Raw genomic sequence first — 57,671 nt, forward strand, 5'->3', positions numbered from 1 at the left:
GTTATACTAATTTGTTTGGATAATTCAATTTTATCTAATAAAAGCTGTCGCTGTTCATTGGCAGGATCTACAGTAGGAGCTTGATACGCTTTTCCTTTAATTGCATCGATTGTCGCTTTTTTTATACTACTTACCTTTTCATGAACAATTTGCTCTAACTTAGGTTTGGATTGGACGTATTCACGCTCAAGGCTTTGATTAACAAGTATTACAAGAATGCTAAAAGCTCCAATGATGATGGCAATTAAACTGAATCGATTATAAACCATAGACATAGTCACTAATATTCCCTATTAAATTATCCCCAATATATCGATTGGTAATTGAACATCAAACAATTGCTATTATTTTTTTATTCGTCTCGATATACTTTAATGGCTCTACTATTTTTTATAAATTTCGTTAAGTGAAAGCTCAGTATAATTATCCTTCTCAGATGCCAAATAACTTTCGTTCTTATACATTAAATTCCATACATAGATATAAAAATCCCGAGCGGTTATACCGTCAGGTAAGTCTAATTGAGGTGCTCCAGTATAGTAGCAATCCTTTAGCTCTTTTTCTGAATAGTATGCTATCGCATACTTAAAACTATCCTTGAAACGAATTTGATACTTTAAAGGCAACATATCAATATACGGCTTAAGTATTTTATCAACAATTAAATCAATACTTGAATGATTATTCAAATTCAGTTTCAATAACGCTTCATCTTCATTCGGGCCACCATCAAGTGGAGCCCAAAATCCAGATATATACCATCTACTAATCTTTATCTTTTTCATTTCATTTTATTCCAAATATGCTATACATTTTTCCTGTTTTTTTATCAAAACCAGCTCTTACTGTTGATGTTTGAAAGTATTCGCCTTCTTTTGTATAGCCTTCCGCAACGATTCTTCCCATGTCAACATCGACACGCCCATTTGTATGAATGTTAGGATCATATAATTCACCTGCTTTTTCTATTGCTTCTAACTGATCTTGTGGATTGATAAAACGTGTTGAATTAGTTGGACTACCTTGTACTCCATCGGGAGTATATCCAGTTTTTGATCTGTATTTTTGTTGTTCTAATGTTGTACCGGAACCATGCCTACGTAAGCCATGTATATTGTCGCTACCATATTCTGCTTCAAAGTCTTGTATTTTCTTCTTATACTCCTTTTCTAGACTTACATAAGCAGATTTTACATCCTTTCTTTCAACCGTCAGAATATAATCCCTAAAATCCACCGGCTCTACATCGTGTCCCGTATGGCGCCAAATAATCCCATCATCCGCAATCGGCAGTGTTTCAGGCCGAGTATCAGACTCATGAATAGCAAAACCTTCCGGTTTCTCGACTCTTTGAGGCTGAGGCGAGGGGCCCGCATGAATGATGGGTTCATTTGGGATATCATCAATCCGCGCAGAGATATTAATTATCTCCCCCGATGCCGCTACGCCCATGTAAAGAGTTGTCCCGCCTGCATCAAAACGGTAAATTTCGGCTTGGTTATTAGTGCTCGGCAATCCATTTGGGGATTGATATATCGGTAAGCTCAACACCTCTCTCGCTTCAGCTTCGGAAGCCAATTCACCTTTAATCACCGGCACTTGGTCAAAGCCACTGTCTCGCTCAGTATGGAACGCAATCAGTTGAGATGCACTTGCCATCGCTGCCTCTGTGGTTCCCGTTGAGGCAAATCCCACTCGCATACGTGTTGGTGCAGTTCCACCTATTTCCGCGATTTCCAGCAAGTCTGGGTGTGTTAAACTATCCCCATCATAGATATTCGGTATCATACCAACCAATACGCGAGCACTGTCAAACCAAGTCGACGAACCCAATCCTTTCGATACCCCTTTGGCTATTGCATAGTCATTTTCAGACTGGAAAGCAAATCGCCTTGAGTCTTGATTGATATCCGGTGGATTAATTGCTTGTTGACCCATAGCGCCACCTGCCGCTGCTCCACCGAATCCGCCTATAGGACTCGGAGGCATAGGAGCTACGAAGGCATTGGCAGTACCAATCCCTAACAAGCTCAAAAATGAGGAAGAACGTTGGCTCGGTTGTTTCGCTGCGGCATCAATACCACAGGTATACGCGTTGTAATCACATAGCCCAAAGTTAGCCAAGTCTTCGACGGTGTCGCCCGCATCGGTATTGCCCAGACCTCTCAACGTGGATTTGGCAAATACGGGCTCTGCAATGCGTTTAATCGCAATCACGCGACGATGGTCATAGGGGAACAACAGGGGATAGCCGTTATCCCGTTGTTGATAATGCACTGAACGGCTGATTTGCCCCGCCGTCATGCGGTGGATGATCGTTGGGATATTGGGGTTAATGCTCCAGCGCGGTTGTTTTCACTCAGGAGATACCCCTGTTCACGGCAATAATCACTCAGTGATTTATCGCTGCCTTGAATCGCTGCCGGAGGCGACAGCGTTGTCAGGGCATCGGCTAAGGGTTGCGGTTCAAGGCTCAGTGTATACGGGCGAGCCGTTAAGCCTTCCGCTTTAATCAGGCCTTGTGGGTCACTGCTGCCTTGCAACGTACGGCCTGTGCCTCGCTCGGCGAGCGTATACGGCACGTTGGCTAAGGGTTGTCCTTTATCATCGACCAATTGCAGTTCTAACCAAAATCGGTAGTTTTCACAGATAATGCACGATTCAACCTTCTGACTCATGACGGCTCCGTTGTCGTGGTTAACCAGCCTTGTTGCTGGGCATAGTCCGTAAATTGTGTGGCGGTACGAGTATGAATATCCCCCACGAGTGAGGGATGCAGGTGTAACCAATCCACTAAACGTCGGTGAAGTTGACCTTCCGGTGTGTCGAGTGACAGCGCTATTTCCGCATGGTTTTCCCACAGTTCACACGCCAGGTTTTCCGCTAACAGCGGTATCGCAAACGGGTCAACGCCATCCGGCAATTGAATGTCTACCGCTTGCCCTGAGCCCCCCGCACTGTCGCCAATCGCCACATTGCCTGACGTAAACACATTGCCCGGTGTCACCCGCACAAAACTGCCGCCCACTTTTAAGGTAATTTCCGTCGCCGCATCAATCACCACTTTGCCTTGGCTGGTGATGTGGGTCTCTTGACCACTTTCACTCACCAGTGCACCGTTAATTTGCTGATGATAACTGCCAAGCACCTGTTCAGAGATATCACCTTCTATTTGGGCCTTGTGCGTCCCTTTAATGTGAAGGTGCTCATCCCCTTGAATGTCAGTAAAACGGTGTTGGTCAATACGCTGTTTGACATCGTGTTGGACATGGGTGTGGCTGTCATGTTGAATATGCACATTCATGTCACGCTGGGCATGAATGTACACTTCTTCTTGCCCTGCTTGGTCTTCGAAACGTAATTCGTTAAAGCCTTCCCCTTTATGAGTACATGTTTTAAAGGTGGTGCGTGTTTTTTGGGCGGGTAAATCTAACGGAGGGGCATTGCGACCGTTGTACATGCACCCCGTAATGACGGGACGGTCAATGTCGCCATTCAGGTAACTGATTAAAACCTGCTGCCCAATATGGGGGATACTCATAAACCCATAGCCATTTCCGCTCCAGCCATGCGTCACGGGCACCCAGCAAGACGCACTGTGGTCAGGGATACCACGCCTATCCCAATGGAAATAGACGGTCACTTCCCCTTTGCTGTTCGTATAAATTTCTTCCCCTTTTGGGCCTACGACTGTCGCAACTTCATCCCCATCGGCAAGCGGCTTATATCGGTAAGGCGGTCGCCACTCTTGAGTGCTAGGCACAAAGGAAAGCTGGTTGCTCAATTGAGTGCCTTCACCACCACTGTTATCCGCTAATGGCTGCACACCGTGATGGGATACGCTAATCACTTGCCATGTGGTATTCATGCGAGGGCTAGGATGGTTAGATAAGGTAAAAATACGCCCCGGAGCTAACTCAATGCAGTTAGTCGTGGCTGACCCCACTTGACGCTGGTTTTGCGATTGCTCGTAACGAATTTGGTTTAAGGGTTTACCTTCTGCATCTTCTTGAAAGCGACCGTAACTTTCAAACATTTCATGTTGCTGATGAACTTCACCAGTCACTTGGTGACTCAGTGGATAAGACGGTCGGAGTTGATTGTAATCTTTATCCACACGAATATCGCTGCACAGCTGCTCAGCATAACGCCATGTGGTGGCGGTACTGTCGGTAATATCGGTCTCAGATTGCGGATTATAAGTGAGAGATAGCCCAGCTTTCATACCTAAATGGCGGTCACTGTAAAACAGTTGTGGGCCTTCTTCGAACCAGTAATTAATTCCCTCTTCGGCAGCAAGGCGACACCAGAACTTATACATCGTTTCGCGCTTTTGGGTGATGTAGGGACGTTCAAGATGCTCTTCGGGATGGTAGAATTGCATATTGTGTTTCACACGCGCTTCATCCAGTAACACCTTAAGAACTTGGGGCACCGTCATATTTTGGAAAATTCGACTATCTTGCTTAAGCGTCATCACCCACATTTCAGGGCGTATCACAAAGTGATACCACGTTTTTACACCATCCGTATTGCCTTGCTCTGCACCCGCTAAAATCCCTTGTACCGTGCGAAGAATTTTTCCATCTCGCTTTACAGTCAACGAAGAGGCCGCACCCAATACCGTTTGAAAATCAATCTCGGCTAACGGGCTGACCGCCTGAATCGCCAGTGAAAAGAGTTGGGAAAGCCCTTCTTGCAAATCAAATTGGGTCACTTGAAAGGTGTTTTCAGGTAGCCCACCAATTGTGCAAGTGAATACCAATCCCGTCCCCATTTCACCACTCATAATACGGTCTAGCAGTTGACCATGGGCTTCTTGCAGGGCTTGGTCCTGTGCATAGGTTCTGCCGCCTGTGTATCCGCCACCGTGAATAAGCGGGTTATTTTCGGGGCTGCCAAGTCGTTTGTTTTTATTGGGGTCTTTCCAAGACATGGGAGTTTCCTCTACAGGAGAAAAAGCTAAAAACGCAAACGAGCCTCGAAAGGCTCGCTAAATTCGAACTTACGCTTCGAGCGGCGCACGCCAGTCATCGGCACCGGATGTGCCTGCAACGGTGTGTTCCCAATCGATTTTGCGGTAAGACAGAGAGACTTCGATTAACTGCGTGAAATCCGCTTTTGCGGGGTCTTGGCAGTGCGGCATTTGGCAATCGATATTGACGATAGTCGCATCGGTTAACGTGGTAGTGAAGAAATGCTCTTGTTTACCTTCAACCGATGTGCGGTACCATTTGAGTTCCACTTTCGGCAGCATTTCACCCGAGGCTAATGCGTTATACAGCAGCGGAACGGCTTTATTTAACGCCACGGTGAAACGGAACGGCTTGTGCGCACGTTGGCCTGAAGGCTGGCCGGATTGTGGGTCTGTCGGTACAGTCACAACGTGAGAAAACTCTTGCACTAACATTTGGTCTTCATGACCTTGCACATAGATGTTACCCACTGAATCGGCAGTAAATGCACCGGCAGTGATGTTGCCTTGGGTTTTTCCTTCAATGGAAATATAACATGGAGTTGGCATAGCGATATCCTTTATCCAGAATGACAAATTGGGTTAAGTCGAAATAATTATCGATTAATTTCCGTCATCTCAGCCAGTGCGCACGGTAAGATTTGAGTTAAGGATAATAAAAGCTGATGAATGGACTGTAAACCTGAGGGCCTTTTTGTATCTCCCTAGGATAAGTGACTTAGCGTAAACGGGTTGAAATATCGCTATATAATTCCAGAAAAACACCAAAAACGAATCATAACAAAACAATCATCGAGCAAAAAATAGACCAAACTGCGATAAGCCCAGTAAGTTCTAATGTACATAGAAATAAACTATGTAACCAAATATTTCAGCTTAAGAGGTTATCGCAACCACATGATTTAAAATAAATAAAATAGAGAATTTAAGCTACCCTCTACTAGCAGTGAAATTATCGGTCTAATTCATCAGTCTAATTCATCAGTGCATTTAACTATTTATCATGTAATTACTGGTTATTAATATTGATAAATATGCTAACCAACTGTAAGTTTTACGTTTTTCCTGTGTGGTACAGGAGCAATATAATGATTTCGTAAAAAAGCAAATACAACAGAAATCACCATATCGTTCAAAAAACACAAAGATCAACAGCCCTAGCGCATTCAAATTTATGTCTTAGGCTCAATTCTTAACTATTTTTAATATTGAGGTTGCGTATGAGCGCCTATTTAGCGTTAACTAGTGGGCTAGAATCGATTCAACTTTTTATGTTATGTGAATTGCAAAATTAAAGGGGTAGATGTGAAATTAAAGGCAAAAGGGTTTCTATTTGATTTAGACGGTACGTTAGCGGATTCACTCGCAGTCGTTGAACGTTGCTGGTGCAAATTTGGTGAGCGTATTGGTAAAAGTGCGGACGAAGTTATTAGCTATATTCATGGTAAACCCGCAATGACCAGTTTGCGCCATTTTTTACCCGAGGCGAGTGATGAAGAAATTATGGAATACTTCCATTGGCTAGAAAAAATGGAAAGCGAAGATGTGGAGGGCGTTGTTGCTCTACCCGGCGCTATTGCTTTGCTGACGCGTTTAAATGAAATTGGTGCACCGTGGGCAATTGTCACCTCTGGTACTGTACCAATTGCTCATGGGCGTCAACAAGCGGCAGGGTTACCAGAGCCTAAACATTGGGTAACATTTGAAAAAGTGTCCAAAGGTAAGCCTGACCCAGAGCCGTTTTTACTTGGTGCCCAAGCACTTTCTTTTCCTGCAAAATCCTGTATTGCCTTTGAAGATGCACAAGCAGGCATCCATTCAGCATTAACAGCTGGTTGCCAAGTGGTGGCAGTCCATGCACCAGAAGGGATGCCTCGTCGTGATGAAATTCAAGTAATTGTGAGTTCATTGGAACAAATTTCCGTTATGGGACCTGACAATAATGGTGATTATGAACTTTTCGTGTCTAATTTGACTTAATGGTGATTTAATCAAAGAAATTCTCCGTAAAACATGCTTAACTAAATAAAATTCTTAGCAATGTTTTTTTTCGTCGAAAGGGGATATTTTGAACGGAGAATTGCTGTGGGTCTTAACCCTTCTATTGATTGCGATAGTTCTATTTACCACAAATAAAATTCGCATGGATGTGGTCGCGTTACTTGTCATTGTCGCGTTTGTGCTGAGCGATACCTTAACGCTAGAACAAGCTACCGCAGGTTTTGCTGACCCCAACGTCCTGCTAATTGCAGCATTGTTTGTTATTGGTGATGGACTTGTTCGCACAGGGATAGCCTATCAAATGGGAGACTGGCTTGTTCGCGTTGCAGGAAGCAGCGAAAGCAAAATGCTGGTTTTCTTAATGCTCACCGTCGCTGGGTTAGGGGCTTTTATGAGTTCCACAGGAGTGGTGGCTATCTTTATCCCCGTCGTATTAAGCGTTGCATCACGCATGAAAACGTCCCCTAGCCGGTTGATGATGCCATTAGGCTTCGCAGGGCTTATCAGTGGAATGATGACACTGGTGGCCACGCCACCGAATATGGTAGTGAATAGTGAGTTAGTACGAGAGGGGATCAAAGGCTTTCAATTTTTCTCTATTACCCCTATAGGCATTCTCATTTTATTAGCCGGTATTGCCTACATGTGGCTAACAAGGCGTTGGCTAGGCAGTAATGAACCCGACAAACTCCCTGAGCGTTATCGACGTACTTTCCGTGATTTAATTCGTGATTACAAATTGACGGGTAGAGCTCGCCGCCTTGCTATCCGAAAAGGTTCGCCACTCATAGGCCATACGCTTGATGAACTGCATCTTCGCTCCCGTTATGAAGCTAACGTGGTTGGGATAGAGCGTTGGCGTAAATTCCGTCGCGTGATGGTGAGTGCAACGGGGGGAACCGAGCTACGCGAGCGGGATGTTTTATTAGTCGATATATCCGTGAGTGATGACGATTTGCGCCAATTTTGTAGCGAGCAACTTCTTGAACCGATGATTTTACGGGGAGATTATTTTTCAGACCAATCACGTGATGTGGGAATGGCTGAAGTGTCGATGAACCCTGATTCCGAACTATTGGGGAAATCGTTGAGGGACATTAAATTTCGTACTCGTTATGGTTTGAACGTTGTTGGTATTCGTCGAGATGGCAAGGCACTGGATGGAAAGCTAGTTGATGAACCGCTTAGGTTAGGTGATATTTTATTAGTTATTGGTGATTGGAAATTGATCCGAATTTTATCGACTAAGCCGCGTAACTTTATTGTATTGAACCTAGCTGCTGAAGTCGAGGCCGTTGCACCCGCTGCATCTCAGGCTCCTCATGCCTTGTTTTGTTTGGCGCTAATGGTCGCGATGATGGTGACCAATGAAATTCCTAATTTTATTGCAGCACTTATTGCCTGTTTGTTAATGGGGAAATTTCGCTGTATCGATATGGAAAGCGCTTATAAGTCAATTCACTGGCCTAGTATTATCTTAATTGTTGGGATGATGCCTTTTGCGCTAGCATTACAAGAAACAGGGGGGATTGCGCTTGCTGTCGATGCGTTAATGAAAGTGGCTGGTGGGTTAGGGCCGCACGTGATGTTATTGTGCCTGTTTATTTTGTGCGCCACTATTGGCTTATTTATTTCCAATACCGCAACAGCGGTGTTAATGGCGCCGATTGCCATTGCGGCGGCGCGTCAAATGGAGGTTTCACCACTTCCTTTTGCCATGATTGTTGGGATAGCCGCATCCGCTGCCTTTATGACCCCAGTTTCATCACCAGTGAATACCTTAGTTTTAGGGCCTGGTGGGTATAAATTTGCTGATTTTCTAAAAATTGGTGTACCGTTTACTATTATCGTAATGTTAATTAGTATTTTGGTCGTACCGGTATTATTTCCCTTTAATTAATTTTTGTTATTTATAATTTCAAAATTACCATCAATAACGAATGAAAAGCAAATCGTTATTGATGGTTTTCTATTAAAAAAACGTAAGCGTTAATATTTATTCGTTTTTTCATTTGATAAATGAAATGCTAGCTTATTTCTGACAAATCAATGTGAGGAATATATAATATGAATAAAGAAACTGCTACACCGGAAAGGTATTATTTGGGCTTGGCAACATTTGAAAACTTTTAAGGGGAAGACTTAAGTTCTGTTGTCATTGAGCACTATGTTAATAACCTTAGTAATAGCAGAACGAAAAAATATCCCAGTTCACAAACTTTGGCTAATATTGCAAATAAAGCAGTTATGAAAGATATTTTTGCATTTAAATATGAGCTCGGTATTAATGATTCATATGATTACTGGGTAGTTGAAATAACAACTAAAAGTAGCAAAAAATATCGTACAAAATCGAGTTTTTATTGTTCTATTACCTTTGAAGATAAAGGAAAAGTGGTTTTGGGGGTTAATGGGGACTTTAAGCGGCTGTATGTGCATTTTCCGTCATCGTCTGACTGTTCTACGGCATTTAACGAAGTATAATTAATAACTGCTTATGCAGAGTAGGAATATTTATTATTCCTACTAAAAAAATTAATTACTGATTTCATCAAGGGAAAGTTTAAAACCTGGGACAAATTTTTCCATAAAATAGTCCATTTCAGGGCTTTTTCTTTCTTCTAATATTTTCTCTAGGCGTTTTTTTGCAAGTTTAAATTCACTATTACCCGCGGAAAGCTCTTCTAAACATTTTAAATAAGCGCACAATGAGTCAGCTTGTTTAACCAATGAATGTTCTTCATCAGTTTGTAAATCTTCAATAATTAGCTCACGGAAGTCATCTTGCAGTTCTTCTGGTAGCATTTCGAGTAATTTTTGTTGGGCGAACTTCTCTATTTTTTTGTATTCATGAGCAATTTGCTGATTATGATATTTAATCGGAGTTGGTAAATCTCCAGTGATAACTTCGCTCGCATCATGGTACATGGCTAACATGGCTATTCGTTCTGCATTAACCTGACCGCCGAATCGACGATTTTTGATGATAGCAAGAGCATGGGCAACCATAGCCACTTGTAAGCTATGTTCCGAAACGTTTTCAGTTCGTACATTGCGCATTAAAGGCCAGCGGTGAATGAGTTTCATTCTAGCAAGGTGGGCGAAAAAGTAGCTCATAAGTCCTCTTCTGTGGTGTCTGCAAACAACTAAAATTATAACGGAAATAATGTGGTAGTGATATATTTTTATTGTTTTTTAATAAGTTACTAGTTCGTAATTATTTATTAATATTTATTTTCATATTAAGATAATCATAATAATATAATCAATTTTAGATTGTAACTTAATTGCTATTTTAATTGTGTTGAATTATGTAATTAAAAAAATATAATGGATGTTCAATCCGGAAATAACGAGGCAATATGAAATATTTTCCATTTATATTATTGGGGTTTTTCCTTGTGGCAATTTATTTTATTTCTATTCTTTGATTATCAAAATAATACAGTCTATTAATGATGGCTAAATTTAGAATAAAAAAAGCCTCCGGAATTAGGAGGCTTTTTATTATTTTGAATAAATTTTTATTGGCGATAACCTTCAAGGAAACGGCCAAATTTATTAATCGCCATTTCAAGGTCATCTGCATAAGGTAATGTGACAATTCTAAAGTGATCGGGTTCAGGCCAGTTAAATGCGGTACCTTGAACTAATAACACTTTCTCTTGTAACAATAGGTCTAAAATCATTTTCTGGTCGTCATAGATATTAAATCGTTTAATATCGATTTTTGGGAACATATACAGAGCACCTTGTGGTTTGACACATGAAACGCCCGGTATTTGGTTGATCAACTCCCATGCACGATTACGTTGCTCATATAAACGACCACCTGGTTGAATAAATTCACTGATACTTTGGTAGCCCCCGAGTGCAGTTTGAATAGCATGCTGCATTGGAACGTTAGCACACAGGCGCATCGAGGCCAGCATTTCTAAACCTTCAATATAGCTTTTTGCATGTTTTTTCGGGCCGTTTAATACCATCCAACCTTGGCGAAAACCAGCGACGCGATAAGTTTTAGATAAACCATTAAATGTGATGGTTAATAAATCTGGGGCGAGGGCGGCAATAGAGTGATGTACAGCATCATCATAAAGAATTTTATCGTAGATCTCATCAGCATAAATAATAAGATTGTGCTGGCGAGCCAATTCGACAATTTCCATTAATAGGTCTTTGCTGTAGACCGCACCCGTTGGGTTATTGGGGTTAATGACCACAATACCACGTGTTCTTGGTGTGATTTTTTTGCGAATATCTTCAATATCAGGCATCCAACCTTGCTGTTCATCACACATATAATGAACTGCTTTTCCTCCCGAAAGGGAAACTGCAGCAGTCCATAATGGATAATCAGGCGCTGGTACTAACATTTCATCACCATTATTAAGCAGTGCTTGCATGGCTTGTACGATTAATTCGGAAACACCATTACCAATGTAGACATCTTCTACTGTCATTTCATGAATGCCACGAGCTTGGTAATGCTGCACAATCGCTTTACGGGCAGAATACAAGCCTTTTGAGTCGCAATAACCTTGAGAACTTGGCAGATTACGCAAGACATCCACAAGGATTTCATCTGGAGCTTCAAAACCAAACGGGGCCGGATTACCAATATTGAGTTTGAGGACTTTGTTGCCTTCTTCTTCTAGGCGCTTCGCTTCTTTTAATACGGGCCCACGAATGTCATAGCAAACATTATCGAGCTTACTGGATTTAGTTAGATTATTCATAGTTCTCTCATTACCCTAAGGGTTGCATTGGTCGGGCCGACGTTATTCCTTTACTGTACTCCTCCCTCAGAAGCTTTTGAAGATGCAAGGTTATTTTTGGTGTAAAAGGTTGGTTTACGCTTAAATGTAATGTTTGGTATCTTATTATTTATTTTAGGCTGGTTGTATATTCTCATAATATTGAGCTGGTTGAATTATAATATCGACATTCTTTGATGTTTTGGAGTATAAAAAGTAAAAAAGCATAAAAATAGCGGAAAAAAAGAAAATTGTATCAAAATGTAATATTAAGCATTGAATCATTAAATCAGACATGATTTTTTTGCTGTAATAGCCTTTTTTTATAATAATCAGGGCGATTTTGTTAGTAATATTGATTGTTTCAAGCTGCTTTCTTTAACCAAAAGTGCTGCTTAAAATTATAACCATTTGATATTTTTGACTATATAAAAATAGTGAAACGAATTTTATAATGTGCTTACATTAAAATAATTGTGATTACATTAAATATGTTACTATTTAAGCGTAACCTATCAAGCGCGTTTTAGCGTGTTTTTTAGGAAATCATCCCACTTTTATTAAAATTATTTGATTTTTGGAAGTATGCTATTTGTACCCTGCTCTATCGTTAGCGATTAATGAGCTGGATGCAAAAAAGTAAAATAATGAGAAGTCATTGCAGATCTATGGATTAGAAATGCACTCGCTTAGTAGTCGCTATAAACTCGCTGATTCTCATGGAGGAGAGCAGAAACACCAGGTAACATAAAATTATATAAGAGAATGAACGATGATAAATTCCAATCGTCCCATCATGAACCTAGATCTTGATTTGCTACGTACTTTCGTCGCTGTCGCAGATCTTAACACATTTGCAGCCGCAGCTGCAGCCGTTTGTCGAACACAATCTGCTGTGAGCCAGCAAATGCAACGTTTAGAGCAATTAGTCGGCCGTGAGCTTTTCGCTCGCCATGGGCGAAATAAACTGCTCACCGCGCACGGATTGCAATTACTTGGCTACGCAAGGCAAATATTGCGCGCCAATGACGATGCAACGGCATCATTAACTTATAATGACGCCGATGGTGAATTGCGTATCGGTGCATCTGATGACACTGTCGATATCCTATTACCTTTCTTGCTTAATCGTATCGCGTCTGTCTATCCAAGAATTGCAATTGAAGTACGCATTAAACGAGCTCAGTTTATTGAGTCAATGCTTGATAACCATGAGATAGATCTTGCATTAACAACGGCAAGAATTAGCCACCATCCTAAAACGGCTTTAAGAACCGTGCCTGTTTTGTGGCATAGCGCACCCGATTTTCAATTGCGTCCGAATGAGCCGATCCCATTAGTTGTTATGGATGAAACTAACCCATATCGTAAACTTTGTACTAGTGCCCTTGATGATGCAGGTTTGTCATGGCATGTTGCTTATGAAGCAGCTTCTCTGCCTGCTGTTCGTGCAGCAGTTAATGCGGAAGTAGGGGTAACTGCAAGGCCAATGGAAATGCAAAATGCAGATTTACGTATTTTGAATGAAGCTGATGGGTTGCCACGTTTACCCGATATTCAGTATTGGTTGTATAAGAATGCAGACGAGCAAAAAGATTTTGTTCTGACAGTATTCAGTGCGATTGAAAACAAAAAAATCCCTTATGTTGCAGCCTCAGCAAGTGAGTTGATGGATAGCAGCGAGGAAGGTAATTAAGTTAATCGATTCATCTAGTTGCTTTAATCGCAATATCTAATCGATTTATTGTACTGGCGGTAATTCCAATTATTTTGGGATTGCCGTTTTTTTATATCATTTTTGTTGGTTTATTACTGAATCACTTGTTTGTGATCAATGTGTTATTGGCTGTGTACAAATAAAATCAATGTGTTAATCGCAATCTAAAGAAGGCTCGTGTGGCGACTGAGATAGCTATTTTTGGTTAAATGGTTAACACACGGGTAGGTTAAGCTGTTAGATAACAGTTTAACGGATTCGTTGGTAATAACTGAAACGATTATTTCATGCAGTGGAACTCAATTTTCAATATTGGGAAATGGTATCGAGAAATTTGTTTTTATGCATGTTTAAATAATGTCCAGTGATATCCTTAGTAGGATATCGAGTTCAAATTTATCGATTTTTTATTAATTTCCGCTCATAAAAAAAGCAAATAACCACTTAATAAGTATGGTTAAATAAGAAAGACCATGAAATAATTGTGATGTAGCTGGCATAACCTGAATTTCATTGTTTGGTTAACAATTTGTTATGTTATTAACAATGTTTTTTTATTGAATAGATAAAATAGCGCTGTAATGTCAGTTAGTTACTTGAAGTAATGCGTTAAAAAGAGTTACAAAGACTTAAAGTTAAATTGAATGCTATGTAAACAAATTGAGTACTTTTTCAATAAAAGTGTGCGTTAGATCAAATAAAAAGAGCAATTTTTCATCTGTTAAGACAGGTTTTTCCTGAGATAATGGTGTAGTAAAAACGAATAATCAGTTAAACTAGTTTGCGTGTTTACTTGAGTATCATTACACTGACACGTTTTAGCAGATTATGAGTGCTTTTTGTTGTTCTGTTGTTTTCAAAGTGTGAGGTTTTTGTAACAAATACGGGTTATTTTACTTAGTTTAAGTGAAATAAATTGTAATGAGAGAGGACAAACCAAACGCAGTCAACAGGCTGATTTAAGTTTGGTGATATTTTAGTTTGTGATCAATTTTGGTCTTTCTTCTCGATTAACTGGGCAATTGTGGTGCAATACTGCCGTGATGTAAAAAAGAGCAGCTAACACACCATAAGTAATGAGTAAGCAACGAGTATGTCTACATCAATCCTAGCGTTAGCCCATAACTGGGCGTTTGCGATATTCCTTATCGGCACTATCGGTCTTTGTGCTTTCATGTTGGTCGCAGGTCACTTTTTAGGTAGCCGCGCCAAAGCCAGAACAAAACATGTTCCTTATGAGTCAGGTATCGACTCGGTCGGTAGTGCACGTCTCCGCATGTCTGCTAAGTTTTACTTAGTTGCCATGTTTTTCGTTATCTTCGATGTTGAAGCCATGTTCTTATTTGCATGGTCAGTCGCCATCCGCGAAGCCGGTTGGGTAGGTTTCATCGAAGCCGCGATCTTTATTTTGGTATTGTTGGCGGGACTGTTTTACCTCGTCCGCGTTGGGGCATTGGATTGGACTCCAGTCCGTTCCCGCGGAAAAGTAAAGCATCCTAGTGAAGTTATTAAAATCAGCAATCGTCATCCGCAGTAAAAAGCGAGGCATTATACAATGGATTATACGCTCACCCGCATAGATCCGAACGGTGAGAACGACCGTTACCCACTGCAAACTCAGGAAATCGTTACCGATCCACTGGAGCAGCAAGTTGAAAACAGTGTTTACATGGGAAAACTTTCTCATGCACTTCACGATGTGGTTAATTGGGGGCGCAAAAACTCTCTATGGCCATATAACTTTGGTCTTTCATGTTGCTATGTAGAAATGGTGACTTCGTTCACGGCTGTTCATGACGTTGCCCGCTTTGGTGCAGAAGTACTGCGTGCTTCACCTCGTCAAGCCGATTTCATGGTAGTAGCAGGTACTTGTTTCACAAAAATGGCACCTGTTATTCAACGTCTGTATGACCAAATGCTTGAACCAAAATGGGTAATTTCCATGGGTTCATGTTCCAACTCTGGTGGTATGTATGACATTTACTCTGTTGTACAAGGCGTCGATAAATTTATTCCTGTGGATGTGTATATCCCAGGTTGCCCACCGCGTCCAGAAGCCTATATGCAGGCTCTGCTTCTGTTGCAAGAATCTATCGGTAAAGAGCGTCGACCGCTGTCTTGGGTTGTTGGAGACCAAGGGGTTTACCGTGCCAATATGCAATCAGAAAGAGAAAGAAAGCACGGTGAACGTATTGCAGTGACAAACCTGCGTACACCAGACGAAATTTAAGGCTTAAAGCCATACAGCGTAACAGAGCAATGTTGTTGCGAAATAATAAACCTGATCAAGCGTTATGGTGAAGAATGATGACAGATCAGATAGCGCAAGCGAGTAGTAACCAGCCAGGATGGCAGACACAGGATCACTTAAACGACCCTGTGCTTCTGGAACTGCGCAATCAATTTGGGCCGGATGCCTTTTCTGTTCAAGCAACTCGCACTGGTATGCCAGTGCTTTGGGTGCGTCGTGAACAGTTACTGGAAGTGGTCGATTTCCTAAAGAAATTACCAAAACCGTATGTCATGTTATTTGACTTACATGGGGTAGATGAACGTCAACGAATTCACCGTCAAGGTCTGCCAGAAGCAGACTTTAGTGTTTTCTACCACCTCATCTCTATCGATCGTAACCGCGATATCATGTTAAAAGTCGCTCTTAATGAGAAAGACTTAAACGTGCCTTCTATTGTTTCCCTGTTCCCGAATGCGAATTGGCATGAGCGTGAAGTGTGGGATATGTTCGGTATAACGTTCCAAGGTCACCCAAATTTACGCCGCCTTTTAATGTCACCAAGCTGGGAAGGTCACCCGCTGCGTAAGGATTATCCTGCGCGTGCGACTGAGTTTGACCCTTTTGTTCTGACTAAGCAGAAACAAGATCTGGAAATGGAAGCTTTGACTTTCAAACCAGAAGAGTGGGGCATGGCACGTGGAAATGAAAACGAAGATTTCATGTTCCTGAACTTGGGGCCAAACCACCCATCCTCACACGGTGCGTTTCGTATCGTATTACAACTGGATGGTGAAGAAATTATTGACTGTGTACCTGACATTGGCTACCACCACCGTGGTGCTGAAAAAATGGGTGAACGCCAGTCATGGCACAGCTACATTCCTTACACTGACCGTATCGAGTACCTCGGTGGTTGTGTGAATGAAATGCCATATGTGTTAGCTGTTGAAAAACTGGCTGGCATTGAAGTGCCGGATCGCGTGAAAACCATTCGTGTCATGCTGTCTGAGTTATTCCGCATTAACAGCCACTTACTGTACATCAGTACCTATATCCAAGACGTTGGTGCGATGACTCCTGTCTTCTTTGCGTTTACCGACCGTCAAAAAGTCTACAACGTGATTGAAGCGATTACCGGTTTCCGTATGCACCCTGCATGGTTCCGTATCGGTGGTGTTGCGCATGACTTACCGCGTGGTTGGGAAAAACTGCTTCGCGAATTATTAGACTGGTTGCCAAAACGTTTAGAGTCTTATGTGACTTCTGCACTGAAAAACTCCATCTTAAAAGGTCGCTCTATCGGTACTGCAATGTACTCAAAAGAAGAGGCGTTGGCATGGGGTGTGACAGGAGCTGGATTACGTGCAACAGGCGTTGATTTTGACGTGCGTAAATGGCGTCCATATTCAGGCTATGAAAACTTTGAGTTTGATATCCCTATCGCTCACAACGGTGACTGTTATGATCGCGTGATGATTAAAGTAGAAGAGATGCGCCAGAGTATTCGTATTCTTGAGCAATGCTATAAGAATATGCCAGAAGGTCCTTTCAAAGCTGACCATCCATTGACAACTCCGCCACCAAAAGAGCGCACGTTGCAGCATATCGAAACCCTGATCAACCACTTCTTACAAGTGTCTTGGGGGCCGGTGATGCCAGCAAATGAGTCATTCCAGATGGTTGAAGCGACGAAAGGTATCAACAGCTACTACTTAACCAGTGATGGCAGCACAATGAGCTACCGTACGCGTATTCGTACGCCAAGCTACGCTCACTTGCAGCAAATTCCTGCCGTGATCAGAGGTAGTTTAGTTTCAGACTTAATCGTCTATCTGGGTAGTATCGATTTTGTAATGTCGGATGTGGATCGCTAACCATGCATAATGAACATAACGAAAATGAGAAGCACAACGAGCTCAATGTCGTGAATGTGTTTGAACCGCAAGTCAATCATGGCTTTGTCTTAACAGAGAAAGAGCGTGAAGAGATTGAAGGTGAGAAACACCATTACGAAGACGCACGTGCTGCCTCAATTGAAGCACTGAAAATTGTGCAAAAAAACCGCGGTTGGGTTGAAGATGGTGCGATCCATGCTATCGCTGACGTCTTAGGCATCCCAGCCAGTGATGTTGAAGGTGTGGCGACATTCTATAGCCAAATCTTCCGCCAGCCAGTGGGTCGCCACATTATTCGCTATTGCGACAGTGTTGTTTGCCATATTACAGGTTATCAGGGCTTAGAAGCTGAAATCATTAAACAGCTTAATATTCGCCCTGGTCAAACAACAGCTGATGGCCGCTTTACATTGCTGCCGACCTGTTGCCTAGGTAACTGTGACAAGGGTCCAACGATGATGATCGATGATGACACTCACAGCTACGTGCAGCCTGAAAATATTCAAAAATTACTGGAGCAGTATCCATGACAAATTCTGTTAATCCAGTGATCCGTACTGCTGAAACTCATCCTCTAACATGGCGTTTGCGTGATGACAATCAGCCTGTTTGGTTAGATGAGTATCGCAGTAAAAACGGATACAAAGGTCTTGAGCGTGCGCTCAAAGGCATGGCACCGGATGAAGTTGTGAATCTCGTAAAAGACGCTGGCCTGAAAGGGCGCGGCGGTGCGGGTTTCTCAACGGGTCTGAAATGGAGCCTGATGCCAAAAGACGAAAACATGAAACTGCGTTACTTCTTATGTAATGCGGATGAAATGGAACCGGGCACCTATAAAGACCGTTTATTGATGGAGCAACTCCCTCACTTGTTAGTTGAAGGGATGATCACAGGCGCTTATGCACTTAAAGCCTATCGTGGTTATATCTTCTTACGGGGCGAGTATGTTGAAGCAGCGCAAAATCTGCGCCGTGCCATCGAAGAAGCCAAAGCGGCGGGTCTGTTAGGCAAAAATATCCTCGGTTCAGGTTTTGATTTCGAACTATTTGTTCACACCGGCGCTGGGCGTTATATCTGCGGTGAAGAAACTGCACTGATTAACTCCTTAGAAGGCCGTCGCGCTAACCCACGTTCTAAGCCACCATTCCCTGCAACATCAGGTGCTTGGGGTAAACCAACTTGTGTCAATAACGTCGAAACTATTTGTAACGTGCCAGCAATTTTAGAGCACGGCGACCAATGGTATATCGATTTAAGCGCAGGTAAGAGTAAAGACGCGGGTACTAAATTAATGGGCTTCTCTGGCCGCGTGAAAAATCCGGGTCTGTGGGAATTGCCATTTGGTACAACGGCACGTGAAGTGTTGGAAGATTACGCAGGTGGTATGCGTGATGGACTGAAATTAAAAGCATGGCAGCCGGGTGGGGCAGGGACAGACTTCCTAACCAACGACCACCTCGACTTACCAATGGATTTCGAAAATATTGCCAAAGCAGGAAGCCGTCTTGGTACTGCATTGGCGATGGCGGTTGATCATGAAATCAACATGGTTTCTTTAGTGCGTAACTTAGAAACCTTCTTTGCCCGTGAATCCTGTGGTTGGTGTACGCCGTGCCGCGATGGTCTGCCATGGAGTGTGAAAATTTTACAAGCGCTGGAAAAAGGCGAAGGGCAACCGGGGGATATTGAAACCCTAGAGCAGCTGTGCCGTTTCTTAGGGCCGGGTAAAACTTTCTGCGCTCACGCACCGGGTGCGGTCGAACCGCTACAAAGTGCCATCAAATATTTCCGTGATGAATTCGAAGCGGGTATCTCGCAAAAAGATCTGCGTAACATTGTGCAGATTGCGGGTATCCAACCCAACCTGCTGAAGCAGCGCTGGTAATTGTTTAGCGATTGAGCAACCGCTAAATAGATTTTTCACGAAGAACGTATTTTTGATTAACGCCTGCTTTATGCGGGCCTTTGGGAAGCATGCTGACTATGGCTACAATATATGTAGACGGCAAAGAATATGACGTAAACGGGTCTGAAAACCTGTTACAAGCCTGTCTTTCTCTAGGGCTAGATATTCCTTATTTTTGCTGGCATCCGGCGCTGGGAAGCGTTGGCGCTTGCCGCCAGTGTGCGGTTAAGCAGTATCAGAACGCAGATGACACACGCGGTCGCCTAGTAATGTCTTGTATGACACCCGCAACGGAAGGGACTTACATCTCTATTGATGATGAAGAAGCCAAACAATTCCGTGAAAGTGTTGTGGAATGGCTGATGACCAACCATCCTCATGACTGTCCAGTCTGTGAGGAAGGGGGAAACTGTCACCTACAAGATATGACGGTGATGACCGGTCATAACATGCGTAAATATCGTTTTACGAAACGTACTCACATTAACCAAGACCTCGGTCCATTTATTAGTCATGAAATGAACCGTTGTATCGCGTGTTATCGTTGTGTTCGTTACTACAAAGATTACGCAGATGGCACAGACTTGGGTGTGTATGGTGCACATAACTATGTGTATTTCGGTCGTACTGAAGACGGTACACTGGAAAGTGAGTTCTCCGGTAACTTAGTTGAAGTTTGTCCTACTGGGGTATTCACTGATAAAACACATTCAGAGCGCTATAACCGTAAATGGGATATGCAGTTTGCACCCGGTATCTGCCAACAGTGCAGTATCGGTTGTAACACTAGCCCTGGTGAGCGTTATGGTGAAATCCGTCGCATCGAAAACCGTTATAACGGCTCGGTAAATCACTATTTCCTGTGCGACCGTGGTCGCTTTGGTTATGGTTACGTCAACCGTAAAGACCGCCCTCGCCAAGCCGTACTCAATAAAAATGGCGTTAAGCAGGTCATTTCGGCTATCGAAGCGATGCAAAGTGGTGCGCAAATTATCAATCAAGCGAAAAAAGTGATTGGTATCGGTTCTCCACGCGCTAGCGTTGAAAGCAACTATGCATTACGCGCATTAGTTGGAGCAGAAAACTTCTATTCAGGTATTTCTGCGGGAGAGCAACGCCGCTTAGCGCTGATGCAAAACATCCTGCAAAACGGCGGTATCTATACGCCAACATTGCGTGAAGTAGAAGGCTATGATGCGGTACTGGTACTGGGTGAAGATTTAACTCAGACAGGTGCACGTATGGCGTTATCTGTACGCCAAGCGGTGAAAGGTAAAGCACGTGAGATGGCGGCAGCGCAAAAAGTGGCTGACTGGCAAATCGCGGCAATCATGAATATTGGTCAACACGCAAAATACCCACTGTTTATTACCAATGTTGATGATACGCGTTTAGACGATGTGGCTGCCTTCAATTACCGTGCTCCAGTGGCTGACCAAGCGCGCTTCGGTTTTGCTATCGCCAATATGATTAATGGCGAAGCCCCTGCGGTGAATGATTTACCCGCAGACTTAAAAGCCAAAGTTGAAACCATTGCTCAAGCATTAGCTAGTGCGAAAAAACCATTAATTATCAGTGGTAGCCATAGTGCAAGCGAGGCAATGATCCAAGCGGCCGCTAACGTGGCATTCGCATTGAAAGCGAAAGGTGCGAACGTTGGGTTATCTTACTTAGCGTCTCATGCAAATAGTTTCGGTCTGGCAATGATGAATGCACAGCCATTAGACAGCGCTTTAGCTCGCATAGAAGCGAACGAAGCGGATGTGGCTATTGTTATCGAAAACGACCTGTACCGTCACAGCAGCGTGGATGCAGTCAATAGCGCATTAGCGAAATTGAGCCACTTGATTGTAGCGGATCATCAGCAAACCGACATCATGGATAAAGCAACATTAGTTCTGCCAGCAGCAAGTTTTGCTGAAGCAGACGGTACGTTGATTAACCAAGAAGGTCGTGCACAGCGTTTCTTCCAAGTCTTCGACCCAACGTATTACGATAAAGCTATCGTGATGAACGAAAGCTGGCGCTGGATGCATTCACTGCAAACTGAAGCGCAAGAGCGTGATGCGGATTGGTCGCAACTTGATCACGTTATCGCAGATTGTGTTGCCGCAATGCCACAATTCTTGGGTATGGTAGATGCTGCACCAAAAGCGTCTTTCCGTATTCGTGGTCAAAAACTGGCGCGTGAACCACATCGTTACAGTGGTCGTACAGCGATGCTAGCAAATCAATCTGTTCATGAACCTCGTCAACCGCAAGATATTGACTCTCCATTTGCTTTCTCAATGGAAGGGAACAACAGCCCAACCGCGCCACGCCAGCAAATTCCATTTGCATGGGCGCCGGGTTGGAACTCACCACAAGCCTGGAACAAATTCCAAGCCGAAGTGGGGGGGCACCTGTTATTTGGTGACCCGGGTATCCGTTTGTTCAATTCAACAGAAGGTAAATTGGCTTACTTCACTGAAATTCCAGCGGCTTATCAAGCCAATGAAGCTCAGTGGGTTGTCGCACCTTATTACCACCTATTCGGCAGTGATGAAATGTCACAGCGGTCAGAAGTAATTCAAGAGCGTATGCCTGAGCCTTATATCATGCTGAACACGCAAGATGCTGCGTCACTCGGCCTGTCAGCAGGAACTAAAGCGGAGTTTAGCCATGCAGGTCAAGTGTTTAACTTGACTGTCCGCCTAAGTAATCACCTGTCTACAGGTCAAATTGGCTTACCGTTAGGAATGCCAGGTATCGCACCTTCAATGGCTGGCGTGTCAGTCAATAATCTGCGGAGGGGAGCATGATGGATTGGATTTCTCCTGAAGTGATGGAAGTATTAATTTCCATCCTTAAATCTGTCGTCATTTTATTGGTTGTTGTGACTTGTGGGGCATACATGAGTCTGGGAGAGCGCCGTATTCTCGGTCTGTTCCAGAACCGTTATGGCCCTAACCGCGTGGGTCCGTTTGGGATGGGCCAGTTAATCGCGGATATGTTCAAAATGCTGTTTAAAGAAGACTGGATCCCGCAGTTTGCTGACAAGAAAATCTTTACGCTTGCACCAGTGATTGCGTTTTGTTCACTGTTCTTAGCATTTGCCATCGTCCCTGTTAGCCCGACTTGGCATGTTGCAGACCTCAATATCGGGATTTTATTCTTCCTGATGATGGCGGGTCTCGCTGTCTATGCGGTGTTATTCGCAGGTTGGTCAAGTAACAACAAATACTCATTATTAGGTGCGATGCGTGCGTCAGCACAAACCGTGAGTTACGAAGTGTTCTTAGGCCTTTCTTTAATGGGTGTGGTTGCACAAGCAGGTTCATTCAACCTGATTGATATTGTGAACTCCCAAGAAGGCATGTGGAATATTATTCCGCAGTTCTTTGGTTTTGTGACTTTTGCGATAGCGGGCGTTGCGGTATGTCACCGTCATCCGTTTGACCAACCGGAAGCAGAACAAGAGATTGCGGATGGTTACCACGTTGAATACTCAGGTATGAAGTTTGGTTTGTTCTTCGTCGGTGAGTATATCGGTATCGTAACGGTTTCTGCACTGATTGTGACGCTGTTCTTTGGTGGCTGGCATGGTCCATTCCTGCCGTCATTCTTGTGGTTTGCTATCAAAACTGGCTTCTTCATGATGATGTTTATCTTGATCCGTGCCTCTTTACCGCGTCCACGTTATGACCAAGTGATGTCTTTCGGTTGGAAAATTTGTCTGCCGCTGACACTGCTTAATCTGCTGGGTACTGCAGCAGTGATTTTATACAACGCTCAGTAAGGGGTGATTGAACCATGACATTGAAAGAGTTATTGGTCGGTTTCGCCACCCAAGTACGTAGTATTTGGATGGTCGGCCTACATGCGTTCGATAAACGCGAAACGCAAATGTATCCAGAAGAGCCGGTTTATCTGCCACCCCGTTACCGTGGTCGTATCGTGTTGACGCGCGATCCAGACGGTGAAGAGCGTTGTGTTGCATGTAACTTGTGTGCGGTAGCTTGCCCTGTGGGTTGTATCTCACTGCAAAAAGCTGAACACGAAGATGGCCGCTGGTACCCTGAATTTTTCCGCGTTAACTTTTCGCGCTGTATTTTCTGTGGTCTGTGTGAAGAGGCTTGCCCTACCACGGCAATCCAATTAACACCTGATTTTGAAATGGCCGATTGGAGACGTCAGGATCTGGTTTACGAGAAAAATGACCTGTTGATTTCAGGTCCGGGTAAATATCCTGATTATAACTTTTACCGTAAATCAGGTATGGCGATTGCAGGTAAAGACAAAGGTGAAGCGGATAACGAAGCGAAACCTATCAACGTCAAAGACCTGTTGCCATAAGGAGCGATATTCATGGAATTTACATTTTATATCGCCGGTCTAGTTGCCATTTTAGCAACTTTAAGGGTGATAACGAATACAAATCCGGTGCATGCACTGTTGTATCTGGTTGTTTCTCTGCTGGCTCTGTCAATGGTGTTTTTCTCCCTCGGCGCGTATTTTGCTGGAGCGTTGGAAATCATCGTTTATGCAGGTGCCATCATGGTCCTGTTCGTGTTCGTCGTGATGATGCTCAACCTAGGACGTTCTGTTCAAGAACAAGAGCGCGCTTGGTTGACGCCGAAAAACTGGATTGGTCCTGCTGTGTTATCCGCAGTTTTATTGGCTATCTTAGTTTACGGCATCACCTCATTGTCATATCAAGAAGGCATTGAGGGCACCATCATTGGGGCGAAAGAAGTGGGTATTAGCTTGTTCGGGCCTTACGTTCTGGCTGTCGAATTGGCGTCACTGTTACTACTAGCTGGTTTAGTTGTCGCATTCCACGTTGGACGTGACCGTAAAGAAAACGGTGCTGATCTTGTCAGTATCGCGAAGGCGGAGGAGCAAAAATGATACCTCTAGAACATGGTCTGATTTTAGCGGCGATTTTATTTGTGATGGGGCTCAGTTGCCTTGTTATTCGCCGTAATCTGCTTTTCATGCTGATCGGACTGGAAATCATGATTAACTCAACTGCACTGGCATTTGTGGTTGCAGGGAGTTTTTGGGGGCAGCCAGACGGCCAAATTATGTATATATTGGCAATTACATTGGCTGCAGCGGAGGCGAGTATTGGATTGGCGTTGTTACTGCAACTCCATCGTCATCGTCAGAACCTGAATATTGATAAAGTCAGTGAGATGCGCGGATGAACCTACTCTATTTAACTATTCTGTTGCCTTTACTGGGGTCGGTGCTGTTAGCCTTCTCTCGTGGACGCTGGTCAGAAAACGTTTCGGCCATTATTGGTGCGGGGTCGGTTGGCTTAGCGGCCGTCGTCGCATTCTATGCTGGCAATGAATTTTTAGCTCAAGACGCAGGTAGCGTATTCATCCAGCCACTTTGGACTTGGATGTCTGTCGGTACCTTTAATATCCCATTCACTCTAATGTTAGATGGCCTGTCACTGACCATGTTAGGTGTGGTAACGGGTGTGGGCTTCCTTATCCACGTATATGCATCTTGGTATATGCGTGGCGAGGAAGGTTACTCACGTTTCTTCGCTTACACTAACCTGTTTATCGCGAGTATGGTGGTCTTAGTCCTCGCTGATAACATGATGCTGATGTATCTCGGTTGGGAAGGGGTAGGGCTGTGCAGTTACCTGTTGATTGGTTTCTATTATACCAATCCAGAAAACGGTAAAGCCGCAATGAAAGCGTTCTTTGTCACGCGTATCGGTGATGTATTCCTCGCAATTGGTATGTTTATCCTGTGGAATGAGCTCGGCACATTGAATTTCAGCGAAATGGCGGTGTTAGCACCTCAGAAATTTGCTGAAGGTTCGAGTGCGATCAATTGGGCAACCTTAATGTTATTAGGTGGCGCAGTCGGTAAATCAGCACAGTTACCATTGCAAACGTGGTTGGCAGATGCGATGGCGGGTCCTACGCCAGTTTCAGCATTGATCCACGCCGCAACCATGGTAACGGCCGGTGTGTACTTAGTGGCTCGTACCCACGTTCTGTTCTTATTAGCGCCAGAAGTTTTACATCTAGTTGGCGTTGTGGGCGCAGTGACATTAGTACTGGCAGGGTTTGCTGCACTGGTTCAAACCGATATCAAGCGTGTGCTTGCTTATTCCACGATGAGCCAAATCGGTTATATGTTTTTGGCTCTCGGTGTGCAAGCTTGGGATGCTGCGATTTTCCACCTGATGACGCACGCTTTCTTTAAAGCACTGTTGTTCCTGTCAGCAGGTTCAGTCATTTTGGCATGCCACCACGAACAAAATATCTTCAAGATGGGTGGGCTGCGTAAGCAAATTCCATTTATCTACGCTGTGATGTTAATCGGCGGAAGCGCGCTGGCAGCATTGCCACTGTTTACCGCAGGTTTCTACAGTAAAGATGCAATTTTGTGGGGTGCACAGCTTGATGGACAAACTGTGTTGTTGTGGGCAGGTATCCTCGGTGCATTAATGACCGCAATTTATACCTTCCGTATGATTTTCATCGTGTTCCACGGTGAAGCAAAAATCAAAGCGCATAAGGTTAAAGGCATCACTCACACATTACCACTGGGCATTTTGGCTATCCTTGCAACGTTTGTTGGTGCATTAATCCACCAACCACTCGAAGGGGTATTCCCTGCAGAAGCGGCGGGCAGTGAAGACGGTAAAGTCTTACTCGAAGCGATTTCTGGCGGGTTTGCTATCGCTGGTCTATTAATTGCGGTATTCCTCTACCTGTTTAGACGTTCAATAGTCGATGCTATCGCGAAAACTGCGGTGGGTCGTTTCTTCAGCGCATGGTGGTACCAAGCGTGGGGCTTCGACTGGCTGTATGACGTAGTCTTTGTAAAACCGTTTAAAGGTATTGCATGGCTACTGGAAAGCGATCCGATTAACTCTCTGATGAATATCCCTGCACATCTTTCACGTTGGGCAAATAAAGGGCTTGCAGTGAGTGAAAACGGCCAAATCCGTTGGTATGTTGCCTCGTTGGGGCTGGGTGCAGTGCTGATTCTTGCTCTGCTGCTTTTGGTTTAATTAAGGGACACATTGCGCCATGCTATTACCCTGGCTAATACTCATTCCCTTCATCGGAGGCCTGCTAAGCTGGCAGGCTGACCGGTTCAGTCATCGCGCACCGCGCTGGATTGCACTGGCGACGATGGGAATAACATTAATACTCTCCGTGCAATTGTGGTTAGAAGGGAATTACTCTCTTGTTAATCCACAAGGGATTCCACAATGGCAATCTGTTTTCTTTATGCCGTGGATCCCGTCACTGGGAATTGACTTTCATTTAGCTATTGACGGTTTATCACTGCTGATGGTCGTATTAACGGCTATCATGGGGGCTTTCTCGATTCTGAGCTCTTGGAGTGAAAACCAGAAGAACCAAGGTGCGTATCACTTTAACCTGCTGTGGATTATCACAGGTGTGATGGGGATTTTCACCGCGGTTGACTTGTTCTTATTCTTCTTCTTCTGGGAGATGATGCTGATCCCAATGTACTTCCTGATTGCCAATTGGGGGCACAAAGGGTCAGAAAACAGACAACATATCAAAGCCGCGACTAAGTTCTTTATCTATACGCAAGCAAGTGGCTTGATCATGTTGGTTTCCATCATTGGATTGGCACTAGCGAATTACAATACTTCAGGCGTATTAACATTCGATTATAACCAACTGTTAGGCGCAGAACTGTCTAGTAACGTTGCGTTTATGTTGATGTTAGGTTTCTTTATCGCCTTTGCCGTTAAAATGCCACTGGTTCCTTTCCATGGTTGGATGGCAGATACCCAAGAACAATCGCCAACAGCGGGTTCCGTGGATATCTCCGGTATCATGCTAAAAACCGCAGCATACGGCCTGTTACGCTTTACTTTGCCTCTGTTCCCTGAAGCCTCTATCCAGTTCACGCCAGTGGCGATGACGCTGGGTGTGATCAGTATCTTCTACGGCGCATGGTTGGCGTTCAAACAAACGGATATCAAACGTTTGGCAGCGTACAGTAGCTTATCCCATATGGGCTTTGTGACAGTCGCTATTTACGCGGGTTCAACCTTGGCTTACCAAGGTGCGGTGATTCAAATGATCACCAACGGTTTGTCTGGTGCGGCACTGATTATCATTAGTGGTCAACTGTATGAACGTACGCAAACGCGTGATATGCGTATGATGGGTGGATTATGGAAACGCATTAAATGGTTACCAGGAATGTCCCTGTTCTTTGCTGCGGCAACGCTAGGAATGCCAGGTACAGGTAACTTCATTGGTGAATTTATGATCCTGTTTGGCAGCTTCAGCCAATTCACGTTAGTGACTTGTATTATGGTCTTTGGTGTGGTGTTTGCGTCTATCTACTCACTGTGGATGATGCAACAGACCTACTACGGTACACCTAAGTCTGAAAAAGAAATGAAAGGGTTAACGGCGCGTGAGTTTGGTGTGCTGCTGGCTCTGGCTGTATTACTGGTTATCATCGGTTTCTACCCGCAACCAATTTTAGATACATCAATTGGTTCGATGGAAACATTGCATAACCTGTATTCTGCTTCACTTACAACATTAGGGCTGTAATTCGCCATGACAATAACTCCTCAAGAACTGATCGCAATACTACCACTGATGATCGTCGGGTTGACGGCGGTGGTTGTGATGCTGTCCATTGCGTGGCGACGCGATCACCTTACCAGTGCCGCGCTGACAGTATCTGGCTTTGTTATTGCGTTGCTTTCACTGATTTGGGTAGCCGACGGCTACCTAATGGATGTGACTTCGCTTATCCGTGTTGATGGCTTTGCGCTGTTCTATAGTGCATTAGTCCTGATTGCAGGTATCGGTACCAGCATCTTTGCCTACCACTGGCTGGAAGGTTTTGGCGACAATAGAGATGAATTCCACTTGTTAGTTGCTATCGCGGTGGCAGGTGGTGTGCTGTTATCTATGTCAAACCATATGGCGTCGATGTTTATCGGTATTGAGCTGATTTCATTGCCACTGTTTGGCTTAGTTGCCTATACCTTTGAGCGCAGTCGCACATTAGAAGCTGGGATCAAGTACATGCTGTTATCTGCAGCAGCGTCTTCATTCCTGTTATTCGGAATTGCGTTACTGTATGCGGAATCGGGTAGCTTAAGCTTCGCAGCTGTTGGTCAAAGTCTTTCTGATAACCAAATTCACGCCCCATTAGTGATGATTGGTTTCGGTATGCTCATTGTTGGTTTTGGCTTTAAACTGTCACTGTTTCCATTCCAACTGTGGACACCAGACGTTTATCAAGGTGCGCCTGCACCTGTATCAGCTTTCTTAGCAACGGGTAGTAAAATCGCTATCTTTGCCGTATTAGTGCGTATCTTTTTGGAAGCACCAATTGCCAACAGCAATACGTTAGCGATTGTGATTTCAGTGATTGCCATAGCATCTATCTTGTTTGGTAATTTACTGGCTATCACACAAAAAAGCGCAAAACGCTTGCTGGGTTACTCATCTATCTCGCATATGGGTTATTTACTCGTTGCCCTTGTTGCGTTACGTATCGACCCAGTAGCGTCACAAGTGACTATCGCAATCTACTTAGTGGGTTACTTGTTTGCAAGCTTAGGCGCATTTGGTGTTGTGAGTATCGTTTCCAGTCCTTATCGTGGTGATGACCAGGATGATTTCAGTGCATTCCGTGGGCTGTTCTGGCATAAACCCGTTCTAGCAACGGTAATGACTGTGATGATGCTGTCGCTGGCGGGTATTCCAATTACATTAGGATTTATTGGTAAATTCTATGTGATTGCATCTGCGGTGAATGCAGAGTTATGGTGGTTAACAGGAGCTGTAGTGGTTGGTAGTGCAATTGGCTTATATTACTACCTAAGCTTTATGGCTAGCCTATATAGCCGCGATGCAGAACATGCAGAACGTTATACAGGTCCTGAAAAAGCAACGTTAGGGACCGTTGTTGCTGTTATTTGCGCCATTGCGGTTATTGTCTTTGGTGTATGGCCACAACCTCTTATTGATATGACATCAACAGCACTTGCTGTGATTAACTAATAGGCCAAAATTTCCTATAGTTGATAAACCGGCTACTTTTGAGTAGCCGGTTTTTTTTAATCAGGTAACTGACGCTGATATTGGTATTCCATATCATCTAAAAAAGACATTAGTACTTGGCTTGCGGTATTGATCTTTTGAATATTCACTGTTTTTTCAGACGATTTTTCATTAATAAAATGGCACCATTCCCACCAATAATTCTTAATGAGGCCTATCTGAGTAATAATTGATAATTTATGTGAATCTATAGCGGTGATTTGTTCTGATAAGAGCATGAGTTGAGAAAGCTTAAATATTGTTTTATCAATGTGATTAACTTCTTCCTTTAATTCTAAAATTTGGTTTCCTAAATCTAGCCTGACCTCTACAAGTTGCGCAAATTCTAAACCATCATCAATGACTGATAATAAATTTTTAATAAAAGCAATGGCTGACTTTAATATTTGCTTTTTATTTGTTGGCATATCAATTGAGTCAATTAACTCATCATTTAACAAATGTTTTTTTAAGAAATCAGTGGTTTTAGATTTTAAGATGATATCTTCTGCTGCGGTAATAACGGAGTGTTGCTGATTGATTTCGTTTATTTTTAGCATTTTACTATTTTTGGATGTGACTAGGAGTTCTTTTTGTTCTGCGTATTGCTGTAGTTTATGTTGGTTGCTTTCTTCCACATGAATGAGTGATAGAGAGTCGGTGGTGTAACTGAATTTGGTAATTATTCTTTCTAGCTCTAATTTAAAATCAATTAAATCTTCAATAAAGCTTGTGACTAAAATTCCGTCAGGTATATTTGTATTTTCACTATTTAATTCACTTTTTAAAATATAATTTAATTTTATTTTTAGCTTCGGTATCGAGTTTCTGATTGTTTCATTTATATTGAAAGTCTTACTTGCAATTTTTTGTATCTTTCCGTGTATGATAAAGTCATAATGTATTATATTTTTATTAAATGCGGAAATTTCATTTGACATATGCCTTAACTGATAAATATCAATGGAGGGCAATATCGGTAAATCAAGCTTATCTTGCATATGAGTACCTTTTATTGAGGGGGGGTGCTATTTGGTTGAATTTGGTCAAATAACGTTATTAAATGTGTAGAGTATTCTTGAATGGTATACCAGGATGTAACAATTCGTTTGAAGTGAGTAATGAATTTAATAAGTTTATCAGCGTTATTGATTTTTTTGAAAACCTCGATTGATTGGGTTATTTCAGTTAGGAGGACAAGCCACATATAATCTAAATGGTCAACGGCTAACCGTGCATCTTTAAAGAAACCATCGATTTTATGGAGGTTAATTTGAATATCAAAGATAACTTTTTTGATGAGTTCTTCTTTGTTAATTTGATCGTTAATTGATTTTATTTCTGCTAATGTTTCATTTTTTCTTGCTCGAATTTTTTCAGCTTTCGAGCCAAAAATACTACCAGTAATAATGAGACCTATGACACCACCTGCTAAGCCGGTGAAGCTGAGTTTTACAAAATGTGAATACTCTTGTTCTAATTGCTGTAGTTCCTGTTTTTTCGTTTTAAGTAATTCTTGTAAGTAGGTATCTGTAATTTCATTATCAGTAGTTTCAAGTTGATTATATAGCCCTTTAATATTAAACAATAATGATTCAACGTGTTGATAATTAGATAGATACCCACCTGTAATATGTACTCTAAAATCTGAAATGATATTTTTAATATTACTTGTCTTAATGGATTGCTCCTTAATATCATCTTTAATTAATTGTAAGATATTAGTTAGTTCAGTCGCTATTTGTTGGTCATCGCTTTGATAAAATATTTCATCTAACTCACTTTCATTAATATCATTCAAACTGTCTGATACTCTTTTCAATATAGGCATATGGTTTATATATTCAATAATCTGCCCTCCTGTATGTATAATGTTTCGGCTAACTAGAGATAGGTTGACAGATTGCTCTTTAACATGTTGCTTGACATTATCCCAGGTATTGGCATGATCTCGAATATTGATAATGGTATTAATTAATTCGTCTGTATCTATTGGTAAAGTGGTTGATGAGGTAATACCAAACCATTTTAGAATATCATTTTTTTTCCAAGGCAAAGAAAGAGAGAAGTAAACATGGCGATGTATGCTAATTAAATCGTCTAATGTAAAAATACCGACTTCGCGGGTTGAAAGAGCATCTTGATTCGTTAATAAAGCTAAGGTTGTATGGCCTATATGCTCTTTTTCAATAATTCTGTCGTAATTTTCTTTTGTATTCATTTTAAAATCCATGTTGATTAAGTTAAGGATTGAACACTAATTTGTATTAGCACTATTGTATGGTTGAGTTACCTATTTATTGTAAATAAAAATATAAATTTCATATTTGTTAACCTACTAGAAATTGGCTGAAAGTTTTATACTAAAAAATGAAAAACAGAGCTAAAAAATAGCACTTTGAACAAGTCAATACATGTTTAAAATATTATTTTGTATTCTATATATTTAGAAATCATCTATAGTGATACTAAATTAAATAACGCATAAAAATATGATGATAATTAAAATTTACGGTGGTTTTACTTTTTAGGGCTAAATAGAATTGTAATGGAATATAGGTTTGCAGCTTAAATATAACTATGTTTCAAAATGGAATTCTTATTGGATGAAAATGAAGCAATTTCGAGAGGAAGGAAAGAAGAAAGGGGATAAAATCACATTTTCCATTAATTAAATGAATGGAATGACGTGTAATATATATAATAAGCTATACTATCAACAACCTGAACCTCTATTCGTGTAACAAGGTTGGTTTTGATGTGATTTCTCTTGACTATCGTCATTTGGGGCATAAGCGATAATTATAGTGATGTACTAAAAACAATTTGTTTATTGCAGATAATCTGTTTTTAGTGCTGAACCGGTGACATAGCATTTACTGTTAGTCATCAATGTATTAAAAAATGGTTTTGCGCTATATAATAACGCGTAGTGAATTTGTGTGATGTAGCAGTGGGAATCTAAAGTGAACTATAAAAAAATTGATCAACTGATAACTGAAATTTTGGATCATTTGTCTACATTGACACTAAAAAACCAAGAGTTTATTCGTTTTGTTTGGCAATTGGATGCGCAGACCGCTTTCCCTGGTCTTTCATGGCTATCAGTGCAAGAAAGCTACCCTCAATTTTACTGGTATCAACGGACGGGAGCTGAAGAATGTAGTGCTCTTGGCATGGTGAAATCTTTTGATTCGATAGATAAGGCTCAAGCTTTTTTATCGCAATACCCTGATATACCAGAAATGCGCCTATGGGGGCTTAATGGGTGGAATGCCGTCGGGGATGGGATCCCTGACGAGATAAAACGTCAAGCAACATTTTGTTTTTTACCTCGTATTGAAATTCATCGACTACGTTCAATGATTAACGTTAGCATCAATATAGAAGGTGAAGAAGATCGCTTAAATGCCATTCATCTTTTACAGCAATTAAAATCCGCTTCTCAAGTGACATTGGCACTGAATGCGGATATTACTGCGCAAGAACATATTCCTACTCATGATGAATGGTGCCGTTTATTAAATTGCGCTATTGATGATATGAAGTCAGGGAAAATGGAAAAAGTGGTTATGGCAAGGGAAACAAAACTCACCCTGTCTAGACCCATTGCGGTTGCTCAGTTTTTAGCACAAAGCCAGCAAGTGAATCATCATTGCTACCATTTTATGATGGCCTTCAACGCGCATTCTGGTTTTATTTCTTCAACCCCCGAGCGTTTATATTTACGTCAAGATGGCCAATTAAATTCTGAGGCCTTAGCGGGAACCGTCGCTAATGACCCTGATGATGCAGTCGCAGCAGAGTACGCTAAATGGTTGATGGAAGATAAAAAAAACCAACATGAAAACTTAGTGGTTGTTGATGATATTTGTCAACAATTGCAAGGGGCAGTGACTGGGGTAGATGTGTCTTCAGCAAAAGTTATTCGTTTAAGAAAAATTCAACACCTTTATCGTTCAATTGTTGCAACGCTAATCACCCCTTCTGATAGCGATTGTTTACAACGCCTCCAACCTACCGCTGCCGTGTGTGGTTTGCCACGAAAAGTCGCTCGGCAATTTTTAGCCAAAAATGAACCTTTTTCTCGCGGCTGGTATGCAGGAACGGGTGGTTTTATGAGCTTAAATAAAAGTGAATTCGCGGTATCTCTACGTTGTGCGCAAATAGAGGGTGCACAGGTCTCATTATATTCAGGCGCTGGTATTGTCAGTGGCTCAGACCCAGAGCAAGAGTGGATAGAAATTGAAAATAAAGCGGCTGGGCTAAAGTCTTTATTTGAAAATAACGAAAAACCATAAAATAAAAATGGTTATTTTCTTTTTTATTTCAATTAGTTCATCAAAAATTGTCCTGAGATCAAGAAATTTATTTCAGCCAGTCTAAACTAATTGATAACTAATAATTTGCTGAGCATATTATGTCGAATTCTGCTTTTAACCTCCGTTGGGCTGAAGTGATTATCGAAGCACTGTCTCGCCACGGAATGAAACACATCTGTATTGCGCCTGGTTCGCGCTCAACACCCTTGACCCTTGCGGCGATTAACCATGGTAAATTGCATTGCCATACGCATTTCGATGAGCGTGGTTTAGGGCACCTAGCTCTAGGTTTAGCAAAAGCCAGTCATGAGCCTGTAGGGGTTATCGTTACCTCTGGTACAGCTGTTGCAAACCTTTACCCTTCATTAATTGAAGCCGGTTTAACAGGGGAAAAGGTGATTTTTCTTACCGCTGACAGACCGCCAGAATTGATTGATTGCGGTGCTAATCAAGCTATTCGGCAAACACATATTTTTGCGTCTCACCCCTCTCAATCATTAATGTTGCCACGGCCGACGCAAGATATTTCAGCGAAATGGTTGGTCACCGCGATTGATAATGGCATGAACCAGTTACACCATGGTGGCTTTCATATTAATTGTCCATTTGCAGAGCCACTATATGGTGAAATGGATGGGGAATATGAGTGGCAGCAAACACTTGGAGAATGGTGGAATTCTTCTCACCCGTGGTTAACTGAGCCATTAACCCATTCCGTCGCATTGGTTGCGGATTGGTATTTTTGGCGTCAGAAAAAAGGCGTTGTGATTGCAGGGCGAATGACAGCGAGTGAAGGGGAGTTAGTTGCAAAATGGGCACAGGAACTTGGATGGCCAGTACTCGGTGATGTGCTGTCTCAAACCGGACAACCTTTTCCATGTGCCGACTTATGGCTACAACATCCAGAAACTCAGTCTATTTTAAAAGATGCGGAATTAGTCATTCAGTTTGGTTCAAGCTTAACGGGAAAACGGCTCTTACAATGGCAAGCCAATTGTGAGCCGCAAGAGTATTGGATTATCGACTCAATACCTCAGCGGTTAGACCCAGCCAATCATAAGGGAAGAAAATTAACCTGTTCAATCAAGGGTTGGCTAGATAACCATCCTGCACAGCCGAGAAGCTTGTGGTGTGAGTCGCTGCCCACTTTAGTGCAAAAAACTCAACACCATGTGCGCCAACGCTTACAAGCGCAGTTTTCAGAAGCCGCAGTTGCACACCAATTACCTGAACTGCTGCCTCCACGAGGCCAACTATTTGTTGGCAACAGCTTAATTGTCCGTTTGGTAGATGCACTAGCACAACTTCCATTGGGCTATCCTGTTTATAGTAACCGGGGCGCGAGTGGTATTGATGGTTTGATTTCTACCATGGCAGGTGTTCAACGGGCAACAGCATGGCCAACATTGGCTATTGTTGGGGATATTTCTGCACTATATGACTTGAATAGTTTGGCTTTGTTGCGTGAGCCTTCAGCACCCACCGTTCTGATCGTGGTGAATAACAATGGTGGGCAAATTTTTTCTATGTTACCTACACCAGACGAAGCAAGACAAAACTATTACTGTATGCCGCAAAATGTCAGTTTCGAGCCCGCGGCGAAAATGTTTGGCTTACAATACTGTGCGCCGACAGACTGGACAACACTAAAAAATACCGTTCAACAATTTTGGCGCCGTCAACAGGGCACATTGCTGGTGGAATTGCAGGTGGCAAGTGATGAAGGCGCCTGTACGTTAAAACAACTATTGAATGAAGTTGTGGAACTGTAATGTTATCTGCCCATAGACATAATTCAGTCTCATCTGCTCCTTGGGTCATCTGGCTGCATGGCTTGTTAGGTAGTGCCGATGACTGGCTACCTGTGATTGAACAAACACGTGCTTTTCCATCGTTAGCGGTGGATTTACCAGGGCATGGCGGTTCTCACTCAGAGCCATGCCAAGGTTTTTCACATTTTGATCAACAACTCAGCGCTCTTTTACATTATCATCAAATTAATGAATACTACTTGGTTGGCTATTCACTCGGTGCTCGGTTAGCGATGCATTTTGCCTGTCACTATCAGCCTAACGGATTATTAGGTTTAGTGATTGAGGGGGGCAATGTGGGATTAGTCAATGAACAAGAACGAGTTGCTCGGGCGGCTAATGATAAGGCATGGGCACAACGTTTTCGTTCAGAACCCATCGAAGAAGTGTTAGATGATTGGTATCAACAAGCTGTATTTGCTGATTTGTCGACCACTCAGCGCCAACATTTAATTCAGTTACGTCGGCAAAATAACCCGCACAGTATTGCTGCTATGCTAGAAAATACATCATTAGCAAAGCAACCTTTCTTGGCGGACAAATTGCATCAATTGACCTGTCCTTATCGTTATTTTTGTGGCGAAAAGGATAAAAAGTTTCGAAGCGTTTCGCAACAATATGAATTACCGTTAACGCTAATTGAAAATGCAGGGCATAATGCGCATCGGGAAAACCCAATGGGCTTTGTAGCTGCACTACACCATTTTTTATCACACTGTGGTTAAAGGAATCTGATAATGATTTATCCAAGCGAAGAAAAATTATACGCACCAATTGAATGGCAAGATTGCTCTACAGGGTTTGAAGATATTCGCTATCATAAATCTCCTGAAGGGATTGCAAAAATTACGATTAATCGCCCAGAAGTGCGTAATGCTTTTCGTCCACAAACCGTGAAAGAAATGATCCAAGCTCTATCTGATGCACGCTATGATGACCAAGTTGGAACTATCATTTTAACGGGTGAAGGTGAAAAAGCATTTTGTGCCGGTGGTGACCAAAAAATTCGTGGCGACTACGGCGGGTATCGTGACGAAAGTGGTACTCATCACTTAAATGTATTAGATTTTCAACGTCAAATTCGTACTTGTCCAAAACCTGTGGTGGCAATGGTCGCCGGTTTCTCTATCGGTGGTGGTCATGTGTTACATATGATGTGTGACCTGACTATTGCTGCAGATAACGCAATCTTTGGCCAAACTGGTCCAAAAGTTGGCTCATTTGATGGTGGCTGGGGTGCGTCTTATATGGCACGTATTGTTGGGCAGAAAAAGGCACGTGAAATCTGGTTCCTGTGCCGCCAGTATAATGCACAAGAAGCGTTGGATATGGGGCTGGTTAATACTGTCGTTCCTTATGCTGACTTAGAAAAAGAGACTGTGCGTTGGTGTCGTGAAATGCTAGAGAACAGCCCAATGGCATTACGTTGCTTGAAAGCCGCCTTGAATGCAGATTGTGATGGTCAGGCTGGCCTGCAAGAGCTCGCAGGTAATGCCACTATGTTGTTCTATATGACAGATGAAGGGCAAGAAGGCCGTAACGCCTTTAATGAAAAACGTGCTCCAGACTTCTCTAAATATAAGCGTAATCCATAATGCGTAAAGCCCGTATTTATTCGTTCAGCCTGCCGATGGAGGCAGGCGTTATCCTTCGCTATCAGCGACTAAAAACGCGTGATGGGCTTTTAGTCTGTTTACAAGATGGGGATAATGAAGGTTGGGGAGAAATTTCGCCTCTACCTGAATTCAGTCGTGAAACATTAGAAGAAGCAACCGCAGAAACTATTAAGCGACTGAATGAATGGGTGAAAGAAGGCAAAATTTCTAATAGTTTATTACCCTCTGTGGCTTTCGGGTGTAGCTGCGCTCTAGCGGAGCTGGCAGGGGAGCTTCCTGAACAAGCGGATTACCGCAAAGCGCCTTTATGTAGTGGCGATCCTGACGATTTAATCTTAAGCCTTGATGCAATGGAAGGTGAGAAAGTCGCTAAGGTTAAAGTCGGTCTATATGAAGCGGTACGTGATGGTATGGTGGTTAACCTGTTACTAGAGGCAGTTCCAGAACTGAAACTGCGTTTGGATGCGAATCGCAGTTGGACCCGAACAAAAGCCGACGGTTTTGCTAAATATGTTAACCCAGACTACCGTAGTCGTATTGCGTTTTTAGAGGAGCCGTGTAAGACCCGTGAAGAGTCACTGCAATTTGCAGCAGATACTGGCATTAGTATTGCTTGGGATGAAAGTGTACGTGAGGAAGGCTTTATGGTAGAAGCGCAGGAAGGGGTTTCTGCGATAGTCATTAAACCGACCCTGACAGGCAGCTTGTCATATTGCCGCTATTTAGTGGAAGAATCACATCGCTTAGGGTTACAAGCTGTGATTAGCTCATCCATTGAAAGTAGTTTTGGTTTAACACAACTTGCTCGTGTAGCGCATTGGCTGACGCCAAATACCATTCCAGGCTTAGACACGGTATCACTTATTCAATCTCAATTGGTACGGCCTTGGCCACAATGTGATATTCCGCTTCAGCAGTTAGATGATTTAGCACTTGTATGGCAGAGCTAGTTCACTTTAAAGATTGGCCTTGGCAACACTGGGCCAATCTTCGTCCCAATTCGATAGCACTGGTAACAGAGTCACAAAGTATCAATTGGGAAAGCTTAAACCAGCAAGTTACTGACCTGAGTTGTTACTTTGTAATGCAAGGGATAGAGCAGGGACAGTGTGTGGTACTGAGAGGAAAAAACTCAGTGGAATTATTGCTCTGCCAACTGGCACTGATTACTTGCGGTGCTCGAGTTTTACCGTTAAATCCACGGCTGCCTGAACGGTTATTAGCGGAATTATTGCCTCACCTTAACGTTAGCGCAGTCATTGATTTTACTGATGAATCAAATCTGTTAGCAAATTATCGTAATTTAGATTATCAACTTTATTACCATTTTATTAGTGATGAAGAGGTTGCTCCGGTTATTTTTCAAGAGGTTATTCAGCAGCCCGCTACGTTGATTTTAACATCGGGATCGACAGGCCTACCTAAAGCCGCTGTTCACAGTATCGCTGCGCACTTAAATAGTGCAGCAGGTGTTGTTAATCTGATGAATTACCAGCAAGGAGATTGTTGGTTACTATCGCTGCCGTTATTCCATGTATCTGGTCAGGGGATTGTTTGGCGCTGGCTTCTTAAAGGTGGCTCACTTGCGGTCAAAAACCTTCCTTTGGCTCAAGCATTGCATGAGGTCACTCATGCCTCTTTAGTTCCGACCCAGTTATGGCGTTTATTAAATGATAAATCAGTGACTAATATCGCATTGAAAGCCGTTTTATTGGGAGGAGCGAGTATCCCTTCAACCTTGACGGATCTGGCTCAACAGCATGGTATTGCTTGTTGGAGCGGCTATGGGATGACAGAAATGGCATCTACGGTTTGTGCGAAACGGGCAGACGGTAAAAAAGGTGTCGGTTTACCCTTAAAAGGCAAGCAAGTTCGTCTTGTGGATGATGAAATTCAAATCCAATCAAACAGTCAGGCTCTGGGTTATTGGTTTGATGGGCAACTTCACCCATTAAATTGCCTAGATAACTGGTTTAAAACCAATGATAAAGGGGCTTTTATTGATGGGGAATATCAGGTTGTTGGTCGTCTAGATAATTTATTTATTAGTGGCGGGGAATGTGTTCAACCCGAAGATATCGAATCAGTCATAAATTCACATCCTGATGTCAGCCAAAGTTTTATTATACCTATTGATGATGTGCAATTTGGGCAACGTCCTGTCGCGGTTATTGAAGCAAATGAGTCAGTGGATTTAAATCAGCTGGCGGATTGGTTAAAAGATAAACTCGCTCCATACCAATATCCTATGGCATTTTATTATTTAGACCCTGAATTGAAAGCAGGGGGAATAAAAGTGTCTAGGCAACAAGTGAAGAAGTGGTTGTTAGCGAGAATAAAAGAATAGGGCGAAATAGTGGCGGGGTTATCCCCACCACTTAATGACTTACACTATTTTAGTGCTTTTAGCGCTTTTTCGACACCCGCACCGTATTCAGGGTGAACTTGTTTAAATAACTCGATTTGGCGCACTTGTGTGGCTTCAGTAGCGTCAATCAGTTCACCGGCAATACGTTTAAACATACGTTGGTGCTCGGCATCATCTAACAACTCATATAATGCACGTGGCTGGCTGAAATAATCTTGGTCTTCGCGGTGATCCCAATGGTCAGCAGCACCTTCAATAGATAATGGTGGTTCGCTAAAGTCTGGTTGTTCTTGGAATAATCCGGCTTCATTTGGCTCATAGGTCACATGGTTGCCGCTATTACCGTCAACACGCATTGCCCCATCACGGTGGTAATTATGGAACGGGCAACGTGGGGTGTTTACTGGGATTTGGTGATGGTTGACACCAAGACGATAACGATGAGCATCGCCATAAGAGAACAGGCGGCCTTGTAACATTCTATCTGGCGAGAAACCAATACCCGGAACCACGTTAGCAGGGCTAAAAGCGGCTTGTTCTACGTCAGCAAAATAGTTGTCTGGATTACGATTAAGTTCAAAATAACCGACATCAATTAATGGATAATCTTTGTGTGGCCATACTTTGGTTAAGTCAAATGGGTTATAAGGAACTTGAGAAGCTTCTTTTTCTGGCATAATTTGCACTTGCAAATTCCAGCGTGGGAAATCCCCTTTCTCGATGGATTCAAACAGATCTCGCTGTGAACTTTCTCTATCTTTACCCACTAACTGCTCAGCCTGTTCATCAGACAGATTTTGAATACCTTGTTGGCAACGGAAATGGAATTTGACCCAGAAACGTTCATTGTTACTGTTGATGAAACTATATGTATGGCTACCAAAACCATGCATATGACGGTAACTTTGTGGGATACCACGGTCACTAGCATCAATGGTTAACTGGTGTAAAGATTCAGGTAATTGGGAGAAAAAGGCCCATTTATGTTCCATTGTACGCAGGTTAGAGCGAGGGTCACGTTTAACTACGTGGTTTAAATCAGGGAATTTTAATGGGTCACGGAAATAGAATACAGGGGTGTTGTTACCCACCATATCCCAGTTACCTTCTTCAGTATAAAACTTTAATGCGAAGCCACGAATATCACGTTCTGCGTCGGCAGCTCCACGTTCGCCTGCAACGGTAGAGAACCGAGCGAACATTTCTGTTTTTTTCCCTACTTCAGAGAAAATTTTTGCACGAGTATAGCGGCTAATATCATGGGTTACGGTAAAGGTACCGAAAGCACCAGAACCTTTTGCGTGCATACGTCTTTCAGGGATTACTTCACGGTCAAAATGGGCAAGTTTTTCTAAAAACCAAACATCCTGTAATAACATTGGGCCACGTTTACCCGCTGTCATGACATTATTATTATTGGCGACTGGGGCGCCTGAGGCGGTAGTAAGGCCTTTCTTTTTCATCACAATGCTCCTTTGTTTGGATTAAATGACTACACAAACCTAACTAATAAGTTAATATTTTGTAAAAAATAAAAAACACGACTACAACAAACTTGTAATTCAGTATAGTTATTATGGAATTGATTATCTAATTAATATAACCAATTACTGTGATTACAAGTAAGAAAATACGTATTTATCGCACTTTTTTGCACTAAAATTTTTGATGCGTGAAATTTTGTAATGAATAACGAGGGCTTTTATCGAGGCTATAGCGTAAATCTAGGTAAGAATGGCTGAAAATAGGGTGAGATTCGCGTAATATCCATAGGTAATAATATCAAGAGGATAAAATAATGCGCAAATTATTATTATTGGCAGCAGCGATGTCACCATTATTCGTAGGTACTGCACATGCAGTTTCAGTTAGTGCACAAGCAGGTGAACATTTTACTGAGCTGTCTGCAGGGTTAGGTAACCAAAATGCAGGGTTGGCATTTAACGGCTCTTGGGCTCGTAGTGACCATGATGGGCAAATGGGTAGTATTGGTGCCACATTTGGCTTACCTATTGGGCCTTTTTCTGCATTTGTAGGGGGTAAAGGGCTATATCTATCACCTGATCACAATAGTAATGGTGCTGCATTAGCTGTTGGTGGTGGGTTAAATTGGCAGGCTTTGCCTTCACTCAATATTTACGGTGAAGCTTATGGTGCTCCAGAGCAACTGACTTCAGGCAGCAAATCGTACGTCGAAGCTAAAGCCGGTGCACGTTATACGGTATTTAAGCCTTTATCTATTGATGCGGGATATCGCTTAATTGAAATGAAAGGGACACATGGTCATAGTAGCGATAAAGTTGCTGATGGCTGGTATGTAGGGGCTGGCCTTTCATTCTAACAGGGTTATCTTGTTCATAATGCCCCTAGGCGTACATTATGTGTACGCCTAGGGCGAATTTGATGATGTAAACTTAGTTGAATATTTTTTAAAATAATTGGTTAAACTTTTAGCTGCTTATCCATAGCTATTTACTTCAGTTTTATTGCATTACTTTAATGACGTCAGCTCATCACGGCTCAATCCGGTGCTTTTCATAATAATTTCAGGGCTAACACCGTTTATCAATAAGTTGCGAGCTAAGGTGGTTTTAGTTTTTTGAACGCCTTCTTGAAGCCCTTTTTGAAGCCCTTCCTGTTTGCCTTTTTGCAGCCCCTCGAGAAGGCCCTCTTGATGACCCTTATTATGTAAGCGTTGTGCGATATTCATAATCGTCTCCTTGTGCTTTTCTGTTTGCGCTTCTAATGTGTAGATAAATTTTTCAAAATCAGTTGAGTCTAAAGCAGAAAATAGGTAATTGATGATAGTGACCACATCATTGTCGCTATTATAGTGTTGATTGAGTGCTTGCGCCAATAAAGGAAGCACATGGTGAAACTCATCTCGCAACCGTTTATGTTTCATCGCTAATTCCATAACAGCAATTTTGCGATGATTTACTAATTCATTATCGTCTATTACAGTGATATCAACCAACGGGAATGATTGTGTATATAACGTATTTGCTAGCTTGGGCTGAGGAAAACAATCTGTCCATAACTGAGTGTAAGGGTAAGGTGAACGAGTACCGTGGTAGAAAAGAATAGGAACAACTAGAGGTAATACAGTGCTTCCTTGCTGCATATGCTGATTCATTGCTAAAAACGCATAATGCATTAAGCGCCACGCCATCAGTTTATCTGGGGTTGACTGGTGCTCGACTAATAAATAAATATAGCCTGTTCCATGTGAGGTCTGTACTGAATACAGAACATCAGATAGCCGAGAGCGAAGCTGTTTATCAATAAATGATGAGTTAGTCAGCTTTAGCGTAGTGAAATCACATAATGATTTTATGTGTTTTGGTAAGTGAATTTCAAAAAAGTCACGTGCGCTGTCTATGTTTGACATAAACCTCTTAAATGCTGCATCGTGGACAGCAGAAATATTTTTCCTTTTCATTCAACCTAATTCCTTATTTACCTCTCAATAACTGTAAAGCAAGAGGGGTAGGGTTGTCTTTTCGGAATTATTTTCTGCCAAATGACGTAATTAAAGAAATATATATTAAATTATATGCAAATAATATATATGTGGAGATAGAGTAGGAATGCTAGGGGATTATTGATTGATTGCGGATATCAAACGATGGCCACCTTGATTGGGAGTGAGGATAGTTAATTTCAGATAAACAAAAGCCGTAATTTGAAGTTATCCGAATTACGGCTTAATTTATCAATTTGTTAGCCGACGTTCGGTAAGAAGCCGGCAACAATCGAAAATTGGATAGCGATTACTGCCACACCACATGCCAACACTAAGGCTAAAATAGGTGTACCACCTTTAACTTGATACCCACCTTGAGATTCTAATTTACGTACACGTAATGTTAGCAATGCAGGAATAATCAGCGCTAAGACCGAGAGTGCAACAGCTGCATAAGTTAATGCTTGTACGAAACTACTAAAGAATAGGGCAGCCAATAATGGCGGAACAAAGGTGAGTAAGCCTGTTTGCACTCGACCGATAAAATGATTACTCCGTTTGAATAAGTCGGCGAGGTAATCAAATAAGCCTAATGCGACACCTAAGAAAGATGTGGCCAACGCTAAATCCATAAACAAGCTGACGGCGATATTAACGCGAGGTGTAGCGACAACATCGCGGATCGCGGTGAGTAACCCATTTAGACCTGATTCCTGCGCTAGTATTCCGAGAAAAGTATGTGATGGAATAGACCCTAACGTCGCAATCTGCCATAGAATATAAGCAACTAAAGGAATTGCGCTTCCGGTAATGAAAATCATACGTAATTTACGTACATCCCCATTCATATAGTTAACTAAACTTGGGACGCTGCCATGGAAACCAAAAGAGGTAAAAATAACGGGTACTGCGGCAAGGATAAGGCCTTTTTCAATTGGCATGGTGCTTAAGTTTACGGCTTCCGCGTGTGGCATCATTACAACTAACATGATGACTAAAAAAATCGTTTTTGCTGTGAATAAAATTCGGTTAATAAAATCGACGGAATGCGTACCAATACAGACAACTGCACCACCAATAATAGTAAATGCAATAATGGCAGTGTCAGTTGAAATTTTAAAGCCCCACCATGAAGACAGACTATCTGAAATTAATACGCCAGCTCCACCGATATAAGCGGTTGTTAATGCGTACATTAATAGCAGCATACTTAGCCCAGTCACTATCTGGCCAATTGGGCCAAGATATTTTTTAGCAACGGAGCCTAAGCCCATATTGGCAGGGTTATGCTGATACACTTCAACTAACAGTAATGAGGTATAACTCATTAACATCCATAATCCAACAAGCAAACAAACGATGCCTGTGAAACCGACTCCTGCAGCGGCAAGTGGCATTGCCAACATCCCTGCACCTATTGTTGTCCCTGCAACGATTAACACACTGCCAAGCGTACGATTCTTCACAAGTTCCTCTAATTGAATTTGAATAATTAATAAGTGATGCAGATTATGCGATTGCAAGTTCTCTGTCAAATGTAAATTACAGTGAGTGTAATATTAAGTTTACACTGATAATCAAGTAGATAGAGAGACTCAAGACAATGAGCAGAGTTAATAAAGTAAAGAAAAAATGATGATTTAAAGTGACTAAAGGTAAATTTAAATGGAGTAAGTTGTTAAAATTGGTGTAGTAGTTGATTGATTTTTATCAAAATGGTAGGTAACGGAATAGTATGTCAGTTACTTAATTAAAATTATGTGATGAGGTCAAAATAAAAGCATAAAAAATAAAACTAAATTGATTTTGAAGTTATCATAAATCAAATTAATGCTTGAAAATCATCCCGATAATATATGTAAACATATATATAAAGGATGGAACTATGGACTTTATGATTCAACTCGCCATTATCCTTGTTTGCTTATTCTATGGAGCAAAAAAAGGGGGAATGGCACTCGGGCTATTAGGTGGTGTTGGTCTAGTTATCTTAGTTTTTGGCTTTGGTTTACCGCCTGGAAAACCGCCTGTTGATGTAATGCTTGTTATCATTGCTGTTGTTGCCGCATCAGCAACGTTACAAGCATCAGGCGGTTTGGATGTCATGCTGCAAATTGCAGAACGACTACTGCGGAAAAACCCTAAGTACATTTCTATTGTGGCACCTTTTGTGACATGTATCTTAACCATTTTGTGTGGTACAGGGCATGTGGTGTATACAATTTTACCTATCATTTACGATGCGGCGATTAAAAATAATATTCGCCCTGAAAGGCCAATGGCTGCGAGTAGTATTGGCGCGCAAATGGGGATTATCGCTAGCCCAGTTTCAGTTGCCGTTGTTTCATTAGTCGCAATGCTAAATGGTGTGACAATCAATGGTAAGTCACTCGAATTTTTGGATTTATTAGCAATTACTATTCCATCAACATTAATTGGTATTTTAGCTATTGGTATTTTCAGTTGGTTTAGAGGTAAAGATCTCGATAAAGACCCTGTATTCCAAGAGTTTATCTCAGTCCCTGAAAACCATGATTATGTCTATGGTGACAGTGTGACACTGCTAAATACCAAATTACCGAAAATTAATTGGGTCGCGATGTGGATTTTTTTAGCTTCCATCGCAGTTGTGGCATTACTTGGCGCATTTTCTGAACTTAGACCGCTAGTTAACGGTAAGCCACTGTCCATGGTTTTAGTCATCCAGATGTTTATGTTATTAGCAGGTGCGCTAATTATCATTATTTGTAAGACTAATCCAGGACAAATTTCAAAGAATGAAGTATTCCGTTCAGGGATGATTGCGATTGTTGCAGTATATGGTATCGCATGGATGGCAGAAACCATGTTCGGTGCTCATATGGATGAAATTAAAGGAACTTTAGGTTCTTTAGTGAAAGATTTCCCTTGGGCTTATGCAGTTATCTTATTATTAGTCTCTAAGTTTGTTAACTCACAAGCAGCTGCTCTGGCCGCTGTAGTACCAATTGCACTAGGGATTGGTGTTGACCCGGCTTATATTATCGCTTCTGCACCTGCGTGTTATGGGTATTACATTTTACCAACTTACCCTAGTGACCTTGCGGCAATTCAATTTGACCGTTCTGGAACAACGCGTATTGGTAAATTTGTTATCAACCACAGCTTCATTCTACCGGGGTTAATTGGGGTGGGTGTTTCTTGTGTATTTGGTTGGATATTTGCGGGATTATATGGTTATTTATAATCAATAAAGCAAGTGAATAAAAAGTGATTGCACAGGTAACTGATAGACAGCTGTGCAATCACCTATTTTAGATTAACCAATTTCAATATCTGAAAGTGGATGACAGCAACAAGGCAGAATTTCTCCATCTTGCACAAATGCAATAGGTTTTTGCTTATAGCCCACTTTCCCATGTAATAACGTCACTCGGCATGAACCGCAGTAGCCTTCACGACATTGATATTCTACAGGAATACGGCTGTCTTCTAAGGCTTCCAACAAACACGAATGGACTTCAGTATGGAAGGGGACTTGAACACCCTGCGTTAACCGCAGGGTGATTTTATGGCTTGCCATGCTTATAGTTCGAAGTCGCTCAAATCGTCGGTATCGACTTGAGAGTCAATTTGGCCGACTAAATAAGAACTGACTTCAACCTCTTGAGGCGCAACTTGTACGTTGTCAGACACCAACCATGCGTTGATCCATGGAATTGGGTTTGAACGCGTTTCAAATGGCAATTTCAGACCGACAGCTTGCATGCGAATATTAGTAATATATTCAACATATTGGCATAAAATATCTTTATTTAAACCAATCATAGAGCCTTCGCTGAATAGGTAGTCGGCCCACTCTTTCTCTTGCTCTGCCGCTTGAACGAATAAGTCATAACATTCTTGCTCGCACTCTGCCGCGATTTCTGCCATTTCTGGGTCATCTTGCCCCGAACGTAACAGGTTCAACATGTGTTGTGTACCAGTTAAGTGCAGTGCTTCATCACGTGCGATCAGTTTGATGATTTTAGCATTTCCTTCCATTAGCTCGCGTTCAGCAAACGCAAATGAACAGGCGAAGCTAACATAGAAACGAATTGCTTCGAGCGCATTAACGCTCATTAGGCACAGGTACAGCTGCTTCTTCAACTGACGCAGAGAAACAGTAACTTGCTTACCGTTGCAAGTATGCGTGCCTTCACCAAACATATGATAGTAATTGGTCATTTCGATCAGGTCATCGTAAAAACCAGAAATATCTTTAGCACGTTTTAAAATTTCTTCATTTTCAACGATATCGTCAAAAATAATGGCAGGGTCATTCACAATATTACGAATAATATGTGTATACGAACGTGAGTGGATAGTTTCAGAAAACGCCCACGTTTCAACCCAAGTTTCCAGTTCAGGAATCGAAATCAGTGGCAATAATGCCACATTAGGGCTGCGGCCCTGAATAGAGTCCAGCAGCGTTTGGTATTTCAGATTACTGATAAAGATATGCTTTTCGTGATCTGGCAGCGCATTATAGTCAATACGGTCGCGAGAGACATCAACCTCTTCAGGGCGCCAGAAAAACGACAGTTGTTTTTCAATCAGCTTTTCAAAAATAGGGTACTTTTGCTGATCATAACGCGCCACGTTAACGGGTTGGCCGAAAAACATCGGCTCCAGCATTTGGTCATTTTTTTTCTGTGAAAACGTTGTATATGTGTGTGACATAACAATTCCTATTAAATTTTACACGCGCCGCCTTCGCAATCGGAATCCGCTGACTCAACAACTTCTTCCAGATCGCCCTGAACATCTTCCGCCCCATCGCGAGTGTTATGGTAGTAAAGTGTTTTCACACCAAACTTATAGGCGAGCAATAAATCTTTTAGCAATTGGTTCATTGGCACTTTACCGCTCTCAAAACGAGTTGGGTCATAGTTTGTGTTAGCAGAAATCGACTGGTCGATAAATTTCTGCATGATACCAACGAGTTGTAAGTAGCCACTATTTGAAGGCATTTGCCACAGTAGCTCATAAGCACCTTTCAGATTTTCGTAATCAGGCACCACTTGGCGCAAGATACCATCTTTAGAGGCTTTAATACTGATATAACCACGCGGTGGTTCAATACCATTAGTTGCGTTAGAAATCTGTGATGATGTCTCTGAAGGCATCAATGCAGACAGTGTCGAGTTACGCAGACCATGTTGTTTAATTTCTTGGCGTAACGCTTCCCAATCGTAATGTAAAGGTTCATTAGTTAACTTATCGAGCTCTTTTTTATAGGTATCGATAGGCAAAACGCCTTGTGCATAGGTTGTTTCGTTGAACCATGGGCAAGCACCTTGCTCTTTTGCTAACTCATTCGAGGCTTTTAATAGATAATACTGAATGGCTTCGAATGTTTTATGCGTTAAGTTGTTTGCACTGCCATCAGAATAACGAACACCGTGCTTCGCGAGATAATAAGCGTAGTTAATCACGCCAATACCTAATGTACGACGGCCCATTGAGCCTTGTTTAGCCGCAATGATTGGGTAATCTTGGTAATCAAGTAGCGCATCGAGTGCACGAACAGCTAATATTGCTAGCTCTTCTAATTCATCTAGACTATCAATCGCCCCTAAGTTAAATGCCGATAATGTACACAGCGCAATTTCACCATTTTCGTCATTTATATTATTTAATGGCTTAGTTGGCAGCGCAATTTCTAAACATAAGTTCGATTGACGAACAGGCGCAATCTGCGGGTCAAATGGGCTATGTGTATTACAGTGGTCAACGTTTTGAATATAAATACGGCCAGTAGACGCACGCTCTTGCATCATTAATGAAAATAGCTCAACCGCTTTAACGCTCGATTTACGAATATTTTCATCTTGCTCATATTTCACATATAGACGTTCAAATTCGTCTTGATCTGCGAAAAAGGCGTCATAAAGACCCGGAACGTCCGATGGGCTGAATAATGTAATGTCTTGGTTTTTAATCAGACGCTCATACATTAACTTGTTTAATTGCACACCGTAATCCATATGGCGAACACGGTTACCTTCAACCCCACGGTTATTCTTTAGAACCAGTAAGCTTTCTACTTCAAGGTGCCAAATAGGGTAGAACAAGGTTGCAGCGCCACCGCGAACACCACCTTGCGAACATGATTTAACCGCAGTTTGGAAGTGTTTATAGAATGGAATACAACCCGTATGGAAAGCTTCTCCACCACGAATTGGGCTGCCTAATGCACGGATACGGCCTGCATTCACCCCAATCCCTGCACGTTGTGAGACATATTTCACAATTGCGCTTGAGGTTGCATTGATAGAATCTAAGCTGTCACCACACTCAATCAGTACGCAAGAGCTGAATTGACGTGTAGGCGTACGTACCCCCGCCATAATCGGCGTAGGTAATGAAATTTTGAATGTTGAAACGGCATCATAGAAACGACGGATATAATCGAGGCGTGTTTCTTTTGGATAATGTGAAAATAGGCAAGCTGCAACTAAAATATATAAAAACTGTGCGCTTTCATAGATTTCACCCGTTACACGGTTTTGAACTAAATATTTCCCTTCAAGCTGTTTTACCGCAGCATAGGAAAAATTCATATCACGCCAATGATCAATAAAGCTATCCATTTGCTCGAACTCTGCTTCAGAGTAGTCTTCCAGCAAATGCTTGTCATATTTCCCCATTTCAACGAGGTGTTTAACATGCTTATATAATGCAGGCGGTTCAAACTGGCCATAGGCTTTCTTGCGTAAGTTAAAAATAGCAAGACGGGCAGCTAGGTATTGGTAATCAGGGGTATCACCCGTAATTAAATCTGCTGCTGCTTTGATCATCGTTTCGTGAATATCAGAAGTTCTGATCCCATCATAAAACTGAATCTGTGAACGTAACTCCACTTGAGAAACGGATACGTTACTTAGGCCTTCAGCAGCCCAGGTGATTACCTTGTGGATTTTATCAAGATCAATGCGTTCTTTATGTCCATCACGCTTTGTGACTAACAGACTCTGGTTCATGAGCAAGTACACCTTGGTTGAACTACAAATAGTTTAAAATAAACATAAAAAAGCTCATGGTGTAATGCCATGAGACTAGTTGTATTATGTTTTGTTGTACCACTATATGTAGTAGTTTGTTTAGAATACCATAACAAGATAATGTTAATATGTGATTTTATCAAGTGAACAAATTAGAGGGATCTTGTGGATAACTGGTTGGATAAGAAAAGTGATCATGTCGGTAAGCTGCATGGTAAAAGGCATTAATAAAAAAAATGCTTCCGACATGAGGACTAAAATAAATTTTGTAAAATGCGATCGTTTGCTGCTTTCTTAAACGTAGTGCTTGTGATTTATTCTTTTCACGACTAAATGACTATTCGTTTACCGTATGCAGCATATAGTTTACATCAACATTTGGCCCAAGCCAGAACTTGTCTGTTAATGGATTATAATGCAACCCTATGATATGTTTATCTTTTAATTGTGTGCCGTCAATCCAATTAATTAACTCAGAAGGGCGAATAAACTTGTTTGCGTCATGAGTGCCTTTTGGGACGATTTTCATTATATATTCAGCAGCAACCACAGCCATTAGCCATGCTTTTTTATTACGGTTGATGGTTGAAAAAATTACGTGTCCACCCGGTTTGACTAATTTTGCGCAAGCCCTAACGACAGACTGAGGGTCCGGAACATGTTCAAGCATCTCCATACACGTGACAACATCATAGGCTTGAGGGTGCTTGTCTGCATGTTGTTCAACGGTTTCTTGTACATATTCAACTGGAATGCCGGACTCAAGAGAATGTAAGCGAGCAACCATTAAAGGCTCGGCACCCATATCAAGACCGGTGACTTCTGCACCTTCACGCGCCATACTTTCCGATAAAATGCCACCGCCGCAGCCAACATCAAGAATTTTTTTACCGAAAATACCGTCTACACGCTGCATAATATAACCTAAGCGTAATGGATTGATGCGATGTAGTGGGGCGAATTCCCCTTCTAAGTCCCACCAACGTGAGGCAATGGACTCGAATTTTTCGATTTCTTGCTTATCGACGTTAAGGTAGGTTGGGGTTTGGGTGTCATTCATACAAAGAAGCTCCTATTTTTAACCTATTACCCGAAAGCCTATTAACGATAGTTATATTTAAACTGTATTTAAACTATGTTTAATAGGGGGAATAGTAGCCCGACAAGCATTGATGGCTAAAATGTAAACAACAATGTAATTATTGCAGTTATTAATTGATAAACCTTCAAGTTTCGGACACATAAACTTAATTTTCCGCTATTATACATAGCTTGGAAGACAAATACCCGTCTCTTATTTTTATTAAATTGGCGAATTGTGGTATAGTTCTACTCTTTGAATCCGAAGTTATGAGGGACAGTGGTTCCATGAGCGAGATTGCCAGAGAAATCACACCAGTTAATATCGAAGAAGAGCTTAAAAGTTCGTATTTGGATTATGCAATGTCCGTTATTGTCGGCCGTGCGCTTCCAGATGTTCGAGATGGACTGAAGCCAGTACACCGCAGAGTACTGTATGCGATGAATGTATTGGGAAATGATTGGAATAAACCCTATAAAAAATCTGCCCGTATTGTTGGGGACGTCATCGGTAAATACCATCCACATGGTGATATCGCTGTTTACGAGACAATTGTTCGTCTTGCACAGCCTTTCTCAATGCGTTACATGCTGGTTGATGGTCAGGGAAACTTCGGTTCAGTTGACGGAGACTCCGCTGCGGCAATGCGTTATACGGAAATCCGTATGGCGAAAATTGCCCATGAGCTACTTGCTGACCTTGAAAAAGAAACCGTTGATTTCGTTCCAAACTATGACGGAACAGAGCAAATTCCTGAAGTCATGCCAACGAAAATTCCAAACCTTTTGGTTAATGGGTCGTCTGGTATTGCGGTTGGGATGGCAACCAATATTCCTCCTCACAATTTAGGGGAAGTGATTAATGGTTGTCTTGCTTATATAGAAGATGAAGACATCAGTATTGAAGGTTTAATGGAACACATTCCAGGGCCTGATTTCCCAACAGCGGCTATTATCAACGGCCGTCGTGGGATTATTGATGCATATCGTACAGGACGTGGCAAGGTCTATATCCGTGCAAGCGCTGAAGTGGAAGTCGATGAGAAAAATGGTCGCGAAACCATTATTGTCAGCGAAATCCCTTATCAAGTGAATAAAGCTCGCTTGATTGAAAAAATTGCAGAGTTAGTTAAAGACAAACGTGTTGAAGGAATCAGTGCACTGCGTGACGAGTCGGATAAAGACGGTATGCGCATTGTTATTGAAGTTAAACGCGATGCTGTGGGTGAAGTTGTCCTGAACAACTTATATTCCTTGACTCAATTGCAAGTTTCTTTTGGTATCAATATGGTGGCTCTACATCAAGGGCAACCGAAAATACTGAATTTAAAAGATATCATTGCTGCTTTTGTGCGTCACCGTCGTGAAGTTGTCACTCGTCGTACGATTTTCGAATTGCGTAAAGCGCGTGACCGTGCTCATATCCTTGAAGCACTGGCAATCGCACTTGCTAATATTGACCCAATTATTGAATTGATCCGTAAAGCACCAACACCGGCTGAAGCTAAAGCAGGGTTGATTGCACGTTCTTGGGATCTGGGTAATGTAGCGGCAATGCTAGAGCGTGCAGGTGATGACGCAGCTCGTCCTGAGTGGTTAGAACCACAGTTCGGTGTTCATGAGGGGCAATATTTCCTGACTGAGCAACAAGCCCAAGCTATTTTGGATTTACGTCTCCAAAAATTAACCGGTCTTGAGCACGAAAAACTACTGGAAGAGTACCGTGATCTTCTAGTACAAATTGAAGCTTTACTGTTTATTTTACGTAGTCCTGAACGTTTGATGGAAGTGATTCGCGAAGAGTTAGAAATTATTCGTGATACTTATAATGATCCTCGTCGTACAGAAATTACAGAAAATACCGCAGACATCAATATTGAAGATTTGATCAATCAAGAAGATGTGGTAGTGACATTATCTCACCAAGGTTATGTGAAATATCAGCCTCTGTCTGATTACGAAGCACAGCGCCGTGGTGGTAAAGGTAAATCTGCTGCACGAACAAAAGACGAAGACTTCATTGAACGCTTATTGGTCGCCAATACGCACGACACCATCTTGTGTTTCTCAAGTCGTGGGCGTTTGTATTGGATGAAAGTTTATCAGTTGCCAGAAGCGAGTCGTGGTGCTCGTGGTCGTCCAATTGTTAACTTATTGCCACTTGAGCAAGATGAACGCATTACTGCTATCTTACCTGTACGTGAATATGAAGAGGGTTATAACGTCTTCATGGCAACGGCGAGTGGTACTGTGAAGAAAACACCTTTACAAGAGTTTAGCCGCCCAAGAAGTGCCGGTATTATTGCAGTGAACTTGAATGAAGGTGATGAACTGATTGGGGTTGATTTAACCGATGGTTCAAATGAAGTCATGCTGTTCTCTGCACAAGGTAAAGTTGTGCGCTTCGCTGAAGATGCTGTTCGCCCAATGGGACGTACTGCAACGGGTGTTCGTGGAATTAAATTAATGGATAACGATAAAGTCGTATCCTTGATCATTCCACGTGGTGAAGGCCATATCTTAACTGTCACAGAAAATGGTTATGGTAAACGTACTGAAGAAGCAGAATACCCAACTAAATCGCGTGCAACTCAAGGGGTTATCTCTATCAAAGTGAGTGAGCGTAACGGTAATGTTGTTGGAGCTATTCAAGTTGATGAAACTGACCAAATCATGATGATTACGGATGCCGGCACATTAGTTCGTACCCGTGTATCTGAAGTGAGCGTCGTTGGCCGTAATACGCAAGGTGTGACCTTGATTAGAACAGCTGAAGATGAAAAAGTGGTTGGTTTACAACGTGTTGCTGAAACAGATGATGATGAAAATAATGATGATGAGAATGCGATTGAAAACACTGAAGAAAACGGTGTTGATGATGCAAATATCGACGATCAAGAGTAATTATCGCGTTTAATTTAATGAACGGGTAGCATATTAGCTGCCCGTTTTAGTTTCTAGTCTAAATTTCTTAGTTTTATTACTTTTCATGTCTGTCGCTTTTTTATTATGTAATCGAGTATAATTAGCGATCATCGTATCGAATATACAGGAAAACGCTTGAGATACTTACCCTCGTTTAAAACATCACTTAGACTTTCTCGGGATTTATTTCGTATCCTCGGCTTGATGTTGTGGGGCATGGGTGCTTTTATCACTTTATTTTTCCTTTATTCGCAATTTAATGAATACAAATCTGATCTTCGCCAGCAGTTCTATTCTGGGTATGAAAACCTACAAGTCTATATACAGCAAACGGCGGCGACACTGAATTCTATTCAGTCGATGACTGATCTGTACCAAATAAAGCTGCAAGAATCGACAGAGGAAAATACTTTTACGAGTAAATTTATGGAATTGCCAAATGCCTCTAATTACTCGTTCTATAAATTAACTCCGAATACGGATTGTGATCATTTTAGGGATAAAGCTGAAAACTATTTGCAGGCTTTTGAACAACTGAATTATTTTTGGAAAGAGAGTATTGCAGCGCCTCAAGCTTTAAACCATGTCTTTTTAGTGGGTTCGAAAAGTTATTGTCTGGTGGATTATCCTATTCGTTCTACAATATCGGATATAGAAATACTAAAAAAAGTTAGCTACGAAAGTGTGCGAACTTATCAAGGTTTAAGGCTACAAGGTAAAGAGCGTAAGCTATTTACCATTACGCATGGTGCTCAGCCGGATTATGGGCAGGTTTACTTAATTCAAGCAATCAAGCACGATAATCTGCTCCCCGCATTTATTGGGTTAGAACGTTCAATTAATTTAAATCAGTTTAATATACGGCGAAATAAGGCTATCGAAATATTGATAATTAACGACTATAACCAGCCTGTTTTATATTCACCTACAGATATCAATCCTAAGAGCTCTGCATTGCTCAATATTTCTGAGCCTTCATTTTTCGGTTTTAACTCAGATTACTCAAAATTAATCTTCAAAAAAAGGTTAGCACCTTCTCAAATTACGGTCATTTTCTCAATTGCGACGTCGGAAATATTAGCGAGTTTAGAAAACACCATTTTTTACGGTATCCTCCTAAATATTTTTACGGGTGGGCTGATTTTCTTTTTAATTTGGTTACTTGAAAGGAAAATGCTAGAACCCGCAGAGAACACTGCGATACGGCTTGAGGAACATGAACAATTCAACCACAAAATTGTAGCATCAGCACCGGTCGGTATCATCATTTTAAGATTAACAGATGGTGGTAATATTCTCAGTAATGAATTAGCCCATGACTATTTTCGGCTGTTAAATGATGATGATAAACAGCGAATATTGACAATTATTCGCCAAAAATCGAGCAATTATATAGATGTGGTGACAACCAACGGCACACACTTACAAATTAGCTTTGTAAACTCTCGATACCAAAATGAAGATGTCGCTATTTGTGTATTAGTCGACATTAGCATTCGTGTTCAAATGGAAAAATCGCTACAAGATGTAGCCGATGCGGCGGAACAAGCAAACCATGCTAAGTCAATGTTTTTAGCGACAGTTAGTCATGAATTAAGAACGCCGTTATATGGAATTATTGGTAATATAGAATTACTACAACGTTATGAATTACCGGAGAAAGCAACACGCTTAGTCTCAACTATGGATAATTCATCTTCACTTTTATTGCAGATTATTAGTGATATTTTAGACTTTTCGAAAATTGAATCTAAGCAATTGAAAATAGAAAGCAAATTGTTTAATTGTCGAGAGGTTTTTGCGTTTGTATTAGCAAACTACCTGCCATTAGTCACGAAGAAAAAAATATCTTTATATTCCTTTATTGAGCCTAATATACCTGATCTCATTTTGAATGACCCTGTTCGTTTACAACAAGTGATTTCTAACATTGTTAATAATAGTATTAAGTTTACAGAATCAGGTTTTGTATTGCTTTATGTATGGAAAGATGAGAATTATTTAAAGATTGAAATACGTGATTCAGGGATTGGAATGACACATGCGGTGGTCATGAAGTTGTTTGATCCATTCTTTCAAGTTTATGACCAAAATAATATGGGCCATAAAGGAACTGGTTTAGGTCTAGCTATTTGCGAAAAACTGGTTAACCTCATGGATGGTGACATTGAGGTCAGTTCCCAAATTGGACTTGGTAGTTCATTTACTATTCGAATTCCTTTATATGGTCAAGAATATCTTAAGAAAAATATTCCAGAATACCGGGCTCATTATCGGATTGCTGTTTCGTGTCGAAATGAATTTTTAATGAACTTTCTTTTGCGTTTATTAGGTCAAGAACAATTTTCTGTTGTCCGCCATAATACAACGGATAAGACACAACATTATGATCTCTTAATAACTGATTATGAGCAGGCTGAAAGGGGCATTTGTGAACATCATATCCAATTATCAAGTATTTATGCCGGTGAACTCCATCAAATAAAACAAAACCAGTGGATTTATAATACATATCAATTAGATAAATTACCTATCTTAATTGATAAAGCCATCATGAAAACGGCCGAACAATCGCTGAAAAATAGTACAGTAAATCCATCATTGGTTGCTGACCATTCGTTAAGTGAACATCATGTATTAATTGTCGATGACCATCCAATTAATAGAGCATTATTGAGTGAACAATTAGCGACTATCGGTTTTACTACAGGCACAGCGATAGATGGGCTAGATGCATTAAAATATTTAGATAATCATCATGTTGATATTGTTTTAACGGATGTAAATATGCCAAATATGGATGGCTACCAGTTAGCAAAGGAACTGCGTCGTTTAGAGTTCAATTTACCCGTTATCGCATTAACTGCGAATGCAATGGCAGAAGAAAAGCAACGCTGTATTAACGCAGGAATGAATGATTGTTTATCAAAACCGACAACAATTGCAATTTTACGTGAGACTTTGACGCGCTATTGTTGAATGTGAGTAAAAAAGGACGCAAAAATAAAAACCCATAACTGGGTTTTTATTGGCGTAGTCTTATAGTTAAAATGAAATTTACTCTGAAGGCGAGTTATCAATACTGACAGAAGAAAGGTAATTCAGTAGCGCTATATCATTTTCAACACCTAATTTCAGCATAGCTGATTTTTTCTGGCTACTGATTGTTTTTATACTGCGGTTAAGTTTCTTTGCAATTTCAGTGACCAAAAAACCTTCAGCAAACAAACGTAGCACTTCACTTTCTTTTGGTGATAAACGTTTATCGCCATAGCCGCTTGCATTGACTTTTTCTAACAGTTTGCTCACGCTTTCTGGTGTGAATTTTTTGCCTTTCTGTAAAGCCGCTAAAGCTTTAGGTAAATCAGCTGGCGCACCTTGTTTTAACACAATTCCTTCAATATCCAGCTCTAAAATAGCGCTAAGAATGGCAGGGTTATTGTTCATAGTGAGAACAATAATTGACAGGTCAGGATAATGCCGCTTGATGTATTTGATTAA

The 57,671-nt window shown here is 41.8% G+C and carries 44 protein-coding genes (2 of these 44 cut by a window edge); 26 read left to right on the forward strand and 18 right to left on the reverse strand.

Features of this window, described 5'->3' with window-relative positions:
- The 6 genes from P3L44_RS08085 to P3L44_RS08110 all read right to left on the reverse strand — a co-directional run.
- Nucleotides 1-275 carry the 5' portion of a hypothetical protein gene (locus P3L44_RS08085; RefSeq protein WP_036957978.1) on the reverse strand. 208 nt of this gene lie to the left of the window's left edge, so the window shows 275 of its 483 coding nt (coding positions 1-275); the start codon lies at nt 273-275; the stop codon falls past the left edge of the window.
- 108 nt (nt 276-383) lie between these two features.
- Nucleotides 384-785, reverse strand: a complete 402-nt coding sequence (locus tag P3L44_RS08090) for a hypothetical protein (protein ID WP_004257363.1) — start codon at nt 783-785, stop codon at nt 384-386.
- A gap of 1 nt (nt 786) precedes the next feature.
- The gene (locus tag P3L44_RS08095) at nt 787-2,304 is read right to left on the reverse strand and encodes a hypothetical protein (RefSeq protein ID WP_272662574.1); all 1,518 of its coding nucleotides are present in this window, start codon (nt 2,302-2,304) and stop codon (nt 787-789) included.
- Nucleotides 2,301-2,678: a hypothetical protein gene (locus P3L44_RS08100; RefSeq protein ID WP_272662573.1), complete on the reverse strand. Its 378-nt coding sequence runs from the start codon at nt 2,676-2,678 to the stop codon at nt 2,301-2,303. Before P3L44_RS08100 ends, P3L44_RS08095 begins: the two co-directional genes overlap by 4 nt.
- Nucleotides 2,675-4,936, reverse strand: coding sequence for a type VI secretion system Vgr family protein (locus P3L44_RS08105; RefSeq protein WP_316928278.1), 2,262 nt, complete (start codon nt 4,934-4,936; stop codon nt 2,675-2,677). The genes P3L44_RS08100 and P3L44_RS08105 overlap by 4 nt, the downstream gene beginning before the upstream one ends.
- 69 nt (nt 4,937-5,005) lie before the next feature.
- Nucleotides 5,006-5,524, reverse strand: a complete 519-nt coding sequence (locus P3L44_RS08110) for an Hcp family type VI secretion system effector (RefSeq protein ID WP_004246976.1) — start codon at nt 5,522-5,524, stop codon at nt 5,006-5,008.
- A 756-nt stretch (nt 5,525-6,280) separates the two neighbouring features.
- On the opposite strand from P3L44_RS08110, the gene P3L44_RS08115 reads away from it, so the two are divergent.
- Nucleotides 6,281-6,955, forward strand: a complete 675-nt coding sequence (locus P3L44_RS08115) for a sugar phosphatase (protein WP_036958082.1) — start codon at nt 6,281-6,283, stop codon at nt 6,953-6,955.
- An 88-nt stretch (nt 6,956-7,043) separates the two neighbouring features.
- Nucleotides 7,044-8,876: an SLC13 family permease gene (locus tag P3L44_RS08120; protein ID WP_004259790.1), complete on the forward strand. Its 1,833-nt coding sequence runs from the start codon at nt 7,044-7,046 to the stop codon at nt 8,874-8,876.
- 635 nt (nt 8,877-9,511) lie between these two features.
- Here the strand turns inward: P3L44_RS08120 and yfbR are convergent.
- Together yfbR and P3L44_RS08130 are read right to left on the reverse strand one after the other, a co-directional pair.
- A complete protein-coding gene (gene yfbR, locus P3L44_RS08125; RefSeq protein ID WP_004259798.1) occupies nt 9,512-10,093 on the reverse strand; it encodes a 5'-deoxynucleotidase in 582 nt (193 codons plus the stop codon).
- A 407-nt stretch (nt 10,094-10,500) separates the two neighbouring features.
- Nucleotides 10,501-11,715: a pyridoxal phosphate-dependent aminotransferase gene (locus P3L44_RS08130; protein ID WP_004259802.1), complete on the reverse strand. Its 1,215-nt coding sequence runs from the start codon at nt 11,713-11,715 to the stop codon at nt 10,501-10,503.
- A 790-nt stretch (nt 11,716-12,505) separates the two neighbouring features.
- On the opposite strand from P3L44_RS08130, the gene P3L44_RS08135 reads away from it, so the two are divergent.
- From P3L44_RS08135 to nuoN, 14 genes are all read left to right on the forward strand, one after another.
- A complete protein-coding gene (locus P3L44_RS08135; RefSeq protein ID WP_140172581.1) occupies nt 12,506-13,429 on the forward strand; it encodes a LysR family transcriptional regulator in 924 nt (307 codons plus the stop codon).
- Nucleotides 13,430-14,543: 1,114 nt separating this feature from the next.
- Entirely contained in the window at nt 14,544-14,987 is a 444-nt protein-coding gene (locus tag P3L44_RS08140) for an NADH-quinone oxidoreductase subunit A (protein WP_004259806.1), read from the forward strand.
- Nucleotides 14,988-15,005: 18 nt separating this feature from the next.
- The gene (locus P3L44_RS08145) at nt 15,006-15,680 is read left to right on the forward strand and encodes a NuoB/complex I 20 kDa subunit family protein (protein WP_272662209.1); all 675 of its coding nucleotides are present in this window, start codon (nt 15,006-15,008) and stop codon (nt 15,678-15,680) included.
- A gap of 74 nt (nt 15,681-15,754) precedes the next feature.
- Nucleotides 15,755-17,557: an NADH-quinone oxidoreductase subunit C/D gene (gene nuoC, locus P3L44_RS08150; protein WP_004259810.1), complete on the forward strand. Its 1,803-nt coding sequence runs from the start codon at nt 15,755-15,757 to the stop codon at nt 17,555-17,557.
- Between the two features lie 2 nt (nt 17,558-17,559).
- Complete coding sequence (nuoE, locus tag P3L44_RS08155) at nt 17,560-18,108, forward strand: NADH-quinone oxidoreductase subunit NuoE (protein WP_036958085.1); 549 nt, start codon at nt 17,560-17,562, stop codon at nt 18,106-18,108.
- A complete protein-coding gene (gene nuoF, locus P3L44_RS08160; RefSeq protein WP_004259820.1) occupies nt 18,105-19,463 on the forward strand; it encodes an NADH-quinone oxidoreductase subunit NuoF in 1,359 nt (452 codons plus the stop codon). The genes nuoE and nuoF overlap by 4 nt, the downstream gene beginning before the upstream one ends.
- 89 nt (nt 19,464-19,552) lie before the next feature.
- Complete coding sequence (nuoG, locus tag P3L44_RS08165) at nt 19,553-22,285, forward strand: NADH-quinone oxidoreductase subunit NuoG (RefSeq protein ID WP_180359542.1); 2,733 nt, start codon at nt 19,553-19,555, stop codon at nt 22,283-22,285.
- The gene (nuoH, locus tag P3L44_RS08170; protein ID WP_004912244.1) at nt 22,285-23,262 is read left to right on the forward strand and encodes an NADH-quinone oxidoreductase subunit NuoH; all 978 of its coding nucleotides are present in this window, start codon (nt 22,285-22,287) and stop codon (nt 23,260-23,262) included. Before nuoG ends, nuoH begins: the two co-directional genes overlap by 1 nt.
- 14 nt (nt 23,263-23,276) lie before the next feature.
- Nucleotides 23,277-23,819, forward strand: a complete 543-nt coding sequence (nuoI, locus tag P3L44_RS08175) for an NADH-quinone oxidoreductase subunit NuoI (RefSeq protein ID WP_004259834.1) — start codon at nt 23,277-23,279, stop codon at nt 23,817-23,819.
- Between the two features lie 12 nt (nt 23,820-23,831).
- The gene (nuoJ, locus tag P3L44_RS08180; RefSeq protein ID WP_004259837.1) at nt 23,832-24,374 is read left to right on the forward strand and encodes an NADH-quinone oxidoreductase subunit J; all 543 of its coding nucleotides are present in this window, start codon (nt 23,832-23,834) and stop codon (nt 24,372-24,374) included.
- Nucleotides 24,371-24,673 carry an NADH-quinone oxidoreductase subunit NuoK gene (nuoK, locus tag P3L44_RS08185; protein WP_004259841.1) on the forward strand — a complete coding sequence of 101 codons (303 nt, stop codon included), beginning with the start codon at nt 24,371-24,373 and terminating at the stop codon, nt 24,671-24,673. Before nuoJ ends, nuoK begins: the two co-directional genes overlap by 4 nt.
- The gene (gene nuoL / locus P3L44_RS08190; RefSeq protein ID WP_140172579.1) at nt 24,670-26,511 is read left to right on the forward strand and encodes an NADH-quinone oxidoreductase subunit L; all 1,842 of its coding nucleotides are present in this window, start codon (nt 24,670-24,672) and stop codon (nt 26,509-26,511) included. The genes nuoK and nuoL overlap by 4 nt, the downstream gene beginning before the upstream one ends.
- Nucleotides 26,512-26,530: 19 nt before the next feature.
- On the forward strand, nt 26,531-28,051 hold the full coding sequence (gene nuoM, locus P3L44_RS08195; protein WP_153673325.1) for an NADH-quinone oxidoreductase subunit M: 1,521 nt from the start codon (nt 26,531-26,533) through the stop codon (nt 28,049-28,051).
- 6 nt (nt 28,052-28,057) lie between these two features.
- On the forward strand, nt 28,058-29,518 hold the full coding sequence (gene nuoN / locus P3L44_RS08200) for an NADH-quinone oxidoreductase subunit NuoN (RefSeq protein ID WP_004259851.1): 1,461 nt from the start codon (nt 28,058-28,060) through the stop codon (nt 29,516-29,518).
- Between the two features lie 56 nt (nt 29,519-29,574).
- Here the strand turns inward: nuoN and P3L44_RS08205 are convergent, their stop codons facing one another.
- Both P3L44_RS08205 and P3L44_RS08210 read right to left on the reverse strand, forming a co-directional pair.
- Complete coding sequence (locus P3L44_RS08205) at nt 29,575-30,558, reverse strand: alpha-xenorhabdolysin family binary toxin subunit B (RefSeq protein ID WP_272662208.1); 984 nt, start codon at nt 30,556-30,558, stop codon at nt 29,575-29,577.
- A gap of 11 nt (nt 30,559-30,569) precedes the next feature.
- Complete coding sequence (locus P3L44_RS08210; RefSeq protein WP_272662207.1) at nt 30,570-31,778, reverse strand: alpha-xenorhabdolysin family binary toxin subunit A; 1,209 nt, start codon at nt 31,776-31,778, stop codon at nt 30,570-30,572.
- 745 nt (nt 31,779-32,523) lie between these two features.
- On the opposite strand from P3L44_RS08210, the gene P3L44_RS08215 reads away from it, so the two are divergent.
- The 6 genes from P3L44_RS08215 (at nt 32,524) to menE (ending at nt 39,653) form a co-directional block, all read left to right on the forward strand.
- Nucleotides 32,524-33,858, forward strand: coding sequence for an isochorismate synthase (locus P3L44_RS08215; protein WP_140172577.1), 1,335 nt, complete (start codon nt 32,524-32,526; stop codon nt 33,856-33,858).
- A gap of 119 nt (nt 33,859-33,977) precedes the next feature.
- A complete protein-coding gene (menD, locus tag P3L44_RS08220) occupies nt 33,978-35,651 on the forward strand; it encodes a 2-succinyl-5-enolpyruvyl-6-hydroxy-3-cyclohexene-1-carboxylic-acid synthase (RefSeq protein ID WP_272662206.1) in 1,674 nt (557 codons plus the stop codon).
- A complete protein-coding gene (gene menH, locus P3L44_RS08225; RefSeq protein WP_140172575.1) occupies nt 35,651-36,415 on the forward strand; it encodes a 2-succinyl-6-hydroxy-2,4-cyclohexadiene-1-carboxylate synthase in 765 nt (254 codons plus the stop codon). Before menD ends, menH begins: the two co-directional genes overlap by 1 nt.
- Before the next feature lie 12 nt (nt 36,416-36,427).
- The gene (menB, locus tag P3L44_RS08230; RefSeq protein WP_004259866.1) at nt 36,428-37,285 is read left to right on the forward strand and encodes a 1,4-dihydroxy-2-naphthoyl-CoA synthase; all 858 of its coding nucleotides are present in this window, start codon (nt 36,428-36,430) and stop codon (nt 37,283-37,285) included.
- Nucleotides 37,285-38,256, forward strand: a complete 972-nt coding sequence (gene menC, locus P3L44_RS08235) for an o-succinylbenzoate synthase (protein WP_272662205.1) — start codon at nt 37,285-37,287, stop codon at nt 38,254-38,256. Before menB ends, menC begins: the two co-directional genes overlap by 1 nt.
- Nucleotides 38,244-39,653: an o-succinylbenzoate--CoA ligase gene (gene menE, locus P3L44_RS08240; RefSeq protein WP_272662204.1), complete on the forward strand. Its 1,410-nt coding sequence runs from the start codon at nt 38,244-38,246 to the stop codon at nt 39,651-39,653. The genes menC and menE overlap by 13 nt, the downstream gene beginning before the upstream one ends.
- A 44-nt stretch (nt 39,654-39,697) precedes the next feature.
- Here the strand turns inward: menE and P3L44_RS08245 are convergent, their stop codons facing one another.
- Complete coding sequence (locus P3L44_RS08245) at nt 39,698-41,137, reverse strand: catalase (protein ID WP_180359540.1); 1,440 nt, start codon at nt 41,135-41,137, stop codon at nt 39,698-39,700.
- Nucleotides 41,138-41,472: 335 nt separating this feature from the next.
- On the opposite strand from P3L44_RS08245, the gene P3L44_RS08250 reads away from it, so the two are divergent.
- Nucleotides 41,473-42,015 (forward strand): YfaZ family outer membrane protein, encoded by a 543-nt coding sequence (locus P3L44_RS08250; RefSeq protein WP_096864878.1) that lies wholly within the window; start codon nt 41,473-41,475, stop codon nt 42,013-42,015.
- Nucleotides 42,016-42,165: 150 nt separating this feature from the next.
- On the opposite strand, the gene P3L44_RS08255 is transcribed toward P3L44_RS08250, so the two are convergent.
- Nucleotides 42,166-43,116 (reverse strand): Rpn family recombination-promoting nuclease/putative transposase, encoded by a 951-nt coding sequence (locus P3L44_RS08255; protein ID WP_004259881.1) that lies wholly within the window; start codon nt 43,114-43,116, stop codon nt 42,166-42,168.
- A 281-nt stretch (nt 43,117-43,397) separates the two neighbouring features.
- Nucleotides 43,398-44,606: a tyrosine transporter TyrP gene (gene tyrP, locus P3L44_RS08260; protein ID WP_036958089.1), complete on the reverse strand. Its 1,209-nt coding sequence runs from the start codon at nt 44,604-44,606 to the stop codon at nt 43,398-43,400.
- A 419-nt stretch (nt 44,607-45,025) separates the two neighbouring features.
- On the opposite strand from tyrP, the gene P3L44_RS08265 reads away from it, so the two are divergent.
- Nucleotides 45,026-46,366, forward strand: a complete 1,341-nt coding sequence (locus P3L44_RS08265; RefSeq protein ID WP_096864880.1) for an anaerobic C4-dicarboxylate transporter — start codon at nt 45,026-45,028, stop codon at nt 46,364-46,366.
- Nucleotides 46,367-46,438: 72 nt separating this feature from the next.
- On the opposite strand, the gene yfaE is transcribed toward P3L44_RS08265, so the two are convergent.
- The 4 genes from yfaE to ubiG all read right to left on the reverse strand — a co-directional run bounded on the left by yfaE (nt 46,439) and on the right by ubiG (nt 51,225).
- Nucleotides 46,439-46,702, reverse strand: coding sequence for a class I ribonucleotide reductase maintenance protein YfaE (gene yfaE, locus P3L44_RS08270; RefSeq protein ID WP_004259896.1), 264 nt, complete (start codon nt 46,700-46,702; stop codon nt 46,439-46,441).
- A gap of 2 nt (nt 46,703-46,704) precedes the next feature.
- Entirely contained in the window at nt 46,705-47,841 is a 1,137-nt protein-coding gene (gene nrdB, locus P3L44_RS08275) for a class Ia ribonucleoside-diphosphate reductase subunit beta (RefSeq protein ID WP_004259897.1), read from the reverse strand.
- A gap of 11 nt (nt 47,842-47,852) precedes the next feature.
- Entirely contained in the window at nt 47,853-50,144 is a 2,292-nt protein-coding gene (gene nrdA / locus P3L44_RS08280) for a class 1a ribonucleoside-diphosphate reductase subunit alpha (RefSeq protein WP_004259904.1), read from the reverse strand.
- A 358-nt stretch (nt 50,145-50,502) separates the two neighbouring features.
- Nucleotides 50,503-51,225 (reverse strand): bifunctional 2-polyprenyl-6-hydroxyphenol methylase/3-demethylubiquinol 3-O-methyltransferase UbiG, encoded by a 723-nt coding sequence (gene ubiG / locus P3L44_RS08285; protein WP_004259907.1) that lies wholly within the window; start codon nt 51,223-51,225, stop codon nt 50,503-50,505.
- Between the two features lie 308 nt (nt 51,226-51,533).
- Between ubiG and gyrA the strand changes: the two genes are divergently transcribed.
- Nucleotides 51,534-54,149 carry a DNA topoisomerase (ATP-hydrolyzing) subunit A gene (gyrA, locus tag P3L44_RS08290; RefSeq protein WP_201276746.1) on the forward strand — a complete coding sequence of 872 codons (2,616 nt, stop codon included), beginning with the start codon at nt 51,534-51,536 and terminating at the stop codon, nt 54,147-54,149.
- Nucleotides 54,150-54,362: 213 nt separating this feature from the next.
- Entirely contained in the window at nt 54,363-57,149 is a 2,787-nt protein-coding gene (gene rcsC / locus P3L44_RS08295; RefSeq protein WP_284183181.1) for a two-component system sensor histidine kinase RcsC, read from the forward strand.
- Nucleotides 57,150-57,227: 78 nt separating this feature from the next.
- Here rcsC and rcsB read toward each other — a convergent pair whose 3' ends face one another.
- A protein-coding gene (gene rcsB, locus P3L44_RS08300; RefSeq protein WP_004259923.1) for a response regulator transcription factor RcsB crosses the window boundary here: on the reverse strand, nt 57,228-57,671 show its 3' portion. The gene runs 207 nt beyond the window's last position; the window shows 444 of its 651 coding nt (coding positions 208-651); its start codon lies off the right edge, out of view; its stop codon occupies nt 57,228-57,230.

The sequence above is a fragment of the Providencia sp. PROV175 genome (assembly GCF_032707045.1).
In the GTDB taxonomy this organism is placed as follows: domain Bacteria; phylum Pseudomonadota; class Gammaproteobacteria; order Enterobacterales; family Enterobacteriaceae; genus Providencia; species Providencia hangzhouensis.

Coding starts and splice junctions, on each gene's coding strand:
- P3L44_RS08090 (WP_004257363.1), bottom strand. CDS start 785: ATGAAAAAGATAAAGATTAGTAGATGGTATATATCTGGATTTTGGGCT.
- P3L44_RS08095 (WP_272662574.1), bottom strand. CDS start 2,304: ATGACGGCGGGGCAAATCAGCCGTTCAGTGCATTATCAACAACGGGAT.
- P3L44_RS08100 (WP_272662573.1), bottom strand. CDS start 2,678: ATGAGTCAGAAGGTTGAATCGTGCATTATCTGTGAAAACTACCGATTT.
- P3L44_RS08105 (WP_316928278.1), bottom strand. CDS start 4,936: ATGTCTTGGAAAGACCCCAATAAAAACAAACGACTTGGCAGCCCCGAA.
- P3L44_RS08110 (WP_004246976.1), bottom strand. CDS start 5,524: ATGCCAACTCCATGTTATATTTCCATTGAAGGAAAAACCCAAGGCAAC.
- yfbR (WP_004259798.1), bottom strand. CDS start 10,093: ATGAGCTACTTTTTCGCCCACCTTGCTAGAATGAAACTCATTCACCGC.
- P3L44_RS08130 (WP_004259802.1), bottom strand. CDS start 11,715: ATGAATAATCTAACTAAATCCAGTAAGCTCGATAATGTTTGCTATGAC.
- P3L44_RS08135 (WP_140172581.1), top strand. CDS start 12,506: ATGATAAATTCCAATCGTCCCATCATGAACCTAGATCTTGATTTGCTA.
- P3L44_RS08140 (WP_004259806.1), top strand. CDS start 14,544: ATGTCTACATCAATCCTAGCGTTAGCCCATAACTGGGCGTTTGCGATA.
- P3L44_RS08145 (WP_272662209.1), top strand. CDS start 15,006: ATGGATTATACGCTCACCCGCATAGATCCGAACGGTGAGAACGACCGT.
- nuoC (WP_004259810.1), top strand. CDS start 15,755: ATGATGACAGATCAGATAGCGCAAGCGAGTAGTAACCAGCCAGGATGG.
- nuoE (WP_036958085.1), top strand. CDS start 17,560: ATGCATAATGAACATAACGAAAATGAGAAGCACAACGAGCTCAATGTC.
- nuoF (WP_004259820.1), top strand. CDS start 18,105: ATGACAAATTCTGTTAATCCAGTGATCCGTACTGCTGAAACTCATCCT.
- nuoG (WP_180359542.1), top strand. CDS start 19,553: ATGCTGACTATGGCTACAATATATGTAGACGGCAAAGAATATGACGTA.
- nuoH (WP_004912244.1), top strand. CDS start 22,285: ATGGATTGGATTTCTCCTGAAGTGATGGAAGTATTAATTTCCATCCTT.
- nuoI (WP_004259834.1), top strand. CDS start 23,277: ATGACATTGAAAGAGTTATTGGTCGGTTTCGCCACCCAAGTACGTAGT.
- nuoJ (WP_004259837.1), top strand. CDS start 23,832: ATGGAATTTACATTTTATATCGCCGGTCTAGTTGCCATTTTAGCAACT.
- nuoK (WP_004259841.1), top strand. CDS start 24,371: ATGATACCTCTAGAACATGGTCTGATTTTAGCGGCGATTTTATTTGTG.
- nuoL (WP_140172579.1), top strand. CDS start 24,670: ATGAACCTACTCTATTTAACTATTCTGTTGCCTTTACTGGGGTCGGTG.
- nuoM (WP_153673325.1), top strand. CDS start 26,531: ATGCTATTACCCTGGCTAATACTCATTCCCTTCATCGGAGGCCTGCTA.
- nuoN (WP_004259851.1), top strand. CDS start 28,058: ATGACAATAACTCCTCAAGAACTGATCGCAATACTACCACTGATGATC.
- P3L44_RS08205 (WP_272662208.1), bottom strand. CDS start 30,558: ATGCAAGATAAGCTTGATTTACCGATATTGCCCTCCATTGATATTTAT.
- P3L44_RS08210 (WP_272662207.1), bottom strand. CDS start 31,778: ATGAATACAAAAGAAAATTACGACAGAATTATTGAAAAAGAGCATATA.
- menD (WP_272662206.1), top strand. CDS start 33,978: ATGTCGAATTCTGCTTTTAACCTCCGTTGGGCTGAAGTGATTATCGAA.
- menH (WP_140172575.1), top strand. CDS start 35,651: ATGTTATCTGCCCATAGACATAATTCAGTCTCATCTGCTCCTTGGGTC.
- menB (WP_004259866.1), top strand. CDS start 36,428: ATGATTTATCCAAGCGAAGAAAAATTATACGCACCAATTGAATGGCAA.
- menC (WP_272662205.1), top strand. CDS start 37,285: ATGCGTAAAGCCCGTATTTATTCGTTCAGCCTGCCGATGGAGGCAGGC.
- menE (WP_272662204.1), top strand. CDS start 38,244: ATGGCAGAGCTAGTTCACTTTAAAGATTGGCCTTGGCAACACTGGGCC.
- P3L44_RS08245 (WP_180359540.1), bottom strand. CDS start 41,137: ATGAAAAAGAAAGGCCTTACTACCGCCTCAGGCGCCCCAGTCGCCAAT.
- P3L44_RS08250 (WP_096864878.1), top strand. CDS start 41,473: ATGCGCAAATTATTATTATTGGCAGCAGCGATGTCACCATTATTCGTA.
- P3L44_RS08255 (WP_004259881.1), bottom strand. CDS start 43,116: ATGAAAAGGAAAAATATTTCTGCTGTCCACGATGCAGCATTTAAGAGG.
- P3L44_RS08265 (WP_096864880.1), top strand. CDS start 45,026: ATGGACTTTATGATTCAACTCGCCATTATCCTTGTTTGCTTATTCTAT.
- yfaE (WP_004259896.1), bottom strand. CDS start 46,702: ATGGCAAGCCATAAAATCACCCTGCGGTTAACGCAGGGTGTTCAAGTC.
- nrdB (WP_004259897.1), bottom strand. CDS start 47,841: ATGTCACACACATATACAACGTTTTCACAGAAAAAAAATGACCAAATG.
- nrdA (WP_004259904.1), bottom strand. CDS start 50,144: ATGAACCAGAGTCTGTTAGTCACAAAGCGTGATGGACATAAAGAACGC.
- ubiG (WP_004259907.1), bottom strand. CDS start 51,225: ATGAATGACACCCAAACCCCAACCTACCTTAACGTCGATAAGCAAGAA.
- gyrA (WP_201276746.1), top strand. CDS start 51,534: ATGAGCGAGATTGCCAGAGAAATCACACCAGTTAATATCGAAGAAGAG.